This window comes from Nocardia sp. Marseille-Q1738 (assembly GCF_965283145.1).
This window is the reverse complement of sequence record NZ_CBDIMS010000008.1, coordinates 56179-111888: the sequence shown is the minus strand read 5'-3', so window position 1 is coordinate 111888 and position 55710 is coordinate 56179. Positions and strand designations below refer to the sequence as shown.

The following is a 55710-nucleotide window of genomic DNA, read 5'->3' as shown; positions in this document are numbered from 1 at the left end:
CGCGTGCTCCCGGTTCAGTTCCCGGAACCAGACGACATCGTCGGAACTCGAGTACGCGGTCCGGCCACGCAGCGCCAGCCGCCGGTAGTGGTCGCGGTGGCGTGCCCGCACCGCGGGCTCGTCGCCCCGCTCGGCCAGCCGATCCTGGGCGAACTGCCGGATCGGCTCCAGCATCGAGTACCGGCCGGTGTCGCCCTCGTAGCGCAGGCTCAGCACCGATTTGTCGACCAAGCCGGTCAGCGCGTCGACGAGGGTCCGCCGGCCGGAGTCGACCACGCACACGGCCTCGGCCGCCTCGAAATCGAAGCCGCCGGCGAATACCGACAGCTGCTCCCACAACCGCTGTTCGGCCGGGGTGCACAGGTCGTAGCTCCAGCGGATCGCACCCTCGATGGTCTGCTGCCGCTGCGGCGCGAGCCGCGGTCCCGCACTGAGCAGGCCCATGGTGTCGTCGAGCCGAGCGAGGATCTGTTCGGGAGTGAACATGCGAAACCGCAACGCGGCCAGTTCCAGTGCGAGCGGAATGCCGTCGAGCCTGCGGCAGATCGCCGCCAGCGCACCACGATTGGCGGCGGTCGCCGCGAAGCCGGGGTTGGCGGCGCCGGCCCGCTCGGCGAGCAGCCGCATCGCATCGCTGTCCGCGGACTCGCCGTCCGGTAGCGGCAGCGGTGCGACCGGCATGACCTGCTCGCCCTGCACCCCGAGCACCTCCCGGCTGGTCGCCAGCACCCGCACGCCAGGAGTGGTGGCCGCGATCCTGCCGACCAGCTCCGCGCAAGCGTCGACCAGGTGCTCGCAGTTGTCCAAGATCAACAGCAGGCGCTTGTCCGCCAGGAACTCGGTCAGCCGGGGCAGTGGCGCGGCCGTGTCGTCACGCAACGCCAGCACCTCCGCGACGGTCACCGTCACCAGATCGGGGTCGTGTACGTCGGCCAGCTCGACCAGCCACACGCCGTCCGGGAACGCGCGCGCGACCGCGACGCCGATCTGGCGGGACAGCCGGGTCTTGCCGACGCCACCCGGACCGAGCAGGGTCAGCACCCGTGTCGTCGGCAGCAGCCTCTTCGCGGCGGCGAGTTCTTCCCGGCGCCCGACGAAGCTGGTGACCTCGGCAGGTAGATTGCCGATCGGACCCCGCGCCATGGATCTCAACCTTATGTACCGCGCCTCGTGCGGAAGAGCATTCTGGACAAATTCAACTCCAGAACCGCCCTTTCTCATCGGATGGCGACCGCGGCGTCGACCTCGGTCAGCTGGTGGCGCATACGGTCACGCTTGGCGCGCAGATAACGCACGTTGTGCTCGGTCGGTCTGGTCTGCAAAGGGATTCGCCGTTCGACGGCGATGCCGCACTCGGTCAGCCCGGTCTGCTTGGCCGGATTGTTGCTGAGCAGCCGGACCGACCGCACACCCAGGTCGGTCAGGATCCGCGCGGCCGCGCCGTAGCGGCGAGCATCGACGGGCAACCCGAGCCGGAGGTTCGCGTCGACGGTGTCGGCGCCGGCATCCTGCAGCTGGTAAGCGCGCAGCTTGTTCAGCAGTCCGACGCCGCGTCCTTCGTGCCCGCGCAGGTAGACCACGACCCCGCGGCCCTCGGCCGCCACGGCCTGCAGGGCGGCGTCCAGTTGCTCGCCGCAATCACAGCGCAGCGAGCCGAACGCGTCGCCGGTGAGGCACTCCGAGTGCACCCGGGTGAGGACATCGCGGCCCTCGGGTGCACCGAGCACCAGCGCGAGATGTTCGGCGTCGGTCGCCGCCTCCCGGTAGCCGACCACCCGGAATTCACCGAAACGCGTGGGCAGCCGGGTCTCGACGACCCGCAGAACGCTCGACTCGAGCCGCTGGCGATAGTCGATCAGATCGGCGATGGAGATGATCGGAATGCCGTGCACCCGGGCCATGGTCAGCAGCTCGGGCAGCCGGGCCATCGACCCGTCGTCGCGCACCACTTCGGCGATGACTCCGGCCGGGCGCAGGCCCGCCAGCCGCGCCAGGTCGACCGCGGCCTCGGTATGACCCTGCCGACCCAATACGCCGCACGGGTGTGCCCGCAGCGGGAACACATGGCCGGGACGGGTGAGATCCTGCGGTGTGGTGCCGGGATCGGCGAGCAGGCGCATGGTGTGGGCGCGGTCGGCGGCCGATATGCCGGTGCCGACACCCGCCGCGGCGTCCACCGAGACCGTGTACGCGGTGCCCTTCGGATCCTGGTTGACCGCGGTCATCGGCGGCAGGTCGAGCCGATCCAGGTCGGCACCGGCCATGGGCACGCACAGGACACCGCTGGTGTGCCGCACCAGGAACCCGATGTTCTCCGCGGTCGCATGCTCCGCGGCCAGCACCAGGTCGCCTTCGTTCTCGCGGTCCTCGTCGTCGACGACGAGCGCCATGCCGCCGCCCGCGATCGCCGCCACCGCGGCAGGCACCGTGTCCAGTTCACCGGTCATCGTCCGCCACCTCCATATGCCTAATCGAAATATGGCGGTGCGGGAACGACCAGGCGGCGTCTCACTCAGTGAGGCGATCGATGTCGGCGAGCAGGTCCCGGGCGAAATCGCGCTCGGCCTCGTAGTGCCGCACGCACCAGCGCAGCACGAGTTCCGGATAAGCCCAGTCCGGATTGGCCTCGGCGCCCTGAGCGTCCGCCTCGGCGCGCTTGCGCATCTTCTCGGCGTAGCGGATGTGCTCGGTGAGGATCTCGCGGAGCCGGTCGGGCTCGGCGAGATTGCCGAGCCAGGCCCGCAGCATCACGCTGTGCTTGAGCACCGGCGCTTCGACCGGGGCGTGGTTGACCCAGGTCGCCGCGGCCGCACGGCCTTCCGGCGTGATGGCGTACATCCGCTTGCCGCGCACGCCGTCCTCCTGCACGACCGTGCGGGAGGTGGCGTAGCCGTGCTTCTCCAAGCGTTTGAGCTCGGCGTAGATCTGGCTGAACGACGGGCTCCAGTAGAAGAACTGCAGGCTCCAGTCGGCCCACTTCTTCAGGTCGTAACCGGAGAGTTCGTCGGCGTGCGAGAGCATTCCGAGCACGGCCCACGCGGTGGTCGGCAGATCGGGCACCGCGGGTGTCACGCCATCGGTCGTCGTCGGACTGTACCGCCCGGGCATATTCCGACTCGGACTATCGCCAGCGGGCGCGGCGTGGGAGGAGCGCCCGACCGGCCTCGTGCGAGATTTCGAGCAGCACCCGCGCCAGCTTGTCGAAGCTCATCGCGTCGACGCGCCCGGACAGCGACAATGCCGCGGGCGCGGTGCCACGGACGCGCAACGGCGCTGCGACACACCCGATTCCCTCCAGCGATTCCTGACGGTCCAGTGCGACGCCTTGGCGCAGCCGGATCTGCGCCAAAGTGCGATGCAGGGCCTCGGGCTCGGTGATGGTGTGCGCGGTCAGTCGCGGCAGCCGGGAATGGAACGCGGCTTCGGCGATACTCGGCTCCAGAGAGGCCAGCATCGCCTTCCCGAGTGCGGTGCAGTGCGCCGGCATGCGGCCGCCGAGCCGGGTCGGCAGCATCGCGGCCAGGCGGCCACCGGCTTTGTCCAAGTACACAACCTCATGGCCGTCGAGCACCGCCAGATGCCCGACCATGCCGGTGCGCTGGCACAACTCGTGCAACAGCGGGCTCACGGCGTCGCGGATCTCGTTGTGGTCCGCGGTGAGCCCGCCCAGTTCGAGAGTGCGCATGCCGAGCCGGTAACCGCCGGACGTGTGGGCCAGCCAGCGCAGCCGGATCATCTGATCGAGGATCCGGTGGACTGTCGACCGCGGCAGGCCGGTGCGCTCCACCAGGCCGAGCAGGGTCAGTGTCGGGGTGGCGGAATCGAACGCGTCCAGAATGAGGGTCATCCGTTCGATCATCGACACCGGCACCTCGGCGGTACCGGCTCCGGTGCCGGCGCGGTGGGAGACCCGGCTGGTGTGCGCGTGCGCGCCGGGCAGCAGGGTGACGCTCATCTGAACCTCCGTCGGTCACACTCGGTACGTCGACCAGGCATTACGTGCTCGATCGTTCGTGTCTCTGCTCACACTGACGGGTTCGTGACCGGGATGAATCGGGGGAACTACGTAGCTTCTACCGATCTCCATCTCGGTGACCGGACTCCGATCTTGACGCCCCTCGGGCAGCGCCTGCTGTCATAGCGATCAGGTATATGCCTGATCGAAAGAGGAGGCCCCATGGAACCGGTGCTGGCGATGGACGGATCGCCGCTGGATGTGCGCGACTTCAAGGCCGTACTGGGCCGCTTCTGCACGGGCGTCACGGTGATCGCGGCGCGGTCCGAGAACGGGCCGATCGGTTTCACCTGCCAATCGTTCTCCGCGCTGTCGCTGGAGCCGCCCGCGGTGTGCTTCTGCCCCGCGCGCACGTCCACGTCGTGGCCGCGCATTCGCGCGGTGGGCCGGTTCTGCGTCAGCATTCTGGCCCACGACCAGCAGGAGATCTGCCGGCAGCTGGCGCGCAGCGGCGCGGACAAGTTCGCCGGGGTCGACTGGGAGCCTTCCCCGAACGGATCGCCACGGTTGGCCGGAACCATGGCGTGGCTCGATTGCGACCTCGAGCAGGAGGTCGACGGTGGCGACCACACCATCGTGATCGCGCGGGTCACCGCGCTGTCGGAACATCGCGAGGCCCCGCCGCTGCTGTTCTACCGCTCCGCGTTCGGGCGGCTCGATGAGGCCTGAGCTCCTCCCGGCCAGTGGGACTACACATTTCCGCGCCGGGATCGCGAACCGAAATATCGACATGACAAACGTGCGCGAATCGTGGAGGAACCGATGACTACCGACGCCGAGGTCCGAGTGATCGACGCGGGCGCTCCGCCCGCCCGATACGCGCGCGGCTGGCACTGCCTGGGTCTCGCGGAGGACTTCCGGGACGGGAAACCGCACACCGTCGCGATCTTCGGCACCGAACTGGTGGTATTCGCCGGTGCCGGTGGACAACTCCACGTGCTGGACGCCTACTGCAGGCACATGGGCGGGAATCTGGGCGACGGCCGGATCAAGGGGGACTCGATCGCCTGCCCGTTCCACGACTGGCGCTGGGGTGGCAACGGCCGCTGCACCGGCATCCCCTACGGTCGCCGGGTGCCGCCGCGGGCGCGGACCCGGTCGTGGCCGACGCTGGAGCAGAACAAACAGCTGTTCGTGTGGAACGACCCCGAGGGCAACCCACCGCCGGAGCAGGTCACCATCCCGCGCATCGAGGGCGCCTTCAGCGACGAGTGGACCAACTGGACCTGGAACACCATGGTGATCGACGGCGCCAACTGCCGCGAGGTCATCGACAACGTGGTGGACATGGCCCACTTCTTCTACGTGCACTTCGGCTTCCCCACCTATTTCAAGAACGTCTTCGAGGGCCATGTCGCCAGCCAGTACATGACGTCGGTGTCACGCGAGGACATGATGGGGGAGACGGCGAAGGCATTGGGCGGCAAGAACGTGCTGCACTCGGATGCCTCGTACTACGGTCCCTCCTACATGATCGACCATCTGCGCAGCGAGAGTGCGGGGCTGACGGTGGACGGCATTCTGATCAACTGCCACTATCCGGTGTCGCCCACGAAATTCGTGCTCCAATACGGCGCGATCGTGAAGAAGCCGCACGGCGTGCCGCCGGAGCAGGCCGAGGAGATCGCGGCGAAGTTCGCCGACGGTCTCGGCCGCGGCTTCGAACAGGACGCCGCGATCTGGAAGCGCAAGACCCGCATCGATAATCCGCTGCTGTGCGAGGAGGACGGTCCCGTCTACCAGCTGCGCCGCTGGTACGAGCAGTTCTACACCGACGTGGCCGACATCGACCCGAAGATGACCGACCGGTTCGAGTTCGAGGTCGACACCACCCGAGCGGTCACGGCGTGGGAGGCGGAGGTCGCCCACAATCTGGCCCAGCAGCGCGCCGCCGCCGGATCCTGAGCGGCCATGGAACGGGTTTCTTGCCGGGCCTGCGGAACCTGCGTGCTGGTGGAGAAGTTCAGCGTGCAGCACACCAGTGTGCAGTGGAGCGCCGTCGCGGTGGCGGCGTGCGCCGAGTTCGCCAGGGCGGACACTGCACGGATACGGACCTGTATCGCTCTGCGCGACAGCATCGATGCCGCCGTGGCGACCGGCGCCCTCGAGGTCGGCACGCGTGACGGGGACGTGCCGTGAGCGAGCGTCAGAGAGCGAACCGAGAACACAGCGTGCCCCCGCGCACGACGGAGCCGAGCGACGGCGAGGCGCAGTCGTGAACGGAAAGGACTCCACAACCATCGCGGACCGGAGCGGAGAAACCACAGTGGATCGGGCCGAATCCGTCGCGGTCCTGCCGGAGCAGGCCGGAATGCCCGACGCCACGGAGAGCCGACCAGGCGGGATCTTGACCCTCCGCGTGGCGCAGGTGATCCGGGAAACCCCCGACGCGGTGTCGCTGGAGCTGACGCTCGCCTCGGAGCGGTCGACGGCGGTCGAGTACCGCCCGGGCCAGTTCCTGACCCTGCGGATACCGAGCGACCTGACGGGGTCGGTGAGCCGGTGCTACTCCCTGTCCAGTGCGCCGCACGAGAATGGGCCGCTGAAGGTCACGGTCAAGCGGACGCCCGACGGCTATGGATCGAACTGGCTGTGCGACAACGCCGTTGCGGGCATGGCCATCGACGCTCTGCCGCCCGCGGGCGTTTTCACTCCCGCATCGCTCGACGACGACGTGCTGTTGGTCGCCGCGGGCAGCGGAATAACTCCGGTGCTGTCGATCCTGAAATCGGTGCTGTCCGCCGGATCCGGGCATTGCACGCTGATCTACGCCAATCGCGACGAGCGATCGGTCATCTTCGCCGCCGAGCTCGCCGACCTGTCCGCCCGGCATCCGGACCGTCTGCTCGTGGTGCACTGGCTGGAGACCGTGCAGGGACTGCCAGCCCGCGCGCAACTGGCGGCACTGGCGAGGCCATGGTGTGATCGGGAGGCGTTCATCTGCGGCCCCGGGCCCTTCATGGACGCCGTCTCCGCCGCGCTGATCGGGCTCGGCGCCGATCGCAAGCGTGTGCACGTCGAGAAATTCGTGTCGCTGACCGGCAATCCGTTCGAGACCGGCGCGCCCGAGCGCACCGAGTCCGGCGAAAGCGCCGCGGTCGAAGTCGAACTGGACGGCGAGACATACGCATTCCCGTGGCCGCGGCACCGAGTCCTGCTCGATGTCCTGCTGGCCAACGGCCTGGCGGCGCCCTACTCGTGTCGCGAGGGCGCGTGCAGCGCCTGCGCCTGCCGGATCGTCTCGGGGCAGGTCGAGATGCGGCACAACGACGTTCTCGACGACGCCGATCTGGCCGAAGGGTACGTGCTGGCCTGCCAGGCGGTCCCGGTCACCGACACGGTGCACGTCACCTATTCCTGAGGAGTACGACGAACACATGGCTGACATCGCCTCGCTCGGCTACGTCCGAGTCGCCATCGCCGATGTGGCGGCCTGGCGCGCCTTCGCTTTCGACGTGATGGGATTCGCGCGGGCCACCGGACCGAATCCGGACAGCGTGTACCTGCGCATGGACGAGCACGCCTACCGCTTCGAACTCGTTCCCGCCGATCAGGATCGGGTGCTGGCCGTCGGCTGGGAGGTGCGGGACTATCGCGCGCTCGCCCGGGTACGCGAAACGCTGGAGCAGGCGGGGATCGCCGTCACACCGCTCGCGCAGGAGCAGGTCGAGGCGCTGCGCGTGGAGGAAGCCTTCACCTTCACCGATCCCGCCGGGTTCACCGTCGAGGTCTTCCACGGCCCGGTGCTCGACCACAGCCCGGTCGTCACCGCTCACGGGAATCGTTTCGTCACCGAGGGGCTGGGTCTCGGCCATGTCGTTCTCCCGGTGCCCGACCTCGAGGAGGCGAACCGTTTCTACTGCGACGTGCTCGGCTTCCTGCCGCGTGGCTCGTTCCGGGTGCCCACCCCGCCCGGAGTGGGGCCCGTCCGGGTTCGATTCCTGGGCGTCAACCAGCGCCACCACAGCCTCGCGCTGATCCCGGGCACCCGCCCGGAGGGCCCGGGACTGGTACACATCATGGTCGAGGTCGACGAGCTCGACGCCGTGGGCCGGGCTCTCGACCGCGTCATGCGGGCGGGCTACCCGCTGTCGTCGACCCTGGGCCGGCACACCAATGACAAGATGATCTCCTTCTACGTCCGCACTCCCGGTGGCTGGGATCTCGAATACGGCACCGAGGGTGTACTCGTCGACGAAGCCACCTACAGCGCCGAGGAGATCACCGCCGACAGCTACTGGGGACACGAATGGTCACGCGGCTGACCACGCTCGTCAACTGGGACCCGCCGCCGCGGTGGTCTGCCGTCGCTGCGCGATGACATCTGCTTCAGGCACCGAGGAGACGGATCTCGCTGTTCAGTTCGGTGGTCTGCTCGGTCAGCGCGGTGGCGTCCGGATCGTCGCCGAGGCGCTCGGCGAGATCGGCGCGGGTCACGATGAGCATGCCGCGCGGTTCGGTCTCGGAACCCTGCTCGATCCGGACTTGTCCCTCTTCGAGGACGAGTCGTGCGCTCGGCTCGGCCATGGTCAGCAGTCGGCGCAGGTGGTCGTCGCGGACCGGAGCGGAATGCGAGCGGCTGGTCGATGCGGGCTCAGAAGCAGGTGTCTCGGGGGTCGCGTTGTCGGATTCCATGCTGACTGGTTGCCCTGGCAGACCCGCCGGAAACCGGGGTGGCGCGGCACGGCCGACGCTATTGCTCGTCGTCGTCCTGGTCTCCGTGTAGAGCTACCTCTTTGGCTTCGGCCAACTCCGCGCGCAGACGCGCCGCGGTTGCTTCATCGCCGGCGTCCTCGGCGGTGGTGATGTCCTGGTGGAGTTGGGCGATCACGTCTCGGAAAGCCATGTCTCCTCCCTTCTCGAGTTCGACCGCGCCCCGTGCGAACGCGGCCACGGAGGCACGATTAGCTCCGCGCGTGCAGCATGACCGCTATCGCCGTGCCGAAACAGGAGGGGCAATTAGACGGGCATGGTGTAGCTGGGTGGCCGGCCGTAGCGTGCGGTGTAGGCGGCTGTGAAGCGGCCCGGGTGGGCGAAGCCCCACCGTTCGGCGATGGCGGCCACGGTCCGCCCCTCGCCGGGCTCGGAAGCGGACAGATCCTCGTGGGCACGCTCGAGGCGCACCCGGCGGAGGTAGCCCAGTGGCGTGGTGTCGTAATGCCGGCGGAAATCGTGCTGGAGGGCACGCGCGGTGACTCCAGCTGCCTCGGCGATGTCGGTGAGAGTCAGGGGCTGATCGGCATTGGCGTTGATGTAGTCGATCGCGCGACGCAAGGCCATCGGGGTGAGCGGGCCGGGGTCGCGGACGTAGTCGACGGTCATCACCGTGTTCGGGAAGGTGGTCAGCGCGGCAGCGGCGATCCCGGCGGTCGTCTGCTCGGCGACCAGGGGGTTGCACATCGGCGAATCGGGGTCCATGAGTTCGCGGTGAACCACGCCGACCAGCCGGCGCCAGTACCGTTCCATCGCATAGGAGACCGGCTGCGCCGATTGGAACCGCACGCCGCCCGCTGGCGCGCCGACCTGCCCTTCCGCCGCCGCGGTGACACGGTCCATCGGCAGCCGCAGCAGGGACATGTCGAGATCGTGAACTTCGAACGACAGTCCGACACCCATCGGGACCACCGCGACGTCGCCGGGGCGCATCAGCAGTTCCTCACCGCCGCGCAGCAGGTACCGGCCCGCGATCAGATGTTCGAACACCAGGTAGTCGAATGGTTCGGAGTCGGTGGCATAACCGATCGCGCCACGGACCCGGTCCGTGGCCATCGTGTCGGTGGAGACGCCCGTGACGGTGAATGTGGCATCCGGCGAGACATCGAGGAATCGGGTGCGGTTGCCGGCGTACATGCGGTCGATGTAGTCGGTGATCTCGGCGGAGTCGGTCGAGGAGAATGCGTATCGCTCGACGGGCGTGGGCGCGGTGGCTATCGACATTTGTCGCCTCCTGCTCGGACGAGGGTCCAGGCCGCAGCTTGGGAGCTTCTGTGACGACGGCGTGCCCGCAGCACCCCCTGATCCACCGTCGCTTGTCCTCCCATTGTCCTGCTTGCGGGGCGATAGCTCCAGGTATCGGAACGAGGGATGAGTGATCGTCTCGCGCCGCCGAGACCGCCGGTCCCCATGCGTGAGTGCCTGCGCATGGGGACCGGTGATCTGTCCGATGGATCAGGCGTCCCCGGGCGGCCGGACGTCCGCGGTGTCGGAAAGTAGTGGACGCACCGCTGTTGCTTCCGGGCCGCGCTTGCGCATGGTGGCGGTGAAGATGACGGGCTGATCCGCACTGAGCGATTTGTAGCCGGTGGTCTCGATGCTGGTGTACTCGACGAAGACCGGCGTCGGATCGTCCGCGGGGCGGAGGAATCCGAAGCCCTTCTCGACGTTGAACCAGACGACCGTGCCGCGGCGCCAGGGTTCGGCCGAGGTGCTGGGTTGGGTGTGCCGGTCGGTCACGAGCGTGGTGCCGGCCGCGGTCACGCGACGCTGCGGTAGGGCCGGTCGGACTGCATGACCCGGCGCCACCAAGCGTCGAGCGGGCTGGGGTCGGGCCAGACGACCGGCGTTTCGGCCGGGCGTGCCGGCTCGGATTCGGTCGGTCGTGGCAGGGTGTCGCGTGGGTGGGTTGGTGCCATGATCGGATGCTCCATCAGGTGTTCCGTATGCAAGGATAGACCCTGGGCGGTAACGTCTTTCGCGTTCGGGCCGGGTGCGGGCCCGGCCCTCCGGACCCGCAGATCCCGGTCGGCTCAGGCGTGGATCGCCTTGTGCCCGTCGCCGCGAGCGATCTCGATCTTGCGCGGCTTGGCCTTCTCCGCGACCGGAATCGTGAGACGCAGGACGCCGTCGGTGTAGTCGGCACGGATGTTGTCCGTGTCCAGATTCTCGCCGAGGAACAGCTGGCGGCTGAACACCCCGCGCGAACGCTCGGCGGCGATCATCTCCCGGCCGGTGTCGAGTTCGGGGCGGCGCGCTCGCACCGTCACCACGTTGCGCTCGATGTCCAGGTCCAGGGAATCGGGGTCGATACCGGGCAGGTCGAACTCGACCACGAACTCGTCGCCCGCGCGCCAGGCATCCATCGGCATCACCGCGGGATGCGCCTTCGTGCCGAACACCTGCTGCGTCAAACGGTCCAGATCGCGGAAGGGATCGGTACGCATCAGCATGGTCGCCACCTCCAACTCACTCCATTCTCCGTAGTAGGGGCCAGATAACCTCTGTCATCCGACATAGATTTTTTATAGCACCCGGATAAGTTGAGTTCAAGGCGCTAAACTAGGAAATCTAGTTCGCAACAGAAGCGAGGTTGGATGGCGCAGGAACGAGGCGACTCGGGGCATCTGCCGGAGCCCGGTCAAGCGGTGTACGGGATCTCGGTGGCCGCCGGGCTGGCGGGCATCGGCGTGCAGACGCTGCGGCTGTACGAGCGCCACGGTTTGCTGACGCCCGCGCGTAGCGACGGCGGCACGCGCCGCTACAGCGGTAATGATCTGGCCCGCCTGCGGCGGATCACCGACCTGGTCGCCACGGGCGTGAACCTGGCGGGCATCCGGCGCATCCTCGACCTGGAGGACGCGAATGCCGACCTGCACGCCGACAACGACCGGCTGCAGGCCGACAACGTCCGCCTTCGCGACGCGCAGAAACGGCAGCCGGACCGGAAGTAGATCCGTAGCCGAGCCGCACCGGCACGACGATGCCCCGCGGAATCGGGGTGCGGGAGATCGCCGAGCCGGGAATCAGACCGATGTGCGCGTGAGCCGAGCGGCCTGTTCGTCGCGCCCCTGCGCGCTGCCGCGGCGCGGGGAACGGAGTTCGGCCAAGCTGCGTGCGACGACCGTGGCATGGACCGCGATGACGGCCAGGGAAGCCGAGCCGATCACAGCAAGAAGCACAACCACGACAGACACCGGTCCTTTCGGGTGCGAGCGGGCCTGCTGCCCGCTCGATCGGGTACCGAGTACGCGTCCGCCGATCGAGGGCGACCGCGCTCCGTCTCCAACGTGCCCCGGCTCGTCCGGACCAAACACACGGATCTCCGGTGGGGCGGATGAGACGTGCGATCACGCGAGGGCGACCTCGGCCGTCGCGCGGCCGAAGATCTTGCGCCCGTCGTGCTCGGCGGTGATCGCCACCGTGGCGGTTCGCGCGTCCGCGTCCAGGTGTTTGACCCGGCCACGGAACTCGATCCGGCCGCCGCTCGCACCGACATGGACCGGGCTGGTCAGCCGCACGTTGTAGGCGCGCAGGGCGCCAGGGTCGCCCAGCCACGAGGTGATCAAGTCCACGCTCAGCCCGATGGTCAGCATGCCCTGGGCGACAACGCTTTCCAGCCCCATCCGCGCGGCGACCGCGTCGCTCCAGTGGATCGGGTTCGGGTCACCCGCGACTCCGGCGTAGTTGACCAGGTCGCCGCGGCTGATGGTGAGCATGCGCGGCGGAAGCTCCTCGCCGGGAACCACGGTGTCGAATCGCCGCGCATGCGCGCTCGCCGGGACGGTCCGCGGTTCTCGCAGGGGCTCGGTGACCGGTCCGATGTACCGCGGGTGCGTGGGCCGGGGCGCCCTGCGCGCGTCGGGGTGTGCGCCGTGCATCACGACCGCGTCCATCGAACCCGGGTCTGTGCCGTCGGCGCGCCCGACCATACTGGTCCGCGAGGTGACGACGGGCCGATCCTCCTGGTCCAGGATGGTCTGGCGCAGCACGATCAGGTCGCCGCCGAAGGCGCGCCGGAACGAGTCGAGGCAGACCTCGAAGCCGATTCGGTCGCCGGCCAGTAGCGGGCGATGGAGTTCGACCATCTGATCGGTCTGGATCATCCGGCTCAGGTCGTAGCCGGGGAGGATCGTGTCGAGCACTTCGGCATAGACCAGGTAGCCGGGGACCGCGCCGAAGGTCGGCGGCGCCAGCAGATTGTCGTAGCCGAGGTCGGCAGCGGCGTCCTCCGACCAGTGCGCGGGGTGGTGGTTGCGCACCGCGCGGGCGTATTCGCGAATCTTCTCGCGTCCGACCTCGTAGTAGTCGCAGGCGCGATACCGGCGCCCGACCATCGACATGGCAAGCGCCGCGGGATCGGTCACCGCGGTCGGATCGGACGTCGGACGGATGCTGGACATCGCGGGGGAATTTACCCAACCAGAGCCGGAATCCCGGTCAGCCCGCGTCGCACGTCGTTTCGCGGCCGGCGAGACCGTAGGAACCGGAGGCCGACGTGCGGTGACTCGGGTGGACCTCTCGGCGGAAGCCCCGGTCGGCGTAGTTTGAGGAGTGGACACCTGGGAAGTCGATCGACAGAACCAGAAGGTATCGGCATTCAGTGACCGTTGACCGCGCTCCTCGACAGGCAGGTCGGCTCCATGGGGGCGAGCCAGGAGCCGCCGGGCCGTCGGCGCGCTGCGCACTCCCGCTCGACGCCTCTTGCGATCACGCTGTTTCCGCTTCGAGCTACCCGACGTCTCGCGTCGGGATCCGGTCGGTCGCGGTGCCATTCGTCCTCACGGTTCGCCGTCGGGCTCCCGCCCGCGGTTAGGAGAGGAGAGAGATGTCTGTTCCGAACTACACCACCGACGACGCCGGTATCCCGGTTCCGAGTGACGAGCACTCACTGACGATCGGGCCCGACGGCCCGATCCTGCTGAACGACGCCTACCTGATCGAGAAGATGGCGGCATTCAACCGGGAGCGAGTACCCGAGCGTCAACCTCATGCGAAGGGCGGCGGGGCGTTCGGCACGTTCGAGGTCACCAACGACGTGAGCGCCTACACGATGGCCGACCTGTTCCAACCCGGCAAGAAGACGCAGATGCTGGCCCGCTTCTCCACGGTCGCTGGCGAGCGCGGCAGCCCCGACACCTGGCGGGATCCCCGCGGGTTCGCGCTGAAGTTCTACACCGAGCAGGGCAACTTCGACCTGGTCGGGAACAACACCCCGATCTTCTTCGTCCGCGACCCGATGAAGTTCCAGGACTTCATCCGCTCCCAGAAGCGCCGAGCCGACAACAATCTGCGCGACCACGACATGCAGTGGGACTTCTGGACCCTGTCACCGGAATCCGCCCACCAGGTGACCTGGCTGATGGGCGATCGTGGCATTCCGCGCACCTGGCGGCATATGAACGGCTATTCCAGCCACACCTACCTGTGGTTCAACGCCTCCGGGCAGCGGTTCTGGGTCAAGTACCACTTCAAGACCGATCAGGGCATCGAATTCTTCACCCAGGACGAAGCCGACCAGATGGCCTCGATGGACACCGATTACCACCTCCGCGATCTCTGGGAGGCGATCGAGGGCGGCAACTATCCGAGCTGGACGCTGAAGATGCAGATCATGCCGTTCGAGGAGGCGAAGACCTACCGCTTCAATCCCTTCGATCTGACCAAGGTGTGGCCGCACGGCGACTACCCGCTGATCGAGGTCGGCAGGATGACGCTCGACCGGAACCCGGCGGACTACCACACCGAGATCGAACAGGCGGCGTTCGAGCCGAGCAGTTCGGTGCCGGGCACCGGCCCGAGCCCGGACAAGATGCTGCTGGCAAGATGGTTCTCCTACCCCGACGCTCACCGCTACCGCATCGGCGCCAATTACAAAGAGTTGCCGGTCAATACGGCGCACGCCACCACCGTGCGTTCGTACAGCAAGGACGGCGCGATGCGCCATCACAATCCCGGGGACCCGGTGTACGTGCCGAACTCCAAGGGCGGTCCACACGCCGATCCCGCCGTCGCGGGGCCGCTCGCGAGCTGGTACACCGACGGTGAAATGGTGCGTCAGGCCTACACCTTGCGTAAGGATGACGACGACTGGGGCCAGGCGGGCACCATGGTCCGCGATGTGCTCGATGACGCGGCGCGTGAGCGGCTGGTGAGCAACATCGTCGGGCACCTGCTCAACGGCGTCACCGCGCCGGTGCTGGACCGGGCATTCGAATACTGGCGCAACGTCGACAAAAATCTGGGTGACCGCGTCGAAGCGGGCGTGCGGGCGAAGCAGAACGAGCGCGATCCGAAGGCCGCGGCTCAAGCCAACCCGGCTCGCTCCTCGGCCCAGGCCAAAGCTTGACCCGCCACCACCGGCGGCCGGTTGCGACCGGCCGCTTCGCCGTGCCCGGTTACCTGTGTTTCGCGGTTATCGTTTCGTTATCGCAAATGTGAGTGTCCGGCTTTGCTTATTCGAATGCGTGCAGAAATATGACTCTCCGGATCCGCTGGTTCGACGACACCGTGGTGTTTCGAAATTCATTCGCGGCTCGGTGATATTCCCGCGAGACCCGGACGGGTCGCATCGGGCCTGCCGACGGAGATCGGAGGACCGCATCATGGCATTCAGCGCCGATGGCCGGCCTGACCAACGCTCACAACGACGTTCGTACCCAGCCCTCGCCGCCGGAGCTGTCGCCCTGGCCGCCGTCGCCGCGCTCGCTACCGCCGCACCCGCCGGCGCCGAGCCGTCAACGGGTGGCATCCCCGGTTTCCCCCAGATCCAAGTCCCGATACCCGGTGGATTTCCGGGCTTTTCGGGGATTCTGCGGTTCACACCACCTCGGCCCCGGTCGCCGGAGCCGCAGATGCCGCTCGGCCGACACATCGCCGGCGCCGCCCACGCTGCCGCCAACTCCAGCGATCCGGGCTGATCAGTCTGATTCCGTTGCACCCCAGCGCTATTCGATGGACCATTCAGACGGCGTACGGATAGGTTTCGGGTAGCTCGCCGGACTCCCACCGCGAGGTGCGATCGAGCGGTTCCAGCGCGGTGGTCCGATCGATGTGGATCACGGCATCGAACTGGTCGGCTACCCGTGCCCGGAAGTAATGGCTGCGCCGCTCGGTCCGGGGCCGGTAGACGACGCCGATGGCGCGCTCGAGCATCGCCGATCGCAGCACCCGGACCAGGTCGGGATCCTCGAAACTCGTCCAGAAATCGTCCGCACGAATATCGTGGAGGAACTTCTCGACGCTGCCATCCAGCCCGGGGCGCACCCGTTTACAGTCGGCGGGCTCTCCCCAGTCGTCGGCCGCGGTCACCGTACCGGTGTAGGTGGTGAATCCCAAGATTCGGCATTGGCCGGGGTAGCGCTCCCGGAGCAATTGCCCGACATTCCATTCGCCAACCGACGCGACTTCCGTAGCGCGCGCGTCACCGAGATGGGAATTGTGCGCCCAGACCACCATTTTGGCGGGTGCCCCACGCTGCTGGCCGAGATGGCCGCCGAGCGCCTCGATCGTCTCGACCATGTGCTGATCGCGCAGGTTCCACGACGATACCCGGCCACCGAACATCGTCCGGTAGTACTCCTCCGCCGAACGCACCAGGCGGGCGTTCTGTTCGGCGAAGAACTGTTCGTCCTCCGCGACCAGACCGTCCCGTTTCGCATGCTCGGTCGCGTGCCGCTGGAGGTCGACCAACTGGGCCACCGCCTCCTGCTCGCACGGCGAGCCCGAGCCGAACGCGGCCGAGTACCCGTATTCCTGACCCTCGGTACCGTGCTGCTCGAAGCACGAATAGCGTTCGCGTGCCCGGCGCGCGGCGTCGGGATCGACCTTGTCCAGGTAGCGGATCACGTCCTCGGCGGAGCGGTACAGGCTGTAGAGGTCCATCCCGTAGAAACCGGTCCGCTCCTGTGGCGCCGCGATGCGGGCGTTGTGCTCGCGCAGCCAGTCGACGAAATCCGACACCACGGTGTTGCGCCACATCCAGGTCGGAAAACGCTCGAACCCACGCAGAGCCTGCTCGGCGGACCCGTCGTCACCGCGGCCCATCACGTACCGGTTGACCCGGTACGCGTCCGGCCAGTCCGCTTCCACCACGACCGCCCGGAACCCTTTGTCCTCGATCAGCCGTTTCGTCATTTCCGCGCGGGCGGCGTAGAACTCGTGCGTTCCGTGCGAGGCTTCGCCGAGCAACACGAGGCGCGCGTCGCCGACCCACTCGAACAGCACATCCTCCGGCGGCATGCCGCGCGGCGCCTGGACCAGCGTGCGACGCACGATCGACGCCGGATCCTCGTTCTCCGCCTCCGCCTCCGCGGCCGCCGCTTTCCGCAGCAACTCCCTGACCTCGTCGTCGCTGGTCTGGTCGAACTCCCAGTACGCCGCACCGACCGCATAGAACGGAGCCGGCGTGGTCGCGCACACCACCTGGTCGACGACATGGCTCAGTTCCTGACAGCTCGACGCGGGCGCGGCGGGGACGGCCACGACGATCCGGGCCGGATCCAGCTGCCGCACCGCCTCCAGCGCGGCGCGCATCGTCGCCCCCGTGGCCAGCCCGTCGTCCACCAGGATCACCGTCTTGCCCGCGACGTCCGCCACCGGGTGGCCCTCCCGATAGACCGTTTCGCGTCGGCGTAACTCCCGGCCCTCCTGCTCGGCGACGCGCTGGAAATCGCGCGGGTCGACCCGTTCCGCGCGCAACACGTCGTCGTTCGTCACCATGACACCGCCGCTGGCAATTGCCCCCATGGCGAGTTCCGGGAATCCCGGAACGCCGAGTTTGCGCACCACGAAGACGTCCAGAGGTGCGCCAAGACGCACGGCGACCTCGTATGCGACGGGTACGCCGCCGCGGGGCAGGGCCAGCACGACCACGTCGTCCCGGCCGCGGTACTCGTCGAGAAGCCCGGCCAGCACGCGGCCCGCGTCGCACCGGTCGCGGAACATTGTCGCCACCATGTTCTCGCGCTACCCACTCCACCGGCGGGGTAACTCCGATCGGAGCGGTCGAGTCGAGGCGGCCGGGGGCGACGCGATCGGTGGCCAAAACTGGTACCGACAGCACCTGGATACCTCTAGCGCGGTACGGGAAGATCACAGCATGACCGATGTGGCCGATGTTCAGGCCGTGCGCAAGGCCCGGCGCGCCGAACTGGGAGCGTTCCTGAAATCTCGGCGCGCCAGGATCGCACCGGAGGATGTGGGACTACCGCCGGGCCCGCGAAGGCGGACACCCGGCCTTCGTCGCGAAGAGGTCGCGCAGCTGGCCGGGATCGGCATCACCTGGTACACGTGGCTCGAGCAGGGCCGCAGCATCAATGTGAGTGTTCAGGTGTTGAATGCGGTGGCGCGGACGTTGTCGTTGGATGCGGCGGAGCAGGCGCATTTGTATCGGTTGGCGGATGTGCCGACGGTGCCTTCGGTGGATGCGGGGTCGGCGTTGCCGGAGGAGTTGCAGGTGATTTTGGATCATTTGGAGCCGTTGCCCGGGGTGGTGTTGAGTGCCAGGTATGACGTGCTGGCGCATAACACTTCGTATGAGGCGTTGTGTCCGGGGTTCTTGGCGGGGGAGCGGAATGTGGCGCGCCGAGTGTTTCTGACACCGGAGTGCTGTAACGCCTATCGGCATAATTGGGATGATCTGCGGCGGATGGTGGGGTATCTGCGTGGGGCGTATGCGAAGAATCTGGGTGATCGGCAGTGGGAGGAGTTCATTGCGGAGTTGTGTTCCCAAAGTGAGAGTTTCGCGTCGTTGTGGGCGTTGAACGATGTGGCGGTGCCTGTTAGCCGGACGAAGCAGGTGCGGAATTTGGCGGTGGGGGAGTTGGAGATGTTTTTGACGAGTATGTCGTTGCCGTCGGTTCCGAATGCGTGGATGCAGGTGTACACGCCGGTGGATGAGGTGGCGTGGGGGAAGTTGCGGGCGTTGTTGGCGATGAGTCCGGAGGAGCGGCAGCGTCCGTGGGCGGAGCACCGCGAGCTGTACCACGCTGCGGCGGGGTGAATTCGCGGTCCGCATGGCGTGCCCTGGAGCGGTCAGGGCATGTGGGTGGAGGGGTTGGTCCGACTGCCGGTGTTCAATCCTCGGGCGCGCTGCGGTGTCCTGCGCGCGGGGTTGTCCCGAGCGGAACGCTGGGGCTCGCGGTCCTGTCATTGGTCTTTGGCGTAGCCGCCTTGCCACCATCGGCGCAGCACGGCGAGTTGGCGTTCGGAGAGGGGACCGGAGAGCCGGTGGCCTGAAGCTATGTGGGGCCGGTGTCCACTTGACCTACGTTCAAGTCTCCCCAACCGATCCCGACACTCCTCATCAAGCCTGGTCAGAGACAAGTTTTGCAGAAGCCTGGCGCTGGACGAGTCCCATCGGATCCGGACACTTCCCATCGAGAATGTGAGATTTTGGTGAGATGGATCGAATCGGCCACCTGACGTCGGAATGCTCCGTCGCCATTGGAAGCAGCTTGGCTCGCGGTCACCGAGCTCTCGCGAAGCATGCCTGTCGCGAACGTGGCAACGCGGGAACAAACTGCTCACGTATGTGACCGTTGCGGCGTGTCGTCGACACGACACGTCGACCAATTCTGCACGACAGCTATTATTTGGCAAACATTCCGAGTGGTTCTCCATGGCTCGGTGTCTACGTGTACGGGTTGGATGGCGGAATCGCCGGGTGAGCGGCGCGGGGATCATGTGGCGAGTTGGAGTCGACCACTACGCACACGCACTCATCGACGACAGGTACTGACCCTGGCGTGAGTGCCTGACTGCCGTGGCCGTCCGGTCGAAATGGTTGCGCCATCGATAGGTTCTGGAATGGCGAACCAGATCAGGCGCTGTTTCTCGTTCGTGTCATGTGTGGGCGCCACCGCGAAGCCAGTCGGTCCACGGGATGCTCCAGTCGCCGTTGTGCCAGATATCGAGGGGGTCGCCGCCGGTGTTGCGGACCTCGACTACGTCGCCGGGGATGACGAAGTCGTAGAACCATGCGGCGTCGGCAGGGGAGATGTTCAGGCAGCCGTGTGAGACGTTGGTGTTGCCTTGGGCCCACATGCTCGCGGCCAATTCGTGCACGAAGATTCCGTCGTGGCTGATGCGGACCGCATGGTTGATGCTCGTGCGGTAGCCGAGCGCGGAGCCGGTGGGCAGGCCGTAGCTGGCGGAGTCCATGATCACCGGGTCTTTTCGGTCCAGCACGGTGTAGATGCCCGGGCGAGTCCAGAACGACAGGACTCTGCCGCCGACCACCGCGGTGCCGCCCATGCCCATCGATGTGGGCATGGTCCGCACGAGGTTTCCGTTGTCGAAGACCTCGATCTGTTTGGTGTCGTCGTCGGCGATCGCGACGTGCGCGGGCCCGATGGTCACCGAAACTTGTTGGTCGCGTACGCCGTAGCGGCCCTCGCCGAGCGCGAGGCCGAAGAGTTCGGCCGTGATCGTGATCCTGGTTCCCGGTGCGTGATAGTGCTCCGGCCGCCAGTGTGCGTTCTGATCGTCGAGCCAGTACCAGGCACCGGCGACGTCCGGCTGGGTGGTGACCTTCAGGTGGCGTTCCACCGCTGCCCGATCCACGGGTTCGTCGAAATGGGCGACGAGCACGAAACCGACTCCGTAGGTGTCGTTTTCGGCCAGCTCGACGAGATTGGCGGAGCGTAGGGAGACGTCGATGAGCTGTTGGGGTTGCACTGTGGTGCAGGTGGTCGTCGCGGTGACGTCGCCGGTTTCGCCGTGAGCCACGGCTTTCGCGGTGTAGGTGTGTCCGTAGCCGAGTGGTTCGGCACTGGTCCAGGCTCGATGATCGGGTGCCGATACGCCCGGCAGCGACCTGCCCGTTTCATCGATCCATTCGACCGACCGCAGCGTCCCGTCGGTGACGGTGATCGTGGCGGGACTGCGCGCTTCGACATCTCGGGCGCCGGGTGCGGGATCGAATCGGATTGTGGCGGGTTTGGGTGGCGGCGCCAGTTCTCGCGCCCACCCCCACCCGGCCAGGGCAAGGCCACCCGCACCGGCGAAGCCGATCAGCAGCCGACGACGTCCCACTGCCACCGTCTATCTCCCTTCTGCCGGGTGCTGGGCCGACCTCTGTCGCCAGCATGCGACAGCTACGCACCGCCCGTGACACCGACGACCAGCATCTCCACCGATCCGCCGCACAACCGATACCGTTCCTCGATCGATCCAGACGGTCGTCGGTGGTCTGCCAGGACCTGGATCAGGTGTTTGCGCTGACTACACCCCGCAGCCTGTCCGCGGCCGACCCGCGCTGGCGGCACCCCACGGTCCGGGCGACTCAGTGATGGCAGCCCGTGGTTGGGAAAGGTCGTGCTCAGGGTGCCGTTACGGCGGTGCACAGTTTCGAGCCCGTCGAAGGCCACATCAACCGCATCGCAGGTCGACACCATCGAGCAGGCGATCGTGCGATCAGGTCTGGCCGAGCATCCCGTGGGGCCTGTCGGCAATGCAGTTGGGTATGCGTTGGCCGGGGAGCATCCTCGGCAGGGGCTGACCGTGATCGCCGGTGGGCCCGGCTGAGGTAGGCGCTTCGGCGAGTCGGGCGAGCAGGAACCAGCCGCTGCTGGATCGTCGCATCGGCCGGTCCCGCCCCCGGAATCGATCGAGACCAATACGGCCGTCGGAGAATGGGATCACGTGATGGCGGGCCCAGCTTCAGCGCCCTGACCAGCAGCAATAACGATCACGAAGTCCGGCTGGAGCATTAAAATGACGATGTGCAGCGCGCTGCAGTGACCGATGCTTCGCGTGTCGTGGTTCTCGGGTCCGGGTTTGCGGGTCTGTGGGCGGCGCTCGCGGCGGCCCGGCGGCTCGACGAACTCGGTGTGGCGGTCGGAACCGTCGATATCACGATGATCAGTTCCACGCCGTACCACGACATCCGCGTGCGCAACTATGAGACCGATCTGAGCGCATCCCGCATCCCGCTGAGCGCTGTCCTCGATCCGGTCGGAATCAAGCACATCATCGGCGACGTGACGGCGATCGACGCTGTGGCGCGGGTCGTGGAATCCACCGCGGGCGCTCACGGCTACGACCGGCTGGTGCTCGCGTTGGGCAGCCAGGTGGTCAAGCCCGATATCCCTGGCCTGCGGGAGTTCGGTTTCGACATCGACACCCATGACGCAGCGACCAGACTGCAAGCCCACTTGCGCGGGCTTGCCGAGGGCCCCGCTGACCCGGCGGCCGCGACAGTAGTCGTCGTCGGGGCAGGTTTGACGGGGATCGAAGAGGCGACCGGGCTGCACGCGATGCTCGCCGACGCCTTTGCCTCGCGTGCCGTCACACCGCGGGTCATCCTGATCGATCGCAACCCCTTCGTCGGCTCGGACATGGGCGCATCGGCGCGACCGGTCATCGAGGCGGCGCTGGCCTACACCGGGATCGAGACCAAGTTGGGCGTCGGGGTCGTCGCCATCGGTGAGCGCGGCGTGACGCTCTCCTCGGGCGAAGTGGTGGCAACCGCCACTGTCGTCTGGTGTGCCGGCATGCGGGCCAACCTGCTGACCGCAGACTTCGGGGTCGACCGTGACCGGCTGGGTCGACTCCCCGTCGACGATTACCTGCGGGTCTGCGGTGTGCCCGGGGTATTCGCCGCCGGTGACGTCGCCGCCGCAAAAATGGACGACGAGCATATGTCGGTGATGTCCTGCCAGCACAGCCGCCCGATGGGCCGATGGGCCGGACACAACGTCATCGGCGATCTTCTGGGCAAGCACATGAAGCCGTTGCAGATCCCCTGGTATGTAACGGTTCTCGATCTGGGACCGGCAGGAGCGGTGTATACCGAGGGCTGGGACCGCCACGTGGTCGCGTGCGGCGAGGAGGCTAAAGACACCAAGCGCGACATCAACACCCGGCGTATCTATCCTCCGTTGAACCGCGACCGCGACGCATTGCTGGCCGCCGCCGCGCCCGAACTGCAGACCGCGCCCGAGCACGGATGCTAGTCCGCCATGCCTTCCGCAGCAGGTTCTCGCCGCTGCCCGTGCCCTCGGCCACCGGATGCGATGGTCGCTCAAAACTCGAGCTAGTTCGGACCGAGGTCTACCACGGGACGATCTCGCCGTGGCGATCCAGGAGCTGCAGCCCCGGAGCGCCTGCTTGCGCTTCAAGGACGTCGACGACGGCCTGGATGCTCTCCTGCGGCGTGAGGGGCGCGTCGGGTCCGCCGAGTTCGGTCTGGTTGTGGCCGGGATCGATGAGCAGCTTGGTCTGCTCGTCATCGGCAAAGCGGGCGGCGTAGCTGCGCATCAGCTGATTGAGCGCGGCCTTAGGACTGCGGTCAGTGAGTTCTCTTCTCGAGTGCCAGCAACAATTTTCGCGGGGTGTAGGTGCTTGTGACGACGGAGTCGATCGCCGCGCCGGGCTGGGCGCGCAGGCGCCAGTGCGCGGCGATCGTTGCGAGGGCCAGTGTCGCCTCCACCACCGCGAAGACCTCACCGATACATTTGCGCGGCCCGGTGCCGAAATGCAGTACTGCCCCACGGGGAATATCCCCGACCCGTTCCGGTGACCACCGGTCGGGATCGAAGGTATCCGGATCGGAGAACAACCGTGGATCTCGATGCACCACATAGGGGCTGAACATCACCGAACTGCCCGCTGGGATACGATAGCCGACGAGGTCGACATCCTCGATCGCAGACCTGGTGAGTATCCAGCCCGGTGGGTAACAGCGCAACGCCTCGCTCACCACTTGGGCGGTATAGTGCAGCTGCCGGAGGTCGGCGTATTCGGCGGGCCGGCCGTCGAGCACCGCATCCACTTCCCCGAACAATCGTGCCTCGATGTCCGGACGTTGGCTCAGTACATGAAATATCCATGTCAGTGTCGCGGCGGTGGTTTCCGACCCGGCAATGAGTATGTTTGTCACTTGATCATGAATTTCGCGATCCGACAGTACACTTCCGGGTTCGTCGTTCTGTGCCCGTAGGAGCATGCTGAGCAGGTCGGTGCGTGCAATGTCCTTGCCGCGGTAGTCCGCGATCACGTCGTCTATCATCGAGTGCATTCGTGCCAGGATCGCCGCGTATTCATGATTGCGGGGCAGTGGCAGCTTGTTCAACAGTGGCAACGGGGTCACCATCCGCTGATACAGGAGATCCAACAGGCGCGGCATGGTGTGCAGCATGAAATCAACCAGATCCTTGCCGAGATCGGCCGATATCAGACTCTTGGCGGCAACCGCGAGCGTAAGTGTCGTCATCTCGACCCGGACGTCGATGGTGTCGCCGCGGCGCCATGCGCCCGTACGCTCGAGGATCTGTTCCTGCATGATGTCGGCGTACTGGGCGATGCGCTCGCGTCGAAATGCCGGTTGCATGAGCCGGCGCTGCCGCCTGTGGGTTTCGCCTTCGGCGCTGATCAAGCCCTCACCGAGCATGTCACGTGCGGCTTCTATCTGATCGCCTTTGTAGAACTGGCTCTGTTTGGCGACGAGGACGCCGCGGATCAGTTCTACCGAGTTGAGCACATAGGCTCGCCGTGGGCCGAGTTTGATCTGGACGATGTCGCCGTAATCGCGGAGCGACTCGAGGAAGCCCAGCGGGTCGTTGCGCATCTGCAAGGCGTGCCCCAGGAAGGGAAGTCCTGGGGGTGCGACGGAGATTGTCGCCGTGCCGGATGCACCGTCGGCCCTGTTCATCAGGTGTCACCTTTCAATCCGAAATATGCGTGGAATGGTCGAGTCTTGCGACGGAGTCAGGTTCTGCTGCAGTTCGAACGCCGCGCCGTAAGAGGCCATAGGGCGGCGACGTCCTCGACGATGGCATGCAGGGCATACAGGTCTACATCGTCGATGCTCGCGTCAACAGGACAGGATGCATGCGGAAGCGGGGGGATCACGCTGGAACTCCAGGTTGTATCGGTCAGTGAGGTGGCGCTCTTCGTTACGCGACCGGGTATTCCACGGAGAAGTGCTGTCCGGAATTCGAATTCCAGGCACGCCTTCTCTTCCGGGTCACGGTTCTCAGTCTCACTCACCACCGCCCATCCGGGCTACGAACTCGAGTAGTCTGCCTCGCATCATAATTTCGGGCGCATCTCACGATAATTCGAGGTGAACAGCGCCGGGAGTCGGACACAAAGTGACCTCTATTCGTTTCATGGCTGTGTCACTCATGCCACCGGCGCAGCATGTCGGGATCAGCAGTGCCACCGCGCGCAGACCCTGGTGGCGCTGCTTGCCTCGGGAACCCATTGCCGCCGAAGGTTCATCCGTTCTGAAGGTGATGTGGCGAACACCAAGCAGGGCACACCTCCGGTGCGCAGCCGAAGCGGCCTCCGGACCCAAGACGGTTCAGACGGCTCCGGCGGGAGGAGACGGCGAAGGCGGGGTAGTCCTGAAGGATGCCGCTCACCCTTGCCGATCCGCGCCCGAGTTCTGTTTTCGTTCGGCGAGTTTCGTTGCCAGGTAGACGATCCTGATTCTCGTACCTTCCTCGGGTTGATGATGGATGATGAGTCCTCATGGACCACGAGGAGCAGGCGTGACTCACTTCGAATTTGCCGACCGCTGGTCACCCGAGCGGGTCGCGGACATCCGACGGGGAGCAGTGCTGCAGTCCGGCGGCGATCGCCGCACGTGCATCGACGAGGTCTTCACGGTTGTGGAAGCCACCTGGGCCCTCGCATCAATCGCAGGCAGCCGGCACCTGCTGGCCCATTCAGGCGCGACGATCGAAGCCGTTGCCACGATTGCCCACACACGGCGTAAATTATCCTCGCCCTGGAGCAAAAGCCGCTGGCCGCAGCCTCTCGCAGGTCTGAAATCCCCTGTCACCGTGACCCCGAGCGGGACAGCGAAGGCGGAAGGGCCGGGAGGGAATCAAACGATCGGGAGGATTCTTTGAGAGTGGTGCACGCTACCATCTCGCCGCTCGTAGACCAGGACTTGGTATGAGATACTCCGAGCTTACTATTTCCGATACAGGAACTTGGGCCGAGCTCTGCGACAGTTTCGTGCCCATGACCCAGCGGTATTCCGATCCTGACCATTGGTCGGCGCGTATGACCGTTCAGGAGACGACGGCATACCAGCTGTTGCGGTGGGATCAGCAGGGAAACCGCTTCGGGGAGCGCACGTCATCGCTGGTGCGGAAGTACCCCGGTGACGACTTCTATTGGGCCTTCTTCCCGGAAGAGCAGATGGTTGCTATTCGAAAGAACGAGGAGCTCAATGAGGTAGGCCCGTCGCGCGCGATGTTGCTGGATCTGAGCCAGACACTTCAGGTCTATGTCCCGACTTCGAAGGTATATGCCCTGAAGGTACCTCGCGAAGAGATCGATCACCGAATACGGGATTGCGGTCACCAGCGCATTGTATTCGACATGAGCCGCGGTCTCGGTCGAATCGTGCAGGGAATGATTCGCAGTGTGCATGCCGAGCAATCGGCGCTCAGCGACCGAGAATTCAATGCGGTGAGCGATCGGATCAGTGAACTGCTGTGCATGATGGCCATGGGAGACATGTCTCCGCAGCAGGCTCATCTGGCCGAGACGGCAGAGGCCATCCGTCGCTATGTCCGTGAGAACATCGGCACCGGAGACATCAGGCTGGCGGCGGTGTCGGAAGCGCTCGGCTGGTCCACGCGGCAGTTGCGCCTCGTGTTGCAGCAGGCCGGCACCACATACCGGGACCTACGCCAAGAGGAGACGCTGCGCGCCGCCCACGACATGCTCGAACAGCAAGGACCGCACGCGCTGACGATCGGACAGGTCGCCGCGCGCTGTGGGTTCACCAAGACGTGGTTCTCCGCTGCGTTCAAGGCACGTTACGGCGAAACACCGCGGGATTTCCGGAAGCGGCGACTGGACGAGCTGACGACTACTGGAGCCCGAAATGCACCTCGTCGTTAACATTGCCGCCCCTCGCGCGGGGTCGCGATCGTGCCGACAAGCGTGCCGCCCGCCCCTGTGTCCCGCACGGGGAGGTGGACCAAGGGGACCTGGGGGACGGCGTGCGATCAGTGACGTTGCCTGCAGTCTCGAGCCTTGGCCGTGCGGGTCTTCGAGGTGTGGCATAGTTGGATGCGAGACCGGGCTCATCGAAGTGATCTGCGCGGCTCACCTACAGAAAAGAAGTTAGTACAGCATGGCTCAAGGCAGCGTGAAGTGGTTCAACGGCGAAAAAGGCTTCGGCTTTATCGCTCAAGACGGAGGCGGTCCTGACGTCTTCGTGCACTACTCGGCCATTGGTGGCTCGGGTTTCAAGTCCCTCGATGAGGGCCAGCGTGTGGAGTTCGAGATCGGGCAGGGCCAGAAGGGTCCGCAGGCTCAGGACGTCCGCGCTATCTGATCCAGCGTGACTTGCAGGCTCCGCACCGTAACGGTGCGGAGCCTTTCTCGTTCAAGCCGCTCGGCCAGCGGTGGTTGATACAGGGGTTGGGGAACGGATCTGCGGAAAGCAGCGCTTAGCGGTCCGGCTATCAATTTGAGCCTTACCGCGGGAGTTGGCGCAGATAGGTGCGCCGATCTTCCCCGATCGGTGCTATATCCTGACCGTGGCCCCTGCAGAACCTGGAAGCGCCATTAGCTGACGTCCCGGCCCGCTGGCCGAGAGGTGTTGGGCTCGAGCAGGGCCGCAGCATCAATGTGAGTGTTCAGGTGTTGAATGCGGTGGCGCGGACGTTGTCGTTGGATGCGGCGGAGCAGGCGCATTTGTATCGGTTGGCGGATGTGCCGACGGTGCCTTCGGTGGATGCGGGGTCGGCGTTGCCGGAGGAGTTGCAGGTGATTTTGGACCATTTGGAGCCGTTGCCTGGGGTGGTGTTGAGTGTTTGGATGGCGGAATCGCCGGGTGAGCGGCGCGGGGGATCATGTCGCGAGGGGGAGTCGACCACGACGCACACGTGCTTCGTCGACGACAGGTACTGACGCTGGCGTGAGTGCCCTGACTGCCGTGTCGGTGTCCGTGTGCAGGGGTTCGGCCTGGACATGCCCTCTGGATTACCGGGGCTGCCGACTGTGTCGGCGGAAGCCGTTTGCCGGTACCTCTTGGTGGTAGTGCCCAGACATGCGGCCCGGTTTCTGCAACCGGGTGGACTTGAACGTGCTGCGCGGGCGACCGGAGACGAGCCGTGGACGTCGTGGCGCTGTGTTCGAAATCTGTCCGCAACCGATTCGGAACGGGAGGAATCATGAACGAAGATCAATTGGTATCCGCGGTCCGCAGCACTGCGGAGATCGATAGTGTCGACGAGGGCGCTCGGGCGATCCGGGCCACCCTGCAGGTGCTCGGTCAGCGGATCACGGGCGGTGAGACCAAAGATCTCGCATCGCAGTTGCCGAAGACCTTCGCCGATGCCTTGCCGCAGACCGGCGCGGGCGAGCGCTTCGCGATCGATGAATTCTATCGACGGGTGGCCGCCGCTGAAGGCGCAGAACGCACCGAGCAGCAAGCGCGCAGGCATTCTCGTGCCGTCATGGCCGCGTTGAAGGTGGCGATGCCACATGAATTCGACCATATTGCAGCGCAATTGCCCGCTGACTACGATGACCTGCTCGGCACCGAACCCGTCCAGCACTGACCCGAACGCCGATGTGCTGGCCGCGTCTTCATTGACGCCGACGCCGCTACGCATCGACTCATCGATGTCTCGGGCTCCACTCCCGGCCGCTTCGTCGTGCGGGACGCACGCGGTCTCGCCGGTTGGCCTGCATAGGTAGGAAGCGGTCGGTCGCATGGAGTTCGAAATGCTCGGGGTCGGGGCGATGAACTCGCCGCGGTACCGTCCCGCTGGGCTGCTGTTGTGCTGGTCCGGGCGGCGGATCATGTTCGACGGTGGTCCGGGTGCCGAGCCCGGCGGCCGTATCGATGCCTGGCTGATCACCGATACCCGTGCCGAGCTCATCGGGCAGATACGCCGCCTTGCGCAGGCCTACGACACCGAACCCGCAGTGGCCTCTTACCGTGATCGAGCACTGCAAATCGACCCGTGCCCGGTCTTGCACACCGGCCACCCCACCTATGGCTATCTCATCTGCTGCGGCAGCCGTCGGGTGGTGTGGGCGCCCGAGTTCTGGCAGTTCCCATCGTGGGTGGCTGGTGCGGACCTGATGTTCGCCGACGCCGCCGGCTGGGCTCGACCGATTCGTTTCGCGCGCAACGTCGGCGGGCACGCCGCCGTCTGCGACACCGCCCGCCTCGCCCGGGAAAATGGTGTTCGACGGCTGGTGTTCGCTCACATCGGCCGCCCGTCGATCCGTGCCATCGACCGTGGCGACGTCCCGGAATTCGGCGAGTGGGGAGTTCAAGGCCGAACCTACCGTCTGCGTTGACGAAACGCCGCCCAGGACTGGACCGAGCTGCGGCGGCTGTCGGCAGCCAGCACGTCCTCGCCAAGCTCGGCGTCCCCCGAGACAGCTGGTCGCTCGGCCCCGGGTCAGCCCGATGAGCCGCTCTTGAGCGCGCCCGCTGATCCGCTCGGTAGCCGCAGGTGGGCATCGGGAACCCCGGTGCCGTTCGGATCGAGCATGCCGTCTTGGTGTGCGTACGGGCTCTGGCCGGGCGGCGCCTGCAGGGTGGTGACGTACTTCCAGAGACCGTCGGCCATGGCTGCTCCGCCGAGGACGAGAGTGCCGACGACGCCACCGGCGCCGGCGAACGCGAGGATGGCGGCGGGGGTTGTGGCGAGACAGCCCGGCCCCACGACGAGGCAGGAGCCGAGGCCGATGGCGGCACCGACCAGCGCGCCGAGTACGGTGCCGATGATCGTGCCGATGAGGGGGCCCCGCGCCATATTGTCGGCGAAATCGTTGAAGGCCAGTTGATTCTCCATCGGGGACGCGACCGGACGCGGCGAGTCCAGTGCGATCCCGGTGCGGTCGGGGGTGAGCGTGAGGGTGTGCCCGTCCCCGGAGATCTGCTCGTGGATCGGTCCGCGCCGGCCGTCCAACAGGAAGGCCAGCGGCATGGTCGTGACCGGTTGTCCGCCGGTGTCATGGATGGTGATCGAGTGCCGGTCGGCTGACACGGCAAAGGTGCCGCCATCGAGTGTGGCGACTACGGAATTGCCCACTACTGTGGCGCGGAATCCGGTCGGTGCCGCCGGCTCGGCCTGAGCCGGCGCGACAGCGATCGCGAGGGTGCCGGCCATCGCGATGGCGGCAAGACTGGTTGTGCGGTAATTCATTTCGGTGATATCTCCGTTGTCACTGTCAACGCGGGCCGTCGGCGGGCGGGACACCGGGCTTGCCCTGGAGGTATTCGGCGTATTTGCTCTGGCCGGGTGGAGTATTGAGGGTCGTGACGTATTCGTAGAGCGCATAGGCGGTGGTGGGGCCACCGGCGAGGATCAGGCCGGTCAAGCCGCCGACCGCGCCGACCAGGCTGACGATGGGGAGCACCGCCACGACACAGCCGAGGCTGAGAACCACACAGGAGGCACCGGCCAGGGCGAACCCGATGCCGATGCCGACGACGGCGCCTATTGCGGTGCCGATCAGGCTGCCCACCGACATACCGATGCTGGCCGCGTTGATGAGATCGTTCATGGCGAGCTGGTTTTCGAGGGGCGAGGCGACCGGTTGCAGTGCCTCGCGGTGGATGCCGCTGGTGTCGGGGGTGAGGGTGAGGGTGTGGCCATCGGCGGAGATCCGCTGCCGCACGGGGTGTGGTCGGCCGTCGATCGTGAAGATCAGCGGCAGTGTGGTGAGGAGCTGTCCGGCGGTGTCGCGGATGGTCACGGACCGCTGGTCGTCGGTGACGGCGAAAGCGCCGTGGTCGAGGGTGGTGACCACGGATGTGTCGGCCAACGTCGCGTGATACGTCACGGGCGGTGGCGTCTCGGGCGCCGCGCCGGCGGGTACGGCGGCTACGCAGACGGTCGCGGTGGTGAGCAGTGCGGTGATGACCGTGCCGCGGATGATTTTCATGGTTTCCTCATCTGTGTGCTGTCCGGCGCTGCGATGGGCGCCGGGGATGGATGGTCCGGGGGCGGGATTGCCGAACCACCGCGCCCGCGCGTGCGGGTGGCATGAAATGGACTGGCAGGATGCCGGGCAGCGTCCCGGTCCGGCCTGATCACCAGCATCGACATCACCCCGCCCGCCACCAGAAGCCACCCGGCGATATCGAAGGCGTGCGTGAACCCGGTCGACTGGGTCGGCGCGGCGTCGATGAGCCTGCCGGTGACGTACGGTGCGAGCAGGCTGGCGACGGCGGCGACCGCGTACGAGATTCCGAGCGCGGCGCTGCGCTTTCCGGCTGGGCAGGTGTCGGCGATCGCGGCGTTGACCAGAGGTGTCTGCGCGGTGCCCGCCGAGAAGGCGATGACGACGAGCAGCAGGGCGAGCGGTGCCGCGTCGGCCCTGGTCAGGGTGAGCATGCATACCCCTGCCAGCACGGTGACCGTGCCACCGAGCACACCGTAGGCGATTCTGCGGGAAACTCCACGCCGGACCGCGCGTTGTGCAAGGGTGCCGGCGGCGAGTACCAGAATGATGGCGGCCACACTCGGCAGGCCGATCAATCCGCCCACCGCGGCTTTGCCGAATCCGGCCTCGTCTTCCAGATACAGCGGTAGCCAGGCGAGTCCGAGAGCAAGGGCCCACATCACGGTGAAGGTCGAGAACGTGCCGCCGAGCCACGTTCCAGTGGTGACGATGCGCCGGTAAGGGACACCCGGATCGGCGGCGGATCCTGATTCGGCCCGCACGTGATACGGACCGCTTCCGCCGTAACGCAGCCACGCCAGCAACCACAGCAAACCGAGCACGCCGAGCAGACCGAATGCGGCACGCCAGCCCAGCAGACCGATGGTCAGGATGATCAGCGGCCCGCCGAGCACCGCGCCGAGCGCGCCGCCAACAGTGACGGCGGCCGAGGGAAGAGCGCGCCTGTGTTCCGGGAACCAGGTGAAGGCGGTGTGGTTGGCCAGCGGAAATCCGGGGCCTTCGCCCGCGCCGAGCAGGACTCGGGTGCCGAGCAGAACCGCGAATCCGGTGCCGGGGATCACGATCGGGAGCTGGGCGACGGACCAGATCAGGATGAGCACGGCGAGTAGGGGGCGGATCGGAACTCGGTTGCCGAGGAAGCCGACCAGCACCGCCGACGCGCTGAACAGCAGGTAGAACCCGCCCGCAACCGTTCCGAAGGCGGTAGCGCTGAGCCCGAGCTCGTCCATGATTGGTTCGGCGGTCAGGCCGACCACCGCCTTGTCGGCGAAGTTGAGCATCATGAACAGCATCAGCAGGGCGAGCACACCGCCCGCGCTGCGGCGAGCGGTCACCGGCCGAGGCGGGTGTCGAGCCAATCGAAAGTCTGCTGGTTGAACAGCTGCGTCGCCCCCTCGTGGCAGTGCTCTCCGCCGCCGTCCGCCGCTGCGAAGACCATCAGTTCCTTCTCGCACCGCAATGCGTCATAGACCTTGACGGGCTGGCCGCGGAAGAACTGGTCGTTCTCCGCCTCGAGAACCAGGGTCGGGCAGGTGATCTTGTCCGCGAGTCCGTCCAGGGTGTAGGGCTGGGTCATCCGGATGTATTCGGCCGGCGATGCCGCGCCGAAGGTCCACATGCCGTTACGCACCGCCCAGCGGCTCTGGGTCGACAACGCCATCATCAAGTGCAGGACCGGATTCGCGAGGTCGTCGCGCTTGTCGATGATCCAGTCATGGAGAAACGGCGGCATCGCAGCGCGGTACGCCTCGTGGAAGCTGTACACCCCATCGTGCAGGACACAGGCTGCGAAGCGGTGCTCGAAGGCGGCCGCGCGGGCGGCGAGATAGCCGCCGAGGCTGGTGCCGAACAGGACGAGACGTGCCGGATCGACACCGGGCAACGTGATCGCGTGGTCGACCACCGGCGTGACAACCCGCTCCCAATCGGGCCGGAACACCAGGCCGGACTCCCGCCGCGCCGAGGCCTGCCCGGGCCCTTCGAAGGCCAGCACGTGGTAACCGCGCCGCAGGGCCCCCTCGGCCGCGAAAAAGTAGAGTTCCTCCAGCGTCGAGTCGAATCCGCCGTGCAGGATGACGGTGGGCCGCGGCTCGTCCGAATCGTCCACGCGGAACAGGTATCCGGGCAGCGTACCGCCCTCGTACGGGATCGCCTGGTGCAGTGGCGGGTGGTCGAACAGCTCGGCCGCGGTGGCGAAGGTCTGCCGCGACAGCATCGCAAGGCGGGCCGACACCGTGTCGTTGTCCGGATCCTCTCGGCGATAGAAGTCCGCGTTCCGGTAGTAGTTCGAGGCGCGGAGCAGGGCCTCCCGAGCGCTGACCAGATGGCCGGCGGCGCGAGCTTCCGAGCCGATCCGATGCACGCGCTCGGCGGTGGCCGACCACTCACGACACCATGCCGCTTCGTCACCTTCGGGGATTTTGCGGCAGGTGACCAGCACTTCGCCGAGCTCAGCACCGCCGTAACAGCCGTGCCCCGCCGTTCGCAGTGCCTCGAACGAGAATGACTCGTCGTCGAATAGAAACTTCATCGTTCCTCCATCATCGGAACGGAACCGTTCCGTTGTGTTGTGGAACACAAATCTAGCCCTTGGTAGCATTGGAACGCAACCGTTCCGTTCTAGAGAGGTAGCCGCATGAGTAGTCACCGGGCCGCGGGGGCGGCAGTGCTCCGCAAGCGCGTGACCGAGACGATCGCACGCGCCGCCTTCGACGAACTCGCCGAGACCGGGTACGCCCGGCTGTCGATGGAGGCCGTGACCCGGCGAGCCGGCGTCGGCAAGGCGGCGCTGTACCGGCGCTGGCCGTCGAAGGACGCCATGCTGATCGATCTGGTGTCCACCGCAGTGCGCGAGCACAGCCCCGCGGATATCGACACCGGTTCACTTCGCGGCGATGTCGAGGCGTTCATCCGCGATGTCGTGGAGATGTTGACCCATGAACTGGTGAGCCGGATCGTTCCGGACCTGTTCGCCGAAGCGGCGCGCAACCGCGATCTGGCCGATGCGTTGCGGGAGGCGGTGGCCACCCCCCGTCGCGCGGCGGCCGCGCAACTGCTGCAGCGGGCCGTCGACCGCGGCGAACTACCCACACACCTCGACTACGAACTCGGCATGGACCTGCTCGGCGCGCCACTGTTCTTCCGGCTCCTGATCACCCGAGGATCGGTCGATAACGGTTACGTCGCGCGCCTCACCAACGCCACGATGGCAGCCCTCGCTGCCGCCGAGTGACCCCCGCCGTCAGTCGAATTCGATCTCGGAGACACCGGCGGCGACCCGCCGGACATTCTGGATTCGCTGATCGATCCGGTCCTGGGCCCGTTGGAATCTCTCGGGCTGTACGTCGACACCTGGCATCACCCAGACGGGCCATTCCGGGTCTCGGTCGAAAGCGAGCGACGACATGTCGGGGTTCATTCCGGTCACGGTGAGCCGGTGTTCTCGCGTGTATTCGATCTCGTTCGCCGAGGTGAGTCGGAACGGCCGATCGTGGCCGGGGTAGATGACGTCCGCGAGATCGAGTATTCGCTCGATACTCTGGTTGGCCTTGTCCTCGTCCCAGAAGACCAGGGGGTTGCGCTTGGTCTGTGCGACATATGCGAAGTGCAGTGCGTCGCCGGTGATCGCGGCCCGACCGTGCTCGGTCTCGATCAGCACGCCGATGCTGCCGATCGAGTGACCGCACATGTCGACGACCCGGACACCGGGAATGATCTCGTAGCCGTCGGCGACTTCCTCGATCGGGAGCTGCTCGAGCACGAGCCCCGTCCACGACGGCGTCGCCCAGTCGTTCGCATGTGGCATGTGGGCGTATCTGCGCTCATCGCGGTGTATCAACACCGTTGCGTTGGGGAACATGTCGATGTTCTGGACGTGGTCCCAGTGGGAGTGCGTCAACACGACCTTGTCGATGTCGCCGGGCGTCAAGCCTCGTTCGGCCAGGGCGTTATTCAGGATCGGCCTGCGGCCGACGTGCGCGGCATCGACCAGGATTCGCTCGGTCGCCCCTTCGGTGTCCTGCCCTTCGATGAGGAAGACGCCGCAGAATGCGGGATGACCTTGATCCGTTCCGATCGGAAAGCCCGGCAACAGGATGTCCAGTCTCGGGTTCATCGTCGTGATGTCCTTTCGTTCGTGCATGTCACTCAATGCATGACAAAGCCGGCGGCGACGTTGATGTCTTGTCCGGTGATTGCTGCCGAATCGGCCGAAGCCAGGAACGAGACCACGGCGGCAACCTCGGCTGCCGACACCAGCCTGCGTAGCGGGATGGAGCCGACCACTTCGTCGCGTACTTCCTGTTCCGGCCGCATCTCGACGGCGGAACGGTTTTCGAACACCCAGTCCAGCCGCGCACCTGCCACGTAGCCGGGCGATACGAGATTCACCCTGATGCCGTGCGGACCGGTCTCCGCGGCCAAGGTTCGGGTGAGCCCGATCAGGGCTGTCTTGCTCGCCGCATAGGCCGTGCGGCCGAGCAGCGGATGCTTTCCGGTGATGGAACCGATGTTGATGATCGACCCGCGGTGCTGCGCGATCATGCCCGGCAGGAACGCTCGGCAGCACAGGAATGTGCCGAGCACGTTTACCGCGAATGTCTCCTCCCACGCCTCGGGAGCGATGGTCCATAGGTCGCCTACCGGTCCTCCGACACCGCTGTTGTTGACCAGGACGGTTGCCGGTCCGACTCGTTCTTCGACCTCGTCCCGGAGGGCGTCGACGTCACTCGTCAGCCGGACATCGGCCCGCGTTTCGAACGCGCGGCCGCCGTGGTTTTCGATGAGCCGGCGTGACTCGCGCAGAGCATCCGGGTCGCGCCCGGCGAGTACGACGGTGTGCGAGCGTGCGAGCCGGAGCGCGATCTCCCTGCCGAGGCCACGCCCGGCACCGGTGACAACCGCGACCGTGGCGGTCATTCGACCGCCTCCGATCCGATCGGCGCGGCCGTGGTGAGTCGGCGTGGCCCCCGGCGCAGACCCGCGTCGATTTCATCGATGGTGCGGCCCTTCGTCTCGATTCCGAAGACGGCGAACACCACGGCCGCACCGGCTGTGCAGGCCGCGAACAACAGGAAGGCCGGTGTGATGGCGTCCGTTGTGGCCTTGGGGGTCACCAGGTTGCCGGAGCCCGCGATCAACGCCAGCAGCATCGGACCGCCGATGCGGCCGAGGCTGCCCACACCGAGCGCCGAACCCATCCCCGACGCGCGCAGCCGCGTCGGCCAGACCTCCGCGGCGTACGGGCCGACGATGGCGAATCCGCCGTCGGCGAAGAAGAAGGCGCCCAGCATCATGAGGTAGAACAGCGAGACACCCCAGAGGGTCGGCTCGGTCGAGCCGAACGCGGCGGCGATGAAGAACGGTGTCGACGCCGTGCCCAGCAGGATCCCGGACATCCGGCGGCCGATGCGCTCGGAAAGGTAAGCGAACAAGGCTCGGCCCGCCAGACTTGCCACGCTCATGAAGATGAAGAGAAAGGCGGCGCGGGCCGGGGTAATGCCGAGGGTGAGCACCAACAGCGAAGGACCCCAGAACAATACGCCGTAGGCCGCTGTGGTGATCGTCAGGTTGGTCAGCCAGCTCACGGTGAGCGCATGTGGGTAATGGAAAAGCTCTCGCCAGCGCGGCCGTGCGGTCTGCTCCGCCGGTGGCAACTCGACGTCCTCGGGAGCCAGCTCGACGGCCCACGCGATCGACTCCCGCGCCTGCTCCGCGCGTCCCTGGCTCATCAGCCACCTCGGCGACTCGGGGACGACTTTGCGGATGTACAGCGAGAGCAATGCGGGCAGCAGTCCGATGAGCACCAGACCCCGCCACCCGAGCGTGTCGCCGAGCAGCGCGGTCGACAAACTCCCGAGAAGCAGTCCCGCCGGGATGAACATGGTCACCAACCCGCCGAGCTGACCGCGGCGCCTGGCCGGGACGAATTCCTGAACGAGAGGAAGGTCCACCGCGTACAGGCCGCCGACCCCGCATCCGACGACGAAGCGCAGCAGCGACAGAAACAGCCATCCACCCTCGGGAACCAGCGCCATGGCTCCTGTCGCTACCGAGAACGTGACCACCGTCCATATGAAGACCTTGCGCCTCCCGATACGGTCCGCGATGTATCCGCACAGCACCGCGCCGACGAGGAAACCCACGCCGGAGGTGAGCAGGATGACCGCCGTCTGGCCGAAGGTGAGGTCCCACGTGGAGGTGATGATCGACAGAATGAATCCGAGGAGGAAGTAGTCGAAGAATTCCATCATGTCGGCCAGCACGGCCGCCGCGACAATCTTCTTCTGCCGCAGGGTTATCGGGTGTTCGTCGATGATGGAGACGAAGTGATTTTCTGGTGTCGGGCCTGGCATCCTTGCCATCCCCTCTCGAGATCAGTGATGTGGAAAAGAGAAATCGGCGGTCAGCCGACGCGAAAAATGGCGGCGAGGGCTTGGCCGCCGCCGATGCACATGGTCACGAGACCGTGCTCTTTTCCGGTACGCCGCAGGTTTTTCAGGAGCCGGATGGTGAGGATTGTGCCCGTGGCACCGATCGGATGCCCCCAGGCGATAGCTCCGCCCAGCGGATTGACAAGTGCGGGATCGAGTTCGGCGTCGCGGATGACGGCGACAGCTTGCGCGGCGAATGCCTCGTTGAGCTCGATCCAGCCGATGTCGGAGAGGGTGAGCCCGGACTTTTGGAGCACGCGGCCGATTGCTGTGGTCGGCGCGTACCCCATGATCTCGGGCTCCACTCCGACTTTCGAGAAGGCAACCAGCTCGCCGAGGACCGGCAGCCCTCGGTCCCGCGCGACGGCGGCCGTTGTCATGACGACAGCCGCGGCGCCATCGTTGATTCCCGAAGAATTGCCTGCGGTCACCGTGCCGTCGTCGGCGAATGCTGCCCGCAGATTCGCCAGTTTCTCCACCGTGGTGCCCGGCCGCGGGTGTTCGTCGTCGGCCACGACCCGTGCGCTCTTCCGCCCGGCCACGGTGACCGGAACGATCTCGCCGTCGACCAGTCCGGCTTCGAGTGCGGCACCGGCCCGGCGCTGGCTTTCGGCGGCGAATTCGTCCTGCTCACTTCGGTTTACACCGAACCGCTCGGCGACTCGTTCCGCGGTCACACCCATCGGATACTGGCCCCATGGATCGGTGACCAGTGACCGGGTGCCGTCTACGAGCAGATGGTCGGCGAGGCGGTAGCCGTCCCTCGCTTGAAAATCCAGAAATGGTTGGCGAGACATGTTCTCGTTCCCTCCGGCCACCGCGATCGTGGCATCGCCGCCCTGCAACTCCAGCGCCGCGGAAATGATGGACTGCAGCCCCGATCCGCACAGCCGGTTGACGTTCATCGCGGTCGAACCCACACGCGCCCCGGCGGCGAGGGCGACCCGCCGGGCGTTGAAGGCATCCGGGCCGACCTGCCCGACACAGCCGATGACGAACTCGTCGACCTCATCCACCTGGATGCCGGCACGGTCGGTTGCGCCGCGGACTGCGGTCGCGCCGAGTTGGTGTGCGGGCACGTCGGCCAGCGCGCCGCTGTAGCTACCCACCGGAGTTCGGGCACCGGCAACCACGACAGTGGGGGTGAACATCATTACTCCTTGGATTCGGACGAACGCTCGAGTGAGTCGGTGAGGATCGGAATGTTGCGCAGGACATCGCCTGTTCCGACGGACGGATCCAGGTCGTGCACGACCCACCCGGCCGCGGTCAGCCGCAACGTGACGTCCTCGGTGGCGAGATACACCTGCTGGTCCTTGGCCAGCGCGGCCTGCCCGCTGAAGGTCGTGTGATCGACGTGATCGACGAACTTCCGGTTGCGCCCGCCCGCGGAGAGCAGGAAACAGATGCGGCGGGCGCCGTCCAGGATGTCGATGAACCCGCCGCATCCGATCACTCGGCCACCGAGCACGGAGACGTTGACATCGCCGGTGCCGCTGACCTGTCCCGCACCCATGAAGGCGATATCCGCGCCACCGCCGTTGTAGAAGTCGAACTGCGCCGCGTGCCCGATGATGGCACTGGGGTTCCTGGCGGCACCGAAATCCGTACCGCCGAGCGGTAGTCCGTCGTAGACACCCGACTCGATGGTCATCGTCACCTGATCGAGCAGGCCGGCCCTGGCAAGCGCGCCACCGATGGTGTCGCCGGGAATTCCCGTCCCGACGTTGATCACATCGCCGGGTTCGACGAGCCGCGCACCCCGTTCGCCGACCCGCGCCCGGGCGCGGGTCACCGGCGTGGACGACAGCGCCGCCGACAGCTCATCGACAGTGGCGAACCCGGAGATCAGCGCGCGATCCAGCGTCGCGGAATCCGTCTGGCGATGACCGGTATCGACGTCGTCCACCGGGACGATGTAGTCGATCAGCGTCCCGGGCACGCTGACCTCACGCGCAGCGATCGCGCCCCTTGGCACGACCTGTTTGGCCTGGCAGATCACGAACCCTCCGCTGTTACGCACCGCCTGGGCAAGGGAAAGGGCGTCCAGGCCCGAAGCCTCCTCGGACTGGCTGGCATTGCCTGCCTCGTCGACCGCCGAGGCCCGGAGAATCCCGACATCGATCGGAAACGACTTGTAGCGCAGGTAATCCCGGCCATCCAAGGTGACGACATCCACGTACGTATTCGGCGCGATCATTCCGCGAGCGGAATGGTTGATCCGGCCACCGTCGACACGTGGGTCCACAAAGGTCGCGATGCCGACGGTGCTCAGGTTGCCGGGCCGCCCGGCGGCTATAGCGCGGTACAGCGTCGACAACTGCCCCTGAGGAAGGCACACACCGGGTACTTCGTCCCCGCCGAGCAAGGCGCTCATCCGCGGCGCAAGACCCCAGTGCGATCCGACGACGCAGGCGACAAGACCGCGGTGCGCGAAGTGGTCGAGCCCAGCAGCCCGGTTGGCCTGCCCCGAGGCGTGCACCAGGGTCAGTCCGTGTGGGCGGCCGGACTCGAGGAACGAACGCTCGATTGCCGCGTACACCTCCTCGGCGACACCCATCATGGTGAATCCGTCGAGGGCAACAGTGGAGCCCGCAGGGATGAGATCCGCGGCTTGCTCGGCGGTGACGATTCGTGGGCTCATAGCGTGTAGCCGCCGCCCACCGCGATGACCTCGCCGGTGACGTACTCGGCGGAGTCGCTGGACAAGAAGGCCACGACCTCGGCGACGTCCTGGGGAACACCGGCGCGCCCGAGTGGAATCCTGTCCAGCTGGGCCCGATAGATCTCAGCGGGAAGACCACGCGTCATGTCCGTGTCGATGAAGCCGGGGCACACCGCGTTCGCGGTGATGTGAAACCGAGCCAGTTCCTTGGCAACGGAGCGAGTCAGGCCGACGACACCCGCCTTGGCGGCGGCGTAGTTGGTCTGGCCGATATTGCCCATCCATGAGGCGGACGAGATGTTCACGATGCGGCCATACCCGTGCTGGCGCATGTGGCGGCCGACTGCGCGAACCGTGTAGAACACGGCGGACAGATCGACCGCGAGCACGGCATGCCACTGGTCGTCGGTCATCTTGTGCAGCATCGCGTCTCGGTTGATGCCGGCGTTGTTGACCAGGATGGCGATCGGACCGACACGATCCTCGGTGTCTTCGACGACGTCGTCGACCGCGGCGCGGTCGCCGACATCGAGTTCGATCCCGATGCTGCCGTTGCCGGCCTCGCGTGCCGTCTCGGCCGCCAGGTCACCATCGATGTCGGCAGCCACAACGGTGTCGCCGCGCGCCGCGAGCGCGGCGCAAATCGCCTGCCCGATACCGCGTCCCGCGCCGGTGACCAGCGCGATCCGGCGGCCAGGTGTGTCAGCCATCGTGGGGCTCCTTTCGTACGCAGCCGCAGGTCCGGCCGATCCGGAGCTGATGACGGCAGATAGTGGCGGTGTACTTTCGTGGCGCGGCCTCGATGCGGCGAAGCAGCAGCGCCACCGAGCCGCGCGCCATCTGCTGCCGGGGCTGGGTCACCGTGGTGAGGTCGACCAGCGGAGACGTCGCGAGCGGAAGCCCGTCGAAGCCGGTTACCGCGAGGTCGTCGGGAATACGGAGGCCCGATCCGAGCGCGGCCGCCATCACGCCGAGCGCGATGGCGTCGCTACCGCATACCACCGCGGCGGGCTGCTCGGGTAACGCGAACAGGTGCTCGGCCGCGGCACGTCCGCCGGCCTCGCTGAGCTGTGTGCTGATCCGCCAGGCTGCGGGCAGACGCATGCCGTGCTCGCGGGCAACCTCTGCGAAGACCTTCTCGCGGGCGGCGGACGCGCTGGATGCTCGCGGCCCGACGACGACGGCGATAGTCGGATACCCGTGTCCGATCACGTGATTCATCAGTTCGCGAGCGGCCGCAGCGTCGTCGATACCCACATAGTCACCGGCGACTTGCGGAATGCGGCGAGACAGCTGGACGTAAGGGATATGGGCGTGGCGCAGCTCCCGGATGGCCTCCGCATCGTCACGGCGCAACGCGGTGAGGACAACGCCATCTACCTGACGTTCGATCATCACGCCGACCAACCGTCGCAGTGTGTCCGGATCGTCCTTGGTGTGCCCGAGCAAAACCTCGTATCCAGAAGCATGAGCAGCGTCGGTGACGCCGGCGGCAAGCTCGGGGTAGAAGGGGTTGGCGATGTCTGCGAGTACCAGCCCGATGACGTTGCTATGCCCGCGGCGGAGGCTGGCGGCAAGGGCATTCGGCTTGAAACCGAGTTCATCGGCCAGCTCCAGCACCCGCTTGCGGGTGGCTTCCGAAACGCCCGGCTTGCCGTTCATCACATAGGAAACCGCCGCGCACGACACTCCGGCCGCACCGGCGACGTCGGCGGCCGAAACGCGGCGTAACCGCTGATTGCCGATTTTCGCTCCCGGTCGCTGCCTGCTCACCATCTCAGGTCCTTTCGGCCGAAGGTCTTGCTCAGCAAGGACGATAAAAGCTGGTGATTCGATTAAGCAACGTTAAGCAGAGTCATCGACAAGTCGCCCACGCGATGGCTGGACTGAATCCAACCGAGCGTGCATCGCGGCCGATCACCAGGCCCGCCTACGCGTTTCGCGCAATATCCGTCGGCGGATATTGTCACCCAGGGAAACCGCCGTCATACTCTGCATCTACGAAGCAGCGTTTCGGCGCGTGTCTCGAAACCTCTGGACGCATCCCATTACCTTTCAGCACAGTCGCTTTCGGTAGAAGGGCAATGTGGGACCGAGGGATGCGGCTTGCCGGTCAGGACTGACAGTGCGTAGGCGACCTCTTCGTGGTCGGCGCATGTAGAAGGGATGTTTCCGTAGTCCCGACCTGGTTCGCCAGTATCCGGCACCCCCAGCGAGTCGGTAGTTCATGCCCTTAAGAAACCTTTTGGACGCGATACGATTTCGGTACTTAGCCGGAGCAGCAGCACAATTGCCGGTGACACCGCACCCTCAGCCTGGGCCCACCGTGTCGCCAACACCGGGCGCAACAGCTATTGCTGTTTGTCAGTGAACTGCTGCGTGTCGGCGGGCGGTTGGTGATCGAATCCGTCCCGATTGTGGTCACGGTCCCGCCCGGAAGACGGTGTGTGCCAATGCGTTCGGAGCTCCAGGGAGTAGTCGACGCGACCGTGCGTGCGTTGCGGCAGGCCGCTGTGGACTGGCTGGCAGCCTTGGACCGAGCTGGCGACGCTGACCAGCGTCGTCGTGTCGTTCGGCATCTGGGTCGTTTTCCGAACGTGCGAGGACTGGCAAAGCAGGGCGGCGACCGTGGTCACGACGCGTTGACGAAACACCCATCGACCAAGACCGGCACGGCGTGACTGGTCTCGAGCTCGGTCGCGACAGCGACGTCAGCGCCAAACCCGCCCGCAGCCAGTTCACGGCCGGAAGCGCAGTCACTCACCACTGCGCGAGCATCACCCACGGCGCCGTACCCCGCCGCAGCGGCCGATGCCTCCGGCGACAGCGACCCGGCGCCGTGCTCGGCGAGCGCGGCGATCACCGCAGCGGCGCCGAGCCAGTCCTCGACCGCGGGCCGCAGCACGTCTCGGCCCGGCCAGTGTTCGCCGGCGGCGATCACCGCGACGGGTTGCTCGACGGTTCCCCAGCCTTGCCCGGCAATCCAGCCCGCGACCGCGGAGGCGTTACGAAGGCATGCGGCGATCACCGGAATCCTGGTGACAGCAGCGGAAATAGCCGATCCGTTCGGTGACGGCAGCACCAGCCGCGCCGGCGCGGGCGCGCGTCTGAGCGCGGCAGGAGACAGCGACCACGGCTGCTGCTCCGACACGGCCCTGCGGCCGACAGCCAGCTTCGCGTCGTGCTTCGCAGCGAATCCCGCGGCACTGCCGTCGCGCCACGGATACGGCAGAACTCGTGTTCCGGCCTCGACCGCCACCGAAACCGCTGTTGTGAACGACAAGACATCGACCACCACCAGCGCCGCGCACCGCGGACCGAGCGCCTGCGCGCCCGCCAACCCCCAATCGAATCGGACACCGGCCGACGACTGCGTAGACCATTCCGGAAACTCCGACACCTGTGCATCCCCTCTCTGCGCATCCGCTGCGGTCTCGGCTACGACAGAACCAACATGTCAGAGACCAGGGGAGCACCCACACTCGCTGCGGAATCCGCAAGGCAGCCACCTGACGCCGTCCTGCTGGAACTCCTCACGGTCTTCTGAAGCGTCAGGGAAGACGATTGATCAACGATGGGTTGTGATGAGGCGTCGCAGTGCAGCCTGGGCGGGTGGACCCCAGGACGGCTTGCCACCGGGGCGGCCGTGGACCCCGGCGTCTGCGATGAAGATGCCGGCGAAGGCGCGCAGTACCGCGTATCCGCGGGCGCGGCGCAGGGTCGCCGCGTCCGGGGCCGGCTGGTAAGCGTCATGGAAGCGGTCGACGGCGCCGTCGGGCAGCAGAATCCACGCGGCCGCGAGATCGAAAGCCGGATCACCCGCGAAGAGGTCACCGAAGTCGATCACGCCGCAGATCGCGCCATCTGCGGTGAGGACGTTGGCCGGATGCAGATCACCGTGCAGCCACAGCGCCGGACCGGCCCAGCCGGGCGCGGCGGCCGCATCTTCCCAGACCGCGCGGACGGCATCCGGATCCGGAATCAGCCCCAACTCGGTGGCCAAAGCAAGCTGCTCGGCGAACCTCTCGGAACATTCGGCCAGCGGCCCTCCCCGGTCGCGGCCGGTGGGCGCTTGTTCGGGGGCGGGTTGGTGAAGTGCCGTCAGGAAGGCGGCCAAGGTGGTGGCAGCCTCCGCTGCGTGTGTGACAGGAGCACGGTCGGCAGGCTCGCCCGGCACCCAGGTAGTGACGATCCACGGCCGCGGAAACCGTTCGGAGGGCTCACCGAAGCGCTGCGCAATGGGAACCGGCAGCGGTAGACGCGGGGCGAGGGCGGGCAGCCAGGTGTATTCCTTGCGTAGCAGTGCGTCCGCGGACTCCGTCGCCCAGGGCAGCCGGACGGCGAGATCGTCGCCGAGCCGCCACAGCTGATTGTCCCAGCCACGGGCACCGAGCCGCACAGGATGACCAGCCAGGTCGGGGTGCTGATCACGCAGCAGATCCCGCACCAACTCCGCCGTGATCTCGAACTCGGTGTGCGTCACGCGCGTCAACGGTAGCCGGATGACAGCCGACCCGTCACCGGTCCGCTGCTCCAGCGCAGCGTCAACCCGGCAGTGACCGCATTCGAGGTCGCGGCCTTCAAGCGTGACTTGTGCGATCCGGGAAGAGCGGCAGAATCTGCGCCAGGATCAGCTCGCAAGGGGTGAGGGACTGCTGGGCGCGCGCCAGGACCATGGCGCCCTCGAGAGCGCCGAGAAGGAGCATAGCCAGACCGCTGGCGTCCTCAGCGGACGTGACTCCGTAGTACGTCAGGCTCTCTGCCAAGGACGCTAGAAGCACGTTGTAGGCCTCGCGGCAAGCGGCGGCGAGTGCGGCGGACCCTGGCACCGAATCGAGGGTGACCGTGGTGATCGGCAGGCCCTCGCTGAAACCGGTCTCCTGCAAGTGATGGGAGAAGTGTTCGGCCATCGATGTGACCCATGTCCGTGCGGTGGGACTGGACAGACGGGTGGCTTCGATGAAGCTCACCGAGTCCGCCGCCGCGATACGAACAGCCTCGACCGCGATCTCTTCCTTCCCTCCTGGGAACAAGTAGTAGACCGATCCCCGGGGTGCGCCGGACTCCTCGATGATCTGCGCTAGTCCGGTCCCCTGGTATCCCTGGCGGCACAGTAGCCGGTGTGCGCTGCCGAGGATCTTCTCGCGCGAATCGGACTTGGGTCTGGCCATGAGGTAAGCATATTGTTCGGTATAGCTATACTGATCGTTATAGTTTGGAAGGAAGTGCAATGTGGCAACCGTCTTTGTCACCGGCGGCTCGGGGTTCGTCGGCGGCCGGCTGATCACCCGTTTGATTGCTGACGGGCACACGGTGCGCGCGCTGGTCCGCAGCGATGCTGCAGCTCAGAGAGTCCAAGGCCTCGGCGCCATCCCAGCACGGGCGAACCTGGCAGACCCCGAGGGTTTGCGTGCCGCCGCGGCAGGGGCCGAGCTGGCTTTTCACGCGGCCGCACGCACCAGCGTCGGCGGCAGCCGCCAGCAGTTTCAGGCCGACAACGTCACCGGCACCGCCAACGTGGTGCACGCCGCGCGTGAAGCCGGGGTGAGGCGATTCATCCATGTCGGAACCGAAGCGGCCCTGATGGACGGCCAGTCATTGGTCAACGTGAACGAATCTGCGCCACTGAGACCGGACTCGCGCGCTTACTACTCTGCATCCAAGGCGGCCGCCGAACAGCTTGTGCTCGAAGCCAACGGAACCCGGATGGAAACCGTCGTATTGCGCCCGCGCTTCGTCTGGGGCGCAGGAGACACAACGCTGCTGCCCGAGCTGATCAGCATGGTCGACGCAGGCCGCTTCGCGTGGCTCGACGGTGGGCGGCACCTCACCGACACGACCCACGTCGACAACGCGGTGGAGGGACTGATCCTCGCGGCCGAGCGCGGCCAACCGGGTCAGGCGTACTTCGTGACCGACGGCTCGCCGGTCGTCTTCCGCGAGTTCCTCACCGAACTGCTTGCCACGCAGGGTGTCGCCGCTCCAGACCGTTCCCTGCCCTTCGGGATCGCTCGTGGTGTTGCAGCGGCCGGCGAGACCCTATGGCGGACCCTGCATCTGAAGGGCGCACCCCCACTGGATTACATGAGTGTCTGGCTCTCCGGCCGCGAGTGCACCATCGATATCACCAGGGCGCGCACGGAACTCGGCTACGAGCCGATCAAGACACGACAGCAGGGACTTGCCGAACTGCGTTCCCGAGCAGGTTGACGTTCAGGGCCCTAGGGAGTCATGAACAAGATCGCCGTCACCGCCTTCATCGGCACTTCGCTGCTGCTGTTCGGCGGAGTCCAAATCGCAGCGGCCGCCGAGCCGGAGCCGTACGTTGTCGAATGTCTCGAAGGCACACCTGGACCCGCGCGATGGAGTGACGGCAGCGTCCGGTACTCGCAGTGGTGCTTCGACACTCACGGCGGCCGTGAGTACCTCGGCTCGGAAGGACGCTAGGATAGTTTTGGATCAACTGCTACATAATCTTGAGGAAGGCAACCATGGCTGCTCCTGAACGTGTACGTGTCACCGCGGATCCCGACTGGTACGCCTCCGCCGGGATCGCGCTGGGCATGCGGGTGGGCGACCTCGTCTTCACCTCAGGGCAGGCGCCGATCGACGAGCGCGGCGCCACCGTCGGAAAGGGCGACTTCGAGGCGCAAGCCCGGCGCGCTCTCGCCAATCTCGCTACGGTCCTGGCGAACGCGGGTTCCGGCCTCGATCGCGTGGTCAAAGCGACGGTGTTCGTCACCGACATCGGCATGCAGGACATCTTCGCCGAACTCCGCGCCGAGTACTTCGCGGCGCCCTACCTTGCGGAGTCCTTCGTTGAGGTGTCCTCGCTCGCCGATCCCGACTGGATGATCGAGATCGAGGCGATCGGGCTGGTCCGGTAGCGGGGATCGTCAACACTGGAGTAGGAACATGGCGAGGCCGCGGAAGTTCGACGAAACTCGCGCCGTCAACGCAGCGATGGAAGCGTTCTGGCGTCACGGATACGAGGCGACCTCCACCCGGGACTTGGCCGATTGCACAGGTCTGGGTGCGTCGAGCCTGTACAACACCTTCGGCGACAAACGTCAGCTGTACCTGCGTGCCCTGCGCCGGTACTACGAGACCAGCACCGCCGAACAGACCCGAGTCCTGCGGCGCCCGGGGCCGGTCAAAGACCGGCTCCGGGACCTGATGGTTCACGCGATCGACCTGGACCTCCCTGTACCCGGCGCCACCGGCAACGGCACCGCAGGGTGCTTCGCCATCAATGCGTCGATCGAGAGAGCGGGAGCGGATCCCGAGGTCGAGAACGAGGTGCGACGGCACTTCGGCACAGTGGAAGAAGCGCTGCGCGAGGCCATCTCGCGGGGTCAGCACTGCGGCGAGATCACCAAGGGGCACGACGCGGAAACACTGGCCCGCCAGATTCTGAGCACGTACTACGGGTTGCGAGTGCTGGCCCGGATCCAGCAGGACCGGCAGGCCCTGCTGAGCGTAGTGGAGAGCACGCTGGCTGCTCTGTAATCCCGGGTCGATCGGAAGAGGTCTCTCTCGTCGACTGGGACCGCTCGGAGATTCGTCTCCGCGCGATGCGGCCCTGACCGAGGCGATACGTCCGGAATCTGCTTGGAGATTCACGTGCCGGTGCGGCGAGTGGGCACCAGGACTGTCAGGATGCCGTAGATACCGCCGGCGACGAGGCTGCCGGACAGCCAGGAGAAGTCGGTGTTGCCCAGAGCTTTTGCCACCGGCCCCTGCATGGCGGGGAGCATGCCGTACTGCCAGGACCAGCCGGCGAGCAGTCCGGCGGCGAGGCCGACCAGGCCGCGGATGTTGAAGGCACCGTAGCTCGATGACATGCCGTCGCGGTAGAGGTCGGGGATCGAGAAGGTGTTGCGGCGAACCAGGAAGTAGTCGACGAGCAGGATGGACATCCACGGGCTGATCCACATCAGGATCGACACCATCCAGTTGTCGAAGGCATGCGCGAAACTCGACGAGTTGATGAACACTGCCAGCACCACGGAGGCTACCGCGCCTGCGACGAGAGTGACCTTCCAACGGGCGATGTGGATGCCGATGGTCAGCGCGGCCAGCGAGCACGAGTACAGGTTGAGGATATTGGTGGCGATGGGGCCGTGCATGATCAGCAGCAGCACGGGAACGGCGAGCGCGCCGAAGGTGCTGACGACGAGGGTGGACGGGTCGGCGTCACCGCCCGCGCTCGCCAGGCAGGCGCCGAGGGCAGCGAGCCAGACAGTGGGCAGGTACATCCCGGCCGCCGACGCCCAGAACACGGTCCTGGCGCGCAGCTTCGGCCGGGCGAACCGGCTGTAGTCCGCCGCGTAGGGTATCCAGGTCAGGCCCCAGCCGACACCGATGGCGGTGACGAGTTGTGTTATCGCGGTGAACTTCTCGCCGGGCGTCTCGGCTGCGGCCCGGGTCCAGTCCAGGTGGGTGCGGGCGAGGGCCACCACGGTCATCGCCACCATCACCGCGATGGTGAGGGGGACGGTGTACTTCTCGAACGTGCGGATCGCGTAGAACCCGTACAGCGCGAGCGCGAGTTGCACCACCATGATGACCGCCGCAACAACAACCTTCAGTTCCATGCCGCCCCGGACACCGATCTGCTCGAGCACCGCGAGCACGAGATCGAGCACGACCCAGGTGTTGACGCCCACCCACGCCATGGTCAGCAGCCCCTGGACGAGGGCGGGCAATACGGCTCCGGTGATGCCGAACGCCGAGCGTCCCAGCACCATCTGATTAACGGCGGTGCGGTGGCCGATGACATTGAACAGGCCGAATACGGTGCACCCGACCAGATTTCCGACCGTGACCACGATCAGTGTTTCGATCAGGCTGAGCCCGAGAGCGATTCCGAGTGCGCCGAGCACCCAGTTGATGGGCGCGATATTCACGCCGCACCAGATCCAGAACAGTTCCCAGGGGGAACAGTCCCGCTCCCGATCGGGAATGGGTAACACACCGTGCTCGTCGAATCGGACACCGGTGTCGCCTGTCACCGGATCGGTGGTCGCAGTGCTTCCGGCGCCGGGTGGTTGCGGGGATGACATGACTTCCCTCTTTCGGTAGTGATTGACCTCATAACAGCACCGCACAGGTCGAGAGAGTTATGTGTATTCATCTACCGATAGCCGGAAGTTGTGTAGATTTCGATAGGTGCTGACCATTAGCCGACTTGTCGCCGATCCCGCGCTGGGCCTGCGGGTGATGACGCCGGAACTCACCGAACGCCTGGCGGCGGAGATCAGCTGGCTGCACACCACAGAGCTGCCCGACCCGTCGCGCTACGTCCGGCCCGGGGAACTGGTGCTGACCAACGGCCTGTGGCTGCCGCACGTATCGGCGGAGCGGTTCGTCGACGCTGTTGCTCGGGCAGGTGCCGCCGGACTGGTCTATGGGCTGACCGCGCAGACCCCGGCTCTTCCTGAAGGACTGGTCGCGCTGTGCCTTTCGCGTGGCCTGCCGTTGGTCGAACTGTGTATCGGGGTACCGTTCGCCGCACTCACCCGGGCCGCCGCCCGGATCCAGAACGAGGTGCTGCAGGCGGAACTGACCGCGACCGTGCACCGCGGGGACGCTTTGGCCACCGCCTTGTCACGTGGCACCGGTGCGGCGGGCGTACTCGAAATCCTGCGTGGCGAAACGGAACTGCCGCTACTGGTTGTTGATCGCAAGGGGCGCTGCCTGGCCAGTATCGGCTGCGAACCGACCGGAGAGCAGATCCGCCTCGCCGCCGCGGCGCTCAACCGCACGCCGCCACCGCTGGAAGTCGACCTGCTGGGTTCCGGCCCGTCCGCGCTGTACCTCGTCGAGGGCGCGATGGGCGAGATCGACGCCGGGCTGTACTGCCTCGAACCGGCAACGAAACTGGTCACGGCCGACCGGGAAGCCCTCGCCCAGGCTGCCCGATTCCTGAGCCTGGAGGTCACCAAACAGCAGGCGGTGCATGCTATCGAGGCGCGCTTCGCGGCCGAGCTACTGGAGATGATCCTGTCCGGGCCGCGGCGCAGCGGCGAGGTGAGTCAGCGGCTGCGCGCGTACGGTGTGCCGGCGGATCGTCCACTGGGCGTATTCGCACTCGCACCGGTATCCCCGCCCGGAGGCCACGGCACACTGCCCGACGAGATAGCCGACGCCGTCGGCGCGTTCTTCGCCACGCACGGCATACCGGTATTCGCCGCTGCGGGAAGCCGCGACGTGGTGGCCGTCTGCCCGTGGGATCGCACGGCGGACGAGCTGGCGCGTTTCGCTCGCGAGTTGTCCGTGGAAGTAGGCAGGCGCGTACCCGCTTCGCGGGTGGTCATCGGACTGGGTGAGATCGCGACCACCGCAGGCGCACTGCGGGAACCACTGGTTCGCGCTCGGGAAGTCTGCCAGGTGCTGCGCGCGCAGGACGGCCCGGACACGGCCACCTTCGCCGATGTCGCGACCTTCCGGATGCTGCTCGGCCTGCTCGACGAGCGGGTGCTGCGGCGGTTCACCGATCAGGTTCTCGGCATCATCCGCGAGCACGACACCCGCGCCCACACCGAACTCGAGCACACCCTGCGGACGTTCCTTGCCAACGACGGCCAGTGGGGTGTGACGGCCGCCGCATTGCATGTGCACGTCAACACCCTGCGCAACCGCATGGCCCGGATCACCGAGCTGACCGGACGCAACGTCAACCGGCTCGAGGACATCGTCGACTTGTTCCTGGCCCTGACAGCCGAGTCCGTCGGCCCGGGCGCCGCATCGCCCACGGTTACGCGGTGACCGGGCCGATGTGACGTCAGTTCGGGTACACGGCTGGATCCACGTCATAGCTCGGCAACGGGCGATGTGGCGTCCCGGCGTCCTCGCGCGCCCATGCGGCCACTTCCCGGCAGCGCGCGAACGTCACGTCCCCGCACTCCTGGGCATAGGCGATGAGGCGTCGCAGCGCCATCATCCGGCCCGGCCGCCCGGTGAGGAACGGGTGCATGCACACGTTGAACAGGCAGTTGTAGTGCCGCATCCCGTCGAGTTCGGCGCGCCACATCTGCTCGACCTTCTCGGGGGATTCGATCACCGAGCCGATACGCGGCTCGGGCAGATACGCGTACTGCTCCCAGTCGTCCAGCGACCAGTGCACCGGCAGCTCCACCACCGGCGTGTGCCCGCTGCCGACGAGGTACGGCCGGTCGTCACCCATCAGTGACGAGTCGTAGGCCAGCCCGTATTCGGCGACCAGGCCGATGGTTTCGCGGCTGGCGCTCCACATCGCCGCACGATGCCCGGTGATCTCGATGCCCTGTGCCGCGAAAACATCGAGTGCGCGCTCGAAATCCGCGCGTTCGGCACCGGGCGGCAACGAGGTGGGCGCACGGTGACTGTAGGAGTGGTGCGCGACCTCGTGCCCCCGGTCGACGATCGAGCGGGCCAGGCCCAGACGCTGCTCGGCAACCCAGCCGGGCACGAAGAAGGTCGCGGGAACGGCCATCTCGTCGAGGAGATCGAGGATCCGCGGTACGCCCACATCCGGTCCGTAGGACTGGTGTGACATCACCATGGGGTGATCGGCGTAGTGGCGTCCTTCCGCGAGGATGGGCGTCTCCGCGTCGACATCGAAGGTCAGCGTCGCGACAGCTGTCCCGCCGCGCCTCCAGCCGCGTTCGCTCATTTGCCGTTTCGCGCGCGCCATGCGGCGGCACTGTCCAGAGTGGCCATGGGATGCAGCATCGCACGGTCGAACGGATCCAATGCCGTCCCGGTCTCCACACGGCGCGGCAGGTCCGGATTCGCCAGCGCACCCTGACCGAGGGACAGCAGGTCGGCATGACCGCCGGTCAGGACATCGGCGGCCTGGGTGAGGGCGTGCATTCCGCCATTGGCGATGACCGGGCGCCCGGACACCTGACGGGCGAGCTGGGTAATGGTCGAGCCATTCGGGAAGCGCGCGGTCTCGATGAAATTCCTGCCTTCACTGGCGACGTGCAGGTAGGTCGCCTCGGCGAGGGCCGCGAAGACGACTCGCGCGTCGGCGTCGGCGCCGGGCCAGCGGTAGGTGAAATCGTTGACCTTGGTCTGCGACAGCCGCACACCGATGGGGAAATCGCCGAGCACGTCCCGCACGGCCCGCAGCACGCGCACGGTCAGGCGAATCCGGTTCTCCACCGGCCCGCCGTACTCGTCGGTGCGCTGATTGGTGTAGTCGGTGAGGAACTGGTCGAGCAGATAGCCGTTGGCCGCGTGGATCTCGACGCCGTCGAAACCCGCCGCCCGGGCGTTCTCGGCGGCCACGGCGTATCCGGCGATCACATTGTCGATATCGCGCATGGTCATTTCCCGGGGCGCGTTCCAAGGTCCGCCGACACCGCCGTAGTCGGGCATCATCTGCCCGCGCGGCTGAACGGCCGACGGTCCGATGGTCCCGAAGCCATAGGCGTTGCCCTGCGAGATGGCTCCCGCGTGCATCAGCTGTGCGACGATCGGGGCGCCGGCAGCGTGCACGGCGTCCACCACCGCACGCCATCCGGTGATGTGCCGGTCGGTGACCAGGCCGGGCTGGTTGAGGTAGCCCTGGCTGTGTGCGGCGTCCGGGTAGATGCCCTCGGTGATGATCAAGCCGAAGTCACCCGCCGCGTACTCGCGGTAGTAGTCGGCCATCTGAGCGGTGGGCGTGCCGTCGGGTTCGGCGGAGATGCGGGTCATCGGTGCGACGACGAATCGGTTGCGCAGTTCGAGGGTGCCGAAGCGGAACGGCTGGAGCGCCGGGTGGGCGAGTTCAGTGGTGGTCATCGGTGGTCTCCTCGGTGATCGGGGGCAAGACGGTCAGGGCCAGCGGGGTGGGTCCGGCACCGTTGATGACGTTGCGGTCCTGGGGGCAGGCCGAGACGACGACGAGGCAGTCCATCTCGGCGCGGAACGTGATCGAGTCCCCCGGCGCGGTGGCGGCCTCGAGCCAGGACAGTTCGCCGTCGGCGGCGACGGGGATACGCATGAAGACGTTGATCGGCTGCGGAACGAGCGGCAGCGCCCGGTGTCCGAGATCGGCCATGGCTTGCCGCAAATTGTCGGCGCAGTTCGGGTGGTTCGGATCCCCATATGCCGCATAGCGTTCCGGATCGCAGGCGGCGATCAACATGTCGTGTAGACCCGGCGAGGTGTCGGCCAGGTAGGTGAGGATCGGGCGACGCCGGTTGGTCACGAAAGATTCGCCCAGCGCGGGAAACAGCCGACTGGTGTGGGTGCGGGTGTGCGAGGCGCTGTGGTGCTCGGTGAGGTCGTCGACGTTGTAGGCGAACACATCTCCCACCTGGCCGCCGCCGATGTCGGTGATCCGCAATCGCTCGCCGGTGCGCAAGGTCACCGACCGGGCCTGCCTGGCCGGTATGGTCACCGGCTCCGGATAGCTCAACGCTGTCATGCCGCTCAGTCAATAGGACGGCAGCGGCCACCGGGAATGGATATATTCACACCATTCAGATCCATGGCTGGATGTTCGCACATAAGAAACGCGGATGTTGGCGCGATAGCGTGCGATCCAACCGTTCCACACCTGATCATCGGGAGTGCCCACCATGACTACCGCCACCGCAATGGCGCAGGTCCTCGCCGATGGCGAGACCACGTCCGCGCAGCTGGTCGACGCAGCCGTCGACTATGCGCGGCAACCGGATTCGGCCGCGGTGATGATCACGGTCACCGGCGAACGCGCCCGATTCCAGGCCGAGGCAAGCGACCGCCGAGCTCGGCGCGGCGCCCGCCGCAGCAGGCTCGACGGAGTCCCTATCGCATGGAAGGACGTGTTCGACGTCCAAGGCGCCGTCACGACCTGCGGCTCGGCGAGCCACCTCCACGATGAACCCGCCGTCGTGGACGGCCACCTCGTGCGACGGGTGCACAACAGCGGACTGGTCACCATCGGCAAGACCAATCTCAGCGAGTTCGCGTTCTCGGGCCTCGGGATCAATTCTTGCTTCGGCACGCCCTCCAACCCCCTCGACCCGGAGCTGATTCCGGGCGGGTCCTCCTCCGGCTCTGCGGTCGCGGTCGCTCGCGGCATCGTCCCGCTCGCGGTCGGGACCGACACCTCCGGATCCGTGCGCGTGCCCGCCGCCCTGTGCGGCATCGTCGGATACCGCGCCAGTCCGGGCAGATACGGCGGCCACGACTTCGCGCCGCTGTCCGCGACGCTCGACAGCATCGGCGTGTTCGCGACCACCGTTGAGGACCTCGCCGCTTTCGACCATGTGCTCGCGCCCGCCCGGCCATCTGCCCGTCCGGTGCCGCCACGCTTCGTCGTGCCCGCGGGCGAATGGTCCGAGGACGTCGCGGCCGAGGTCGCCCACGACTTCGATGGCATCGTCACCGAACTCCGGGCGGCCGGCGCCGAGGTTCGAGTCCGCGATCTGACGTCGCTCACGTCGGCTCAGAACCTGATGGATCGCTACGGCACCATCGTCGGCGCCGAGGCCTTCCGGTTGCATCGCCATCGGCTCGACTCGTCGATGCCGATCGAACCCGCCACCCGGCGCAGACTCGAAAGCAACACGCACACCGCCGATTCCATCGCCCCGGTCTATGCCGCGATGTCGGCCTTGCGCGCCCGGTTCGCCGCCGAACTCGGGGACGCCACGCTCTTGTGTCCCACCGTCCGCCGTCTGCCGCCTCGCACGGCCGACCTCCAGTCCGATCCGGCTCGGTACGATAGCGCCAACGCCGCCGTCCTACGCACCACCATGGTGCTCAGCTACCTCGGTAGTTGCGGCATCACCTTGCCTGCACCCGACGTCGGACTCGGGCCCCGCACCGGCGTACTGCTTTCCAGACCGACCGGAGACGACCTGGCCCTCTTCGAACGTGCTGCCTGGATGCAACACATCACGAACTTGCCAGGTGTGCAGAGCGCCGCTGTGTACCCGCTGGACCTCGGGTAGGTGGCGAAAGCGGCGTCGCGGCGTCCTGCACTACGTCCCCAGCAAGGAGCATCTGCTCGTCGGCGTACTCGAAGCCCGCGACCGCTGGGATGTCGCGGGATTTCTCTCCGAGTTCGCCGGTGCCCGCCTCTCCCATCTCGAGCAGGGGCGGCGCCGGCCGGCTGGAGAAACCCGCCGACGGACCCTGGCCGTATCGAGTTGGGCCGCCTCCGCCACTGGCGCCGTCTGGTGGAGTTCGGCTTGTTTCGATGCGGCCACGCAGCCTTTGGGCGTCGCCCCGATCGGGAGCGCCTTCCAGCCGAACGACACCGCCATGATGCCGGTAACTCCAGACGGCCGCTGCCGTCGAGGGAGACACTCGAAGGCAGGGGGTCCGGATCCGAGCGGCATCACTGCCGACACAGGGCCTTCGGTCAGTCGCGCTGAGGGAGTAGGGCTGCGGCGGCGGCCCATGCTCGGGCGAGCCCGAATTCGGCGACGCCGCGGATCAGGTCGCGGAGGGTGTTCTCGGTGGCGCCGTCCGATCTGGCCAGTTCCGCGTGCAGGTGCAGGGATGCGCCCAGGGTCTGGTAGAAGATGTCCACGACCAGGCAGGCGAGTGCCCGCTCCCGGACACTGAGGTGCGGGCGGGTCCAGCGCTGGGCGAACTGGTCCTCGGTGAAGGCGGCCAGTCCCGGGTCCACGTCCTGCAGATCGTGGACCGCGCGGGCGAGGGCGCCGCTGGGCGGTATCGGGGTGATCGGGTCGGTGTCCTGCGCGGCGGGTAGGCCGAGTTCGGTCAGGCGTCCGAAGGCGGGGACCAGGATGGGGTAGCCCACGTAGGGGGCCAGGTGGCGGTAGAGCTCTCTGATGGCTTCGGGTTCGACCCCGTTGGCCAGAGCCATCTGGACGTGCATGGCCAGGGGCTGGTCCAGGTGGGGGTGGCACAGGTCGGCGGTCAGGCAGAGAAAAGTCTTCTCACGCATCGTCAGGTGGGTCAGGCCCCAGAGATTGTGGCCCGCACCGACGGCGAGCTGGGCGAAGACCGGGTCGAGAGAGGTCAGGGCGTCGGCTCCGGCGAGCTGG

57 protein-coding genes (2 of these 57 cut by a window edge) are annotated in these 55710 nt (G+C 66.6%); 22 read left to right on the top strand and 35 right to left on the bottom strand.

Annotation, left to right across the window (positions count from 1 at the left end; all coding sequences use genetic code 11):
- From ACWPXK_RS25525 to ACWPXK_RS25510, 4 genes are all read right to left on the bottom strand, one after another.
- On the bottom strand, window positions 1–1143 hold the 5' portion of the coding sequence (locus ACWPXK_RS25525) for an ATP-binding protein (protein WP_454198694.1). Its footprint begins 1128 nt before the window's first position; 1143 of the gene's 2271 nt are visible here — the first part of the coding sequence; its start codon is at window positions 1141–1143; its stop codon lies off the left edge, out of view.
- 74 nt (window positions 1144–1217) lie between these two features.
- Complete coding sequence (locus tag ACWPXK_RS25520; protein ID WP_454198693.1) at window positions 1218–2447, bottom strand: bifunctional 3,4-dihydroxy-2-butanone-4-phosphate synthase/GTP cyclohydrolase II; 1230 nt, start codon at window positions 2445–2447, stop codon at window positions 1218–1220.
- A 61-nt stretch (window positions 2448–2508) separates the two neighbouring features.
- The gene (locus tag ACWPXK_RS25515) at window positions 2509–3072 is read right to left on the bottom strand and encodes a PadR family transcriptional regulator (protein WP_454198692.1); all 564 of its coding nucleotides are present in this window, start codon (window positions 3070–3072) and stop codon (window positions 2509–2511) included.
- A 49-nt stretch (window positions 3073–3121) separates the two neighbouring features.
- Window positions 3122–3955 carry an IclR family transcriptional regulator gene (locus ACWPXK_RS25510; protein WP_454198691.1) on the bottom strand — a complete coding sequence of 278 codons (834 nt, stop codon included), beginning with the start codon at window positions 3953–3955 and terminating at the stop codon, window positions 3122–3124.
- 222 nt (window positions 3956–4177) lie between these two features.
- Between ACWPXK_RS25510 and ACWPXK_RS25505 the strand changes: the two genes are divergently transcribed.
- The 5 genes from ACWPXK_RS25505 (at window position 4178) to ACWPXK_RS25485 (ending at window position 8280) form a co-directional block, all read left to right on the top strand.
- Window positions 4178–4684: a flavin reductase family protein gene (locus ACWPXK_RS25505; RefSeq protein ID WP_454198690.1), complete on the top strand. Its 507-nt coding sequence runs from the start codon at window positions 4178–4180 to the stop codon at window positions 4682–4684.
- A gap of 93 nt (window positions 4685–4777) precedes the next feature.
- Window positions 4778–5920, top strand: a complete 1143-nt coding sequence (locus tag ACWPXK_RS25500; protein WP_454198689.1) for a Rieske 2Fe-2S domain-containing protein — start codon at window positions 4778–4780, stop codon at window positions 5918–5920.
- Between the two features lie 6 nt (window positions 5921–5926).
- The gene (locus ACWPXK_RS25495; protein WP_454198688.1) at window positions 5927–6154 is read left to right on the top strand and encodes a hypothetical protein; all 228 of its coding nucleotides are present in this window, start codon (window positions 5927–5929) and stop codon (window positions 6152–6154) included.
- Window positions 6155–6326: 172 nt separating this feature from the next.
- On the top strand, window positions 6327–7376 hold the full coding sequence (locus ACWPXK_RS25490; protein WP_454198906.1) for a 2Fe-2S iron-sulfur cluster-binding protein: 1050 nt from the start codon (window positions 6327–6329) through the stop codon (window positions 7374–7376).
- Window positions 7377–7392: 16 nt separating this feature from the next.
- On the top strand, window positions 7393–8280 hold the full coding sequence (locus ACWPXK_RS25485) for a VOC family protein (protein ID WP_454198687.1): 888 nt from the start codon (window positions 7393–7395) through the stop codon (window positions 8278–8280).
- Window positions 8281–8344: 64 nt separating this feature from the next.
- Here the strand turns inward: ACWPXK_RS25485 and ACWPXK_RS25480 are convergent, their stop codons facing one another.
- The 6 genes from ACWPXK_RS25480 to ACWPXK_RS25455 all read right to left on the bottom strand — a co-directional run bounded on the left by ACWPXK_RS25480 (window position 8345) and on the right by ACWPXK_RS25455 (window position 11181).
- Window positions 8345–8650 (bottom strand): hypothetical protein, encoded by a 306-nt coding sequence (locus ACWPXK_RS25480; protein ID WP_454198686.1) that lies wholly within the window; start codon window positions 8648–8650, stop codon window positions 8345–8347.
- 58 nt (window positions 8651–8708) lie between these two features.
- Window positions 8709–8861: a hypothetical protein gene (locus tag ACWPXK_RS25475; protein WP_454198685.1), complete on the bottom strand. Its 153-nt coding sequence runs from the start codon at window positions 8859–8861 to the stop codon at window positions 8709–8711.
- Between the two features lie 113 nt (window positions 8862–8974).
- Window positions 8975–9952, bottom strand: a complete 978-nt coding sequence (locus ACWPXK_RS25470; RefSeq protein WP_454198684.1) for an AraC family transcriptional regulator — start codon at window positions 9950–9952, stop codon at window positions 8975–8977.
- A gap of 231 nt (window positions 9953–10183) precedes the next feature.
- Window positions 10184–10492, bottom strand: coding sequence for a cold-shock protein (locus ACWPXK_RS25465; protein ID WP_454198683.1), 309 nt, complete (start codon window positions 10490–10492; stop codon window positions 10184–10186).
- The gene (locus ACWPXK_RS25460) at window positions 10489–10647 is read right to left on the bottom strand and encodes a hypothetical protein (protein ID WP_454198682.1); all 159 of its coding nucleotides are present in this window, start codon (window positions 10645–10647) and stop codon (window positions 10489–10491) included. Before ACWPXK_RS25460 ends, ACWPXK_RS25465 begins: the two co-directional genes overlap by 4 nt.
- A 114-nt stretch (window positions 10648–10761) precedes the next feature.
- On the bottom strand, window positions 10762–11181 hold the full coding sequence (locus ACWPXK_RS25455; protein WP_040778571.1) for an Hsp20/alpha crystallin family protein: 420 nt from the start codon (window positions 11179–11181) through the stop codon (window positions 10762–10764).
- 144 nt (window positions 11182–11325) lie between these two features.
- Between ACWPXK_RS25455 and ACWPXK_RS25450 the strand changes: the two genes are divergently transcribed.
- Complete coding sequence (locus ACWPXK_RS25450; RefSeq protein ID WP_454198681.1) at window positions 11326–11682, top strand: MerR family transcriptional regulator; 357 nt, start codon at window positions 11326–11328, stop codon at window positions 11680–11682.
- A 72-nt stretch (window positions 11683–11754) separates the two neighbouring features.
- Here ACWPXK_RS25450 and ACWPXK_RS25445 read toward each other — a convergent pair whose 3' ends face one another.
- Complete coding sequence (locus tag ACWPXK_RS25445) at window positions 11755–11925, bottom strand: hypothetical protein (protein ID WP_454198680.1); 171 nt, start codon at window positions 11923–11925, stop codon at window positions 11755–11757.
- Between the two features lie 153 nt (window positions 11926–12078).
- The gene (locus ACWPXK_RS25440; protein ID WP_454198679.1) at window positions 12079–13131 is read right to left on the bottom strand and encodes a fused (3R)-hydroxyacyl-ACP dehydratase subunits HadA/HadB; all 1053 of its coding nucleotides are present in this window, start codon (window positions 13129–13131) and stop codon (window positions 12079–12081) included.
- A 425-nt stretch (window positions 13132–13556) separates the two neighbouring features.
- On the opposite strand from ACWPXK_RS25440, the gene ACWPXK_RS25435 reads away from it, so the two are divergent.
- Window positions 13557–15077, top strand: a complete 1521-nt coding sequence (locus tag ACWPXK_RS25435; RefSeq protein ID WP_454198678.1) for a catalase — start codon at window positions 13557–13559, stop codon at window positions 15075–15077.
- Window positions 15078–15691: 614 nt separating this feature from the next.
- Here the strand turns inward: ACWPXK_RS25435 and ACWPXK_RS25430 are convergent.
- Window positions 15692–17686 (bottom strand): erythromycin esterase family protein, encoded by a 1995-nt coding sequence (locus ACWPXK_RS25430; RefSeq protein ID WP_454198677.1) that lies wholly within the window; start codon window positions 17684–17686, stop codon window positions 15692–15694.
- A 142-nt stretch (window positions 17687–17828) separates the two neighbouring features.
- On the opposite strand from ACWPXK_RS25430, the gene ACWPXK_RS25425 reads away from it, so the two are divergent.
- Window positions 17829–18731 carry a helix-turn-helix transcriptional regulator gene (locus ACWPXK_RS25425; protein ID WP_454198676.1) on the top strand — a complete coding sequence of 301 codons (903 nt, stop codon included), beginning with the start codon at window positions 17829–17831 and terminating at the stop codon, window positions 18729–18731.
- Between the two features lie 842 nt (window positions 18732–19573).
- Here ACWPXK_RS25425 and ACWPXK_RS25420 read toward each other — a convergent pair.
- A complete protein-coding gene (locus tag ACWPXK_RS25420) occupies window positions 19574–20770 on the bottom strand; it encodes an Ig-like domain-containing protein (protein ID WP_454198675.1) in 1197 nt (398 codons plus the stop codon).
- A gap of 698 nt (window positions 20771–21468) precedes the next feature.
- Here ACWPXK_RS25420 and ACWPXK_RS25415 point away from each other — a divergent pair.
- Entirely contained in the window at window positions 21469–22686 is a 1218-nt protein-coding gene (locus tag ACWPXK_RS25415; protein ID WP_454198905.1) for an NAD(P)/FAD-dependent oxidoreductase, read from the top strand.
- A 97-nt stretch (window positions 22687–22783) separates the two neighbouring features.
- Here the strand turns inward: ACWPXK_RS25415 and ACWPXK_RS25410 are convergent, their stop codons facing one another.
- A complete protein-coding gene (locus tag ACWPXK_RS25410) occupies window positions 22784–22990 on the bottom strand; it encodes a hypothetical protein (RefSeq protein ID WP_454198674.1) in 207 nt (68 codons plus the stop codon).
- A 31-nt stretch (window positions 22991–23021) separates the two neighbouring features.
- A complete protein-coding gene (locus ACWPXK_RS25405) occupies window positions 23022–24383 on the bottom strand; it encodes a cytochrome P450 (RefSeq protein ID WP_454198673.1) in 1362 nt (453 codons plus the stop codon).
- An 844-nt stretch (window positions 24384–25227) separates the two neighbouring features.
- On the opposite strand from ACWPXK_RS25405, the gene ACWPXK_RS25400 reads away from it, so the two are divergent.
- The 6 genes from ACWPXK_RS25400 to ACWPXK_RS25375 all read left to right on the top strand — a co-directional run bounded on the left by ACWPXK_RS25400 (window position 25228) and on the right by ACWPXK_RS25375 (window position 29017).
- Complete coding sequence (locus ACWPXK_RS25400) at window positions 25228–25590, top strand: hypothetical protein (RefSeq protein WP_454198672.1); 363 nt, start codon at window positions 25228–25230, stop codon at window positions 25588–25590.
- Between the two features lie 46 nt (window positions 25591–25636).
- The gene (locus tag ACWPXK_RS25395) at window positions 25637–26596 is read left to right on the top strand and encodes a helix-turn-helix domain-containing protein (protein WP_454198671.1); all 960 of its coding nucleotides are present in this window, start codon (window positions 25637–25639) and stop codon (window positions 26594–26596) included.
- Window positions 26597–26831: 235 nt separating this feature from the next.
- Complete coding sequence (locus ACWPXK_RS25390) at window positions 26832–27035, top strand: cold-shock protein (RefSeq protein ID WP_069160283.1); 204 nt, start codon at window positions 26832–26834, stop codon at window positions 27033–27035.
- A gap of 296 nt (window positions 27036–27331) precedes the next feature.
- The gene (locus ACWPXK_RS25385) at window positions 27332–27613 is read left to right on the top strand and encodes a hypothetical protein (RefSeq protein ID WP_454198670.1); all 282 of its coding nucleotides are present in this window, start codon (window positions 27332–27334) and stop codon (window positions 27611–27613) included.
- Window positions 27614–27816: 203 nt separating this feature from the next.
- Window positions 27817–28266 carry a DUF2267 domain-containing protein gene (locus ACWPXK_RS25380; RefSeq protein ID WP_454198669.1) on the top strand — a complete coding sequence of 150 codons (450 nt, stop codon included), beginning with the start codon at window positions 27817–27819 and terminating at the stop codon, window positions 28264–28266.
- 154 nt (window positions 28267–28420) lie between these two features.
- On the top strand, window positions 28421–29017 hold the full coding sequence (locus tag ACWPXK_RS25375; protein ID WP_454198668.1) for a hypothetical protein: 597 nt from the start codon (window positions 28421–28423) through the stop codon (window positions 29015–29017).
- Window positions 29018–29121: 104 nt separating this feature from the next.
- On the opposite strand, the gene ACWPXK_RS25370 is transcribed toward ACWPXK_RS25375, so the two are convergent.
- The 4 genes from ACWPXK_RS25370 to ACWPXK_RS25355 are packed head-to-tail and all read right to left on the bottom strand — an operon-like array spanning window position 29122 to window position 33164.
- Window positions 29122–29871 carry a hypothetical protein gene (locus ACWPXK_RS25370; RefSeq protein WP_454198667.1) on the bottom strand — a complete coding sequence of 250 codons (750 nt, stop codon included), beginning with the start codon at window positions 29869–29871 and terminating at the stop codon, window positions 29122–29124.
- Between the two features lie 25 nt (window positions 29872–29896).
- On the bottom strand, window positions 29897–30613 hold the full coding sequence (locus ACWPXK_RS25365) for a hypothetical protein (RefSeq protein WP_454198666.1): 717 nt from the start codon (window positions 30611–30613) through the stop codon (window positions 29897–29899).
- Window positions 30610–31968, bottom strand: coding sequence for an MFS transporter (locus tag ACWPXK_RS25360; protein ID WP_454198665.1), 1359 nt, complete (start codon window positions 31966–31968; stop codon window positions 30610–30612). Before ACWPXK_RS25360 ends, ACWPXK_RS25365 begins: the two co-directional genes overlap by 4 nt.
- Window positions 31965–33164: an alpha/beta fold hydrolase gene (locus tag ACWPXK_RS25355; RefSeq protein WP_454198664.1), complete on the bottom strand. Its 1200-nt coding sequence runs from the start codon at window positions 33162–33164 to the stop codon at window positions 31965–31967. Before ACWPXK_RS25355 ends, ACWPXK_RS25360 begins: the two co-directional genes overlap by 4 nt.
- Window positions 33165–33269: 105 nt before the next feature.
- On the opposite strand from ACWPXK_RS25355, the gene ACWPXK_RS25350 reads away from it, so the two are divergent.
- Complete coding sequence (locus ACWPXK_RS25350; protein ID WP_454198663.1) at window positions 33270–33866, top strand: TetR/AcrR family transcriptional regulator; 597 nt, start codon at window positions 33270–33272, stop codon at window positions 33864–33866.
- 9 nt (window positions 33867–33875) lie between these two features.
- Here the strand turns inward: ACWPXK_RS25350 and ACWPXK_RS25345 are convergent, their stop codons facing one another.
- From ACWPXK_RS25345 to ACWPXK_RS25300, 10 genes are all read right to left on the bottom strand, one after another.
- On the bottom strand, window positions 33876–34775 hold the full coding sequence (locus ACWPXK_RS25345; protein WP_454198662.1) for an MBL fold metallo-hydrolase: 900 nt from the start codon (window positions 34773–34775) through the stop codon (window positions 33876–33878).
- A gap of 5 nt (window positions 34776–34780) precedes the next feature.
- Entirely contained in the window at window positions 34781–35551 is a 771-nt protein-coding gene (locus ACWPXK_RS25340; protein ID WP_454198661.1) for an SDR family NAD(P)-dependent oxidoreductase, read from the bottom strand.
- A complete protein-coding gene (locus ACWPXK_RS25335) occupies window positions 35548–36987 on the bottom strand; it encodes an MFS transporter (protein ID WP_454198660.1) in 1440 nt (479 codons plus the stop codon). The genes ACWPXK_RS25340 and ACWPXK_RS25335 overlap by 4 nt, the downstream gene beginning before the upstream one ends.
- 50 nt (window positions 36988–37037) lie before the next feature.
- Window positions 37038–38216 carry a thiolase family protein gene (locus ACWPXK_RS25330; protein WP_454198659.1) on the bottom strand — a complete coding sequence of 393 codons (1179 nt, stop codon included), beginning with the start codon at window positions 38214–38216 and terminating at the stop codon, window positions 37038–37040.
- Between the two features lie 2 nt (window positions 38217–38218).
- The gene (locus ACWPXK_RS25325; protein WP_454198658.1) at window positions 38219–39709 is read right to left on the bottom strand and encodes a CoA-transferase; all 1491 of its coding nucleotides are present in this window, start codon (window positions 39707–39709) and stop codon (window positions 38219–38221) included.
- Window positions 39706–40440 carry a 3-oxoacyl-ACP reductase FabG gene (fabG, locus tag ACWPXK_RS25320; protein ID WP_454198657.1) on the bottom strand — a complete coding sequence of 245 codons (735 nt, stop codon included), beginning with the start codon at window positions 40438–40440 and terminating at the stop codon, window positions 39706–39708. Before fabG ends, ACWPXK_RS25325 begins: the two co-directional genes overlap by 4 nt.
- The gene (locus tag ACWPXK_RS25315; RefSeq protein WP_454198656.1) at window positions 40433–41503 is read right to left on the bottom strand and encodes a LacI family DNA-binding transcriptional regulator; all 1071 of its coding nucleotides are present in this window, start codon (window positions 41501–41503) and stop codon (window positions 40433–40435) included. Before ACWPXK_RS25315 ends, fabG begins: the two co-directional genes overlap by 8 nt.
- Before the next feature lie 859 nt (window positions 41504–42362).
- The gene (locus ACWPXK_RS25310) at window positions 42363–43130 is read right to left on the bottom strand and encodes a 2-phosphosulfolactate phosphatase (RefSeq protein ID WP_454198655.1); all 768 of its coding nucleotides are present in this window, start codon (window positions 43128–43130) and stop codon (window positions 42363–42365) included.
- Between the two features lie 168 nt (window positions 43131–43298).
- Window positions 43299–44213 (bottom strand): aminoglycoside phosphotransferase family protein, encoded by a 915-nt coding sequence (locus ACWPXK_RS25305; protein ID WP_454198654.1) that lies wholly within the window; start codon window positions 44211–44213, stop codon window positions 43299–43301.
- Between the two features lie 97 nt (window positions 44214–44310).
- Entirely contained in the window at window positions 44311–44901 is a 591-nt protein-coding gene (locus ACWPXK_RS25300; RefSeq protein WP_454198653.1) for a TetR/AcrR family transcriptional regulator, read from the bottom strand.
- A gap of 61 nt (window positions 44902–44962) precedes the next feature.
- On the opposite strand from ACWPXK_RS25300, the gene ACWPXK_RS25295 reads away from it, so the two are divergent.
- The 4 genes from ACWPXK_RS25295 to ACWPXK_RS25280 are packed head-to-tail and all read left to right on the top strand — an operon-like array spanning window position 44963 to window position 47239.
- Window positions 44963–45940 carry an NAD-dependent epimerase/dehydratase family protein gene (locus tag ACWPXK_RS25295; RefSeq protein WP_454198652.1) on the top strand — a complete coding sequence of 326 codons (978 nt, stop codon included), beginning with the start codon at window positions 44963–44965 and terminating at the stop codon, window positions 45938–45940.
- A gap of 21 nt (window positions 45941–45961) precedes the next feature.
- Entirely contained in the window at window positions 45962–46177 is a 216-nt protein-coding gene (locus ACWPXK_RS25290; RefSeq protein ID WP_454198651.1) for a hypothetical protein, read from the top strand.
- A 44-nt stretch (window positions 46178–46221) separates the two neighbouring features.
- A complete protein-coding gene (locus ACWPXK_RS25285; protein ID WP_454198650.1) occupies window positions 46222–46617 on the top strand; it encodes a RidA family protein in 396 nt (131 codons plus the stop codon).
- 28 nt (window positions 46618–46645) lie between these two features.
- Window positions 46646–47239, top strand: a complete 594-nt coding sequence (locus ACWPXK_RS25280; RefSeq protein WP_454198649.1) for a TetR/AcrR family transcriptional regulator — start codon at window positions 46646–46648, stop codon at window positions 47237–47239.
- Window positions 47240–47349: 110 nt separating this feature from the next.
- On the opposite strand, the gene ACWPXK_RS25275 is transcribed toward ACWPXK_RS25280, so the two are convergent.
- The gene (locus tag ACWPXK_RS25275; protein WP_454198648.1) at window positions 47350–48795 is read right to left on the bottom strand and encodes a purine-cytosine permease family protein; all 1446 of its coding nucleotides are present in this window, start codon (window positions 48793–48795) and stop codon (window positions 47350–47352) included.
- 106 nt (window positions 48796–48901) lie between these two features.
- On the opposite strand from ACWPXK_RS25275, the gene ACWPXK_RS25270 reads away from it, so the two are divergent.
- Window positions 48902–50500: a PucR family transcriptional regulator gene (locus tag ACWPXK_RS25270; RefSeq protein ID WP_454198647.1), complete on the top strand. Its 1599-nt coding sequence runs from the start codon at window positions 48902–48904 to the stop codon at window positions 50498–50500.
- Between the two features lie 16 nt (window positions 50501–50516).
- Here the strand turns inward: ACWPXK_RS25270 and ACWPXK_RS25265 are convergent, their stop codons facing one another.
- From ACWPXK_RS25265 to ACWPXK_RS25255, 3 genes are read right to left on the bottom strand one after another with little or no spacing between them, the layout of a single operon-like run.
- The gene (locus ACWPXK_RS25265) at window positions 50517–51407 is read right to left on the bottom strand and encodes a polysaccharide deacetylase family protein (protein WP_454198646.1); all 891 of its coding nucleotides are present in this window, start codon (window positions 51405–51407) and stop codon (window positions 50517–50519) included.
- On the bottom strand, window positions 51383–52504 hold the full coding sequence (locus tag ACWPXK_RS25260; protein ID WP_454198645.1) for an oxidoreductase: 1122 nt from the start codon (window positions 52502–52504) through the stop codon (window positions 51383–51385). Before ACWPXK_RS25260 ends, ACWPXK_RS25265 begins: the two co-directional genes overlap by 25 nt.
- Complete coding sequence (locus ACWPXK_RS25255) at window positions 52491–53132, bottom strand: DUF1989 domain-containing protein (protein WP_454198644.1); 642 nt, start codon at window positions 53130–53132, stop codon at window positions 52491–52493. The genes ACWPXK_RS25260 and ACWPXK_RS25255 overlap by 14 nt, the downstream gene beginning before the upstream one ends.
- A gap of 154 nt (window positions 53133–53286) precedes the next feature.
- Between ACWPXK_RS25255 and ACWPXK_RS25250 the strand changes: the two genes are divergently transcribed.
- Window positions 53287–54645 carry an amidase family protein gene (locus tag ACWPXK_RS25250; RefSeq protein WP_454198643.1) on the top strand — a complete coding sequence of 453 codons (1359 nt, stop codon included), beginning with the start codon at window positions 53287–53289 and terminating at the stop codon, window positions 54643–54645.
- 413 nt (window positions 54646–55058) lie between these two features.
- Here ACWPXK_RS25250 and ACWPXK_RS25245 read toward each other — a convergent pair whose 3' ends face one another.
- Window positions 55059–55710 carry the 3' portion of a carboxymuconolactone decarboxylase family protein gene (locus tag ACWPXK_RS25245; protein WP_454198642.1) on the bottom strand. It continues 5 nt past the right edge of the window, so 652 of the gene's 657 nt are visible here — the last part of the coding sequence; its start codon lies beyond the right edge, outside the window; its stop codon occupies window positions 55059–55061.

Bases quoted from the DNA above. Each gene is read 5' to 3' on its own strand.
- ACWPXK_RS25520 (WP_454198693.1), bottom strand. From the start codon at position 2,447: ATGACCGGTGAACTGGACACGGTGCCTGCCGCGGTGGCGGCGATCGCG.
- ACWPXK_RS25510 (WP_454198691.1), bottom strand. From the start codon at position 3,955: ATGAGCGTCACCCTGCTGCCCGGCGCGCACGCGCACACCAGCCGGGTC.
- ACWPXK_RS25505 (WP_454198690.1), top strand. From the start codon at position 4,178: ATGGAACCGGTGCTGGCGATGGACGGATCGCCGCTGGATGTGCGCGAC.
- ACWPXK_RS25500 (WP_454198689.1), top strand. From the start codon at position 4,778: ATGACTACCGACGCCGAGGTCCGAGTGATCGACGCGGGCGCTCCGCCC.
- ACWPXK_RS25495 (WP_454198688.1), top strand. From the start codon at position 5,927: ATGGAACGGGTTTCTTGCCGGGCCTGCGGAACCTGCGTGCTGGTGGAG.
- ACWPXK_RS25490 (WP_454198906.1), top strand. From the start codon at position 6,327: ATGCCCGACGCCACGGAGAGCCGACCAGGCGGGATCTTGACCCTCCGC.
- ACWPXK_RS25485 (WP_454198687.1), top strand. From the start codon at position 7,393: ATGGCTGACATCGCCTCGCTCGGCTACGTCCGAGTCGCCATCGCCGAT.
- ACWPXK_RS25480 (WP_454198686.1), bottom strand. From the start codon at position 8,650: ATGGAATCCGACAACGCGACCCCCGAGACACCTGCTTCTGAGCCCGCA.
- ACWPXK_RS25475 (WP_454198685.1), bottom strand. From the start codon at position 8,861: ATGGCTTTCCGAGACGTGATCGCCCAACTCCACCAGGACATCACCACC.
- ACWPXK_RS25470 (WP_454198684.1), bottom strand. From the start codon at position 9,952: ATGTCGATAGCCACCGCGCCCACGCCCGTCGAGCGATACGCATTCTCC.
- ACWPXK_RS25460 (WP_454198682.1), bottom strand. From the start codon at position 10,647: ATGGCACCAACCCACCCACGCGACACCCTGCCACGACCGACCGAATCC.
- ACWPXK_RS25455 (WP_040778571.1), bottom strand. From the start codon at position 11,181: ATGCTGATGCGTACCGATCCCTTCCGCGATCTGGACCGTTTGACGCAG.
- ACWPXK_RS25450 (WP_454198681.1), top strand. From the start codon at position 11,326: ATGGCGCAGGAACGAGGCGACTCGGGGCATCTGCCGGAGCCCGGTCAA.
- ACWPXK_RS25440 (WP_454198679.1), bottom strand. From the start codon at position 13,131: ATGTCCAGCATCCGTCCGACGTCCGATCCGACCGCGGTGACCGATCCC.
- ACWPXK_RS25435 (WP_454198678.1), top strand. From the start codon at position 13,557: ATGTCTGTTCCGAACTACACCACCGACGACGCCGGTATCCCGGTTCCG.
- ACWPXK_RS25430 (WP_454198677.1), bottom strand. From the start codon at position 17,686: ATGGTGGCGACAATGTTCCGCGACCGGTGCGACGCGGGCCGCGTGCTG.
- ACWPXK_RS25425 (WP_454198676.1), top strand. From the start codon at position 17,829: ATGACCGATGTGGCCGATGTTCAGGCCGTGCGCAAGGCCCGGCGCGCC.
- ACWPXK_RS25410 (WP_454198674.1), bottom strand. From the start codon at position 22,990: ATGCGCAGCTACGCCGCCCGCTTTGCCGATGACGAGCAGACCAAGCTG.
- ACWPXK_RS25405 (WP_454198673.1), bottom strand. From the start codon at position 24,383: ATGAACAGGGCCGACGGTGCATCCGGCACGGCGACAATCTCCGTCGCA.
- ACWPXK_RS25395 (WP_454198671.1), top strand. From the start codon at position 25,637: ATGAGATACTCCGAGCTTACTATTTCCGATACAGGAACTTGGGCCGAG.
- ACWPXK_RS25390 (WP_069160283.1), top strand. From the start codon at position 26,832: ATGGCTCAAGGCAGCGTGAAGTGGTTCAACGGCGAAAAAGGCTTCGGC.
- ACWPXK_RS25375 (WP_454198668.1), top strand. From the start codon at position 28,421: ATGGAGTTCGAAATGCTCGGGGTCGGGGCGATGAACTCGCCGCGGTAC.
- ACWPXK_RS25370 (WP_454198667.1), bottom strand. From the start codon at position 29,871: ATGAATTACCGCACAACCAGTCTTGCCGCCATCGCGATGGCCGGCACC.
- ACWPXK_RS25365 (WP_454198666.1), bottom strand. From the start codon at position 30,613: ATGAAAATCATCCGCGGCACGGTCATCACCGCACTGCTCACCACCGCG.
- ACWPXK_RS25355 (WP_454198664.1), bottom strand. From the start codon at position 33,164: ATGAAGTTTCTATTCGACGACGAGTCATTCTCGTTCGAGGCACTGCGA.
- ACWPXK_RS25350 (WP_454198663.1), top strand. From the start codon at position 33,270: ATGAGTAGTCACCGGGCCGCGGGGGCGGCAGTGCTCCGCAAGCGCGTG.
- ACWPXK_RS25345 (WP_454198662.1), bottom strand. From the start codon at position 34,775: ATGCACGAACGAAAGGACATCACGACGATGAACCCGAGACTGGACATC.
- ACWPXK_RS25340 (WP_454198661.1), bottom strand. From the start codon at position 35,551: ATGACCGCCACGGTCGCGGTTGTCACCGGTGCCGGGCGTGGCCTCGGC.
- ACWPXK_RS25335 (WP_454198660.1), bottom strand. From the start codon at position 36,987: ATGCCAGGCCCGACACCAGAAAATCACTTCGTCTCCATCATCGACGAA.
- ACWPXK_RS25330 (WP_454198659.1), bottom strand. From the start codon at position 38,216: ATGTTCACCCCCACTGTCGTGGTTGCCGGTGCCCGAACTCCGGTGGGT.
- ACWPXK_RS25325 (WP_454198658.1), bottom strand. From the start codon at position 39,709: ATGAGCCCACGAATCGTCACCGCCGAGCAAGCCGCGGATCTCATCCCT.
- fabG (WP_454198657.1), bottom strand. From the start codon at position 40,440: ATGGCTGACACACCTGGCCGCCGGATCGCGCTGGTCACCGGCGCGGGA.
- ACWPXK_RS25300 (WP_454198653.1), bottom strand. From the start codon at position 44,901: ATGGCCAGACCCAAGTCCGATTCGCGCGAGAAGATCCTCGGCAGCGCA.
- ACWPXK_RS25290 (WP_454198651.1), top strand. From the start codon at position 45,962: ATGAACAAGATCGCCGTCACCGCCTTCATCGGCACTTCGCTGCTGCTG.
- ACWPXK_RS25285 (WP_454198650.1), top strand. From the start codon at position 46,222: ATGGCTGCTCCTGAACGTGTACGTGTCACCGCGGATCCCGACTGGTAC.
- ACWPXK_RS25280 (WP_454198649.1), top strand. From the start codon at position 46,646: ATGGCGAGGCCGCGGAAGTTCGACGAAACTCGCGCCGTCAACGCAGCG.
- ACWPXK_RS25275 (WP_454198648.1), bottom strand. From the start codon at position 48,795: ATGTCATCCCCGCAACCACCCGGCGCCGGAAGCACTGCGACCACCGAT.
- ACWPXK_RS25265 (WP_454198646.1), bottom strand. From the start codon at position 51,407: ATGGCGCGCGCGAAACGGCAAATGAGCGAACGCGGCTGGAGGCGCGGC.
- ACWPXK_RS25260 (WP_454198645.1), bottom strand. From the start codon at position 52,504: ATGACCACCACTGAACTCGCCCACCCGGCGCTCCAGCCGTTCCGCTTC.
- ACWPXK_RS25255 (WP_454198644.1), bottom strand. From the start codon at position 53,132: ATGACAGCGTTGAGCTATCCGGAGCCGGTGACCATACCGGCCAGGCAG.
- ACWPXK_RS25250 (WP_454198643.1), top strand. From the start codon at position 53,287: ATGACTACCGCCACCGCAATGGCGCAGGTCCTCGCCGATGGCGAGACC.